The following is a 57671-nucleotide window of genomic DNA, read 5'->3' as shown; positions in this document are numbered from 1 at the left end:
CCTAATGTCTTAGGGCCGCTTCTCATTCTGGTGAGCATGGACGTCCCGGCCGTGATTGCGGTTGAGGCAGGCCTCAGCTTTCTCGGCATGGGCGTGCGCCCGCCAACGCCTGATTGGGGAGCGATCCTCAATGATGGCTATAGCTACATCAATCAGACGCCCTGGCTCGTCATCTCCGGCGGCATTCCCATTGTCCTGGCAACGCTTGGCTTCACGTTCTTGGGCGAGGCGCTCCGCGACATATTCGATCCAAAATTGCGGAAAGACTCATGAGACGCGAGGATCTGACAGTGCAAACGACTGCCCCGCCGCTTCTTGAGATCCGTGACCTAAATCTTGATTTCGGCACACCGCGTGGGCGCGTCCATGCCCTGCGCAATGTGTCGCTCGCTGTGCCAGCTGGACAGGTGGTTGGCATGGTCGGGGAAAGCGGATCCGGAAAATCGACGCTCGCCTATACAGTGATGGGTCTCCTTCCAGAAAACGCGGATGTCACAGCCGGCAGCATCCTGTTCGAAGGGAGAGACTTGCTCAAAATGCCCACTCAGGGGCGTCGGAACCTGTTCGGCGATCGTTTATCCATGATCTTTCAGGACCCAATGACCGCACTCAATCCCGTGCGGACTATTGAGAGCCAGATGATCGATATCCAGCACCACGAACAAGGAAGCCGCCGCGAAAAGCGCGCTCGTGCCGTCGACATGCTTCACCGCGTCGGTCTTCCCGATCCGAAAAATCGGCTAGGTGCCTATCCGCATCAGTTCTCCGGTGGCATGCGCCAGCGCGTTTGTATCGCCATGGCACTGCTTGTGAAACCCGCGCTTCTCGTCGCCGACGAGCCAACCACTGCGCTCGATGCAACACTGGAAGTCCAGATCATTCATTTGCTCAAGGATCTGCAAAAAGAAATTGGTTGCTCGATTCTCTTCGTCTCCCACCACCTCGGAGCGGTGGCTGAGTTGTGCGACCGGGTCGCCGTCATGTATGCGGGCGAAGTGGTGGAGGAGGGCGCCGTTCGAGACATCTTCCACAATCCTGCTCACCCCTACACGCGCGCGCTGCTTGAGTGCGACCCGGGGCGGATCAGACAGAGCACGCGCGCTTTGCCAACCATCCCCGGTGAGGTGCCCAGTCTCCTTGGCAGAAACGTAGGATGCATCTTTCGCACACGTTGCCAACATGCACACAACCGCTGTGTGCAAGAGAGCCCGGTCGAGTACCGCATTGGCATGGGCCAAGTCGCCCGATGCCATCTCCTCGACAAAGAGCGGCTGGTTTCGGCATGAGCGCGCTGCTTCGGGTTGAGAACCTGCGTGTCCGATTCCGCACCATGGGTCCGCTGAAGGCGTTCGCGACGGGGACGAAAGCCCCGTTTGTTGACGCGGTATGTGGTGTGTCCTTTGAAATCCGCGAGGGCGAGACATTCGCCCTTGTCGGGGAAAGCGGCTCGGGCAAATCCACCATCGCCCGCACGATAATTGGCCTCCAGCGGGCTGTGAGCGGCAACATCAGCTTCGACGGACACGACATCGAGGAGCTCAACGGGGCTGAACGCAAGCCCTACTTGCGACGCATGGCAATGATGTTCCAGGATCCGATCGGCTCACTCTCGCCGAGGCTGACTGTCCGATCGCTCCTGACGGAGCCCTTTCGGATCCACGGACTGAAGGATCGCGACGCCGGAGGCGAAGCGGAGCGCCTGCTTCGGATGGTCGGCTTGCCGGCGGATTTTGCTCGCCGCTATCCCCATCAGCTTTCCGGAGGTCAGGCCAGGCGCGTGGGTATCGCGCGTGCTCTTGCGCTGAATCCGGACTTGATCATTGCCGATGAGCCAACCGCAGGGCTCGACGTCTCAGTGCAGGGCGAGGTGCTCAATGTTCTCGCGCGGCTTCAGGACGAACTCGGCATGGCGATCCTGATTATCACGCACAATCTTAACGTTGTGCGCCACATGACCGATCGCATGGCGATCATGTATCTCGGCCGCTTTATTGAGGTCGGCTCTACCGAACGTGTCTTTGAGCACCCGCGTCATCCCTACACCGAGGCGCTGCTTGCGGCCAATCTGGAGCCTGACCCGGATGCCGTACACAACAGGATCGAGCTCAAGGGTGAGGTGCCGAGCTTGCTGAGGCGGCCGTCCGGCTGCGAGTTTCACACGCGCTGTCGCTATGCGCAGAACGTCTGTAGCAGGGTGATTCCTGAGCCAGTAGATAGCCGCGAGGACGCGAAGCACAGTTTTAAATGTCACTTTCCGCTGCAGCGCGAAATCGGGCTGGGGTGCCAGCAGCGACCGCCCTTGTCAGTTGAGCCAAACTAACGGTCTCGTTGGCCCCAAACACACAGCACGAAGGATAGCTGATGACAAATGGCGAACACGGCAAGAGTTCAAACGGTCGGCTCACTCCGGGATTCCGTTCAATTCTTGTTCCCCTCTCGCGCATCCCTCGCAGCTCCGCTACGGCCAAGTGAGGTCGGCCACGACGCTATGCGCTTGTATACCACCTAAGTAAGGCAGCCACTCGCCCGTGCTTTAACAATGTGACAAAACGCTTGAAGGAGCCACTACGTGACTATAGCATCAGTCCCCAACCTGGACCTTGCCGTAGCTGACGACAACAAGCCTCGCTGGAACCCCCCTGACTTCCGCCGCCACGGCTTCCACAATTGTCACAGGATCGTACGCTGGAGCCTCTCCTCCCGAGCCCCCTCATTCCTGCCCTTGGTGAAGGACGTCGACTGGAGAATTGGCGAGCGGCTTGAGGTCGCACGGTTCCTCGCCATGCCACACTTCTCCGCCTTCATCGTGGTGCGGGGCGATCGTAGCCTTTACGACGCCTTTGCCCCCAACTTCGGGCCGAAGACGCAGCATCCAATGATGTCTGCTACCAAGACGACGCTCAACCTGATGCTCGGCCGCTGCGTCTCCGAGGGCGTCTCCGACCTTGACCGACGGGTAAGAGACTATCTGCCAGAGATCGGCACGGGCTATTCGGATGCTACCGTCGCGACGTTGCCGACATGAACGTCGTCTTTCGCCAGGTCATCATCGGGCATTCGTCCGCCAGATGACGCCGTCTTGCCGAGGATCATCGGCGAAAAGGACCGGCAATTTCGGCGGACGTTCGACACAGCTCACCCGTGGACAACGTGACACTTATCTGACCCCAAGCCGCGCGCGTTTGGCGAAGCATTTTCAATCCCACGCCGCGCAATTTGTCCACTTTGATTTCGAAGACGGAGCTTTTCGCATGCCATCTGCCGATGAATTCGTCATGGATGATCGCTGGAGTGACCTCCGCAAATATCGGGATATGCCCGAGATCGATATGTCCCGCCTGTACGCTTACAGGCTTGAGCGGCTTCGCAGTGCCCTGCGGAGAGCCGAGGCAGCAATGTGCGTCGTTGTCGGTCCCAGAAGCCTGCGTTATGCCGTCGACTACCGCACCTACAGTCTCTTCCAGCATCAAGTGCCGACCACGTATCTCTTCATCCCGATAGAAGGTCCGCTTGTGATCCACGGCGTCTACGGCAATCCGCCTGTGGTGGGCGAGGCGAGAGTGGCGCGACCCTTGTCCTTTTATGATGGCGGATACGAGCTGACGACGGCCGCCGATGCGTTCGCCGACGACGTCAAACGCTATCTGTCTGAAATCGGCTCCTCCAACAGACGGATTGCTGTTGAAGGTGTGAATCCAAGCATTACCCAGGCTTTGATGCAGAGAGGCCTGGAAGTCATCGACGGCGTGACCATCACCGAGCAGGCACGTATGATCAAGTCGGCCGACGAGGTCAATTGCATCCGATGGGCGGTCGCCGTCGCTGAACTAGGAATTACCAAAATGAAGGAGGCGCTCCGCCTGGGCGTCACCGAATTGCAGCTTTGGGCCCTTCTCAACTACACTAATCTTGCGAACAATGGTGACTGGCACGATGGTCGAATGCTCGCGTCTGGACCGCGGATCAATCCTTGGCTGCAGGAAGCATCCTACCGGAAGGTCGAATCCGGCGACCTCGTGGGATTTGATACGGACATGGTTGGTCCCTTCGGCTACTTCGCCGATGTTTCTCGCACCTTCCATTGCGGCCCGGCAAAGCCAACCCGTCGCCAAAAGGAGCTTTATGGATTGGCGGTCAAGGAGGTTGAGCATAATCTGAAACTGGTGCGGCCCGGGGTTTCACTCCGCGAGTTCCGGCACAATGCATTGTTGTTGCCCAAAGAATATCATCAGAACGCATATTCCTGTTTGCTGCACGGCGTGGGAATGGCGGATGAGTATCCGCGTATAAATCCAGCCTTCGGCTCTCCCATGCATTATGACGGCACCTTGGAGGTTGGAATGGTTGTTTGCGTCGAAAGCTATGTAGGCTCCGTCGGAGAGCGTGACGGGGTGAAGCTTGAACAACAGGTCCTGATCACTGACGACGGTTACGAACTCCTGTCAATGTATCCGCTCGAAGAGTCGTTGCTTGAGTGAAGGTGGCGAGGTGCAGTTCATACGAGGCGAGTTTTGCACCTGTGCCCATTGGCAATAAACAGGCTGTGGAAGTCTTTGTGAATGAAATGAGCCAGTTCGTCCTAATTGAACGTTTCAATGGTGAGCGCGACGAACGCCCCACGGCCCGGTGATCTGTTCGAGCTGCTACCCCCGATCGCGGATGACGTTGGATAACTCGTCCGCTTAGTAGCGGAACAATGCCACACAGGGACCGGGAATGCACGAGGCAGCGGTCCGAACGACGGAAGCAGCACCAATGAACAATATCCCCGACAAAGCACGTAGCCATTGTCGGTGGCGGCTTTTCCGGCTGCTCTGTTGCCTATCACTTGCCAAACTCGGTTGGACGGACGTGTTCCTCCTGGAACGTAGGCGACTGACCTCCGGAAGCACCTGGCACGCGGCTGGCCCGATGCTTCATCCCGGCCGGCAGACCATGACACCCCGTGACCTGTCCATCACAATCATGCACCGCCGTCACCTTAACCACTTTCGCGCCGAGCTGTCGTGCTCCCTTTGCGAGCGCCATCGCGATGCCGGCCGGATCGCACTGACCGTCCAGCAGCAGACACACCGCGCCGACCACCCGAAATGTTCAAATGATACATCTCCTTCACCTGCGGCGGCGAAACCTCGTCTATCTCGACGTCAATGGCTTGCGCGACATCATCGGCAGCGGGAGGTCAGAGATCATACCTCCAACATCACGCCTAGTCTTCACATCTCAGCTACTCCGGTCCGTTATGATTGATGGAGGTCGCGAATCTTCTCATTCCGTGGGTCGTAGAAGGCCGAAAGGCTGGCTTCGGCTGGATAGCGTTTTCCAGCTACCTCGACCTCAAAGCTGGTTTCTTCGAGAAACTCTTTGTCGACACCGCCCTCGCGGGTCAGGTACGCCAGCCCCAGTGAAGCGCCAACACGATGGCCGAACGCGCCCGAGGTCACATGGCCCACGACCGATCCGCCAACCCACACTGGCTCCTGGTGATAGAGCAATGGCCCCTCGGGATCGCTTATCTTCAGATGAACAAGACGTCTGGAAACGGGCCCTTTGTCCTTCTGACGAAGAAGGGCGTCACGGCCTATGAAATCCGATTTATCCGGGTTGATCGCAAAACCAAGTCCCGCTTGATAGGGCGTATCATCCGGCCCGATATCGTGACCCCAATGGCGGTAGCCTTTTTCGACCCGCATCGATCCAATCGCGAAATAGCCGCCATGCCTCAAGCCGTAGCGTACGCCGATTTCCGCCAAGCGGTCGAAGACATGGCAAGCAAACTCCGCGGGAACGTAGAGTTCCCATCCCAGTTCGCCCACGTAGGTGACCCTGCTTGCCCTCACCTTGGCGTAACCGATCTCTACCTCCCGGCTCGTTCCGAACGGGAATGAGGAGTTGGAAAAATCCTCACCCGCAATTTCTGACATAACCGCACGGGATTTCGGTCCCATAAGTCCGAACATCGGAAGTCCAGAGGTCACGTCTGTTATGAAGACGTGTGCTTCATCGGGGGCATTCCGACGCAACCATGTCATATCCTTTGTCTGTGAGGTCGCTGCTGTCACATATAGGAAGGCGGTTTCGGAAAGACGCGTCACTGTGACGTCGGCTTCGATTCCTCCCCGTTCGTTTAGGCACTGGGTGTAAACGAGCCGGCCGACAGGCACATCGATTTCGTTCGCACAGATCCTGTTGAGAAACGAGCAGGCATCCCTGCCCTCAACACTGAACTTGACGAAACAGGACTGGTCGAAAAGCGTGACATGCTCGGCAGTGTTGCGGCATTCCTCTCCTACAATATCGAACCAGTTCTGCTTTCCGTACGAGTATCGGATCAACCGTTTCGCGTCGTTTGAGGTGAAGTAGCCCGGACGCTCCCATCCCGCAATCTCGGTCCAGACCGCCCCTGCGCGCCCGAGGCGGTCATGGATGGGGCTTTTTCGGATATAGCGCGCGGTTTCGAACTGGCGATATGGCCAGTGCATGTCAAACAGGAGCCCCAGGGCTTCCTTGGTCCTGTCATGGAGATAGGACCTGTTGGACTGGAACGGCATCATCCGGAGGACATCTACATCCACGAGATCGACCTCTGGATGCCCCTCCTTGATCCAGTATGCCAACGCCTTTCCGACACCACCCGAGGACAGGATGCCTATCGAATTGAAGCCGCTAGCGGTGTAAAGGCCCCCGACCTCAGCCGTTTCGCCAAGGAGATAGCGGTTGTCAGGTGTGAAACTCTCCGGACCGTTGAAGAACAGCTGGATCCCTGTGTTTGCCAGGACCGGAACCCTGTTGACTGCCTTTTCGAGAATGCGTTCGAAATGGTCGAAGTCTTCAGGCAGGGAATCGAAGCAGAAGTCGGGCGGGATTCCGTTCCGGCCCCAAGGCTTCGCATTTTTCTCGAAACACCCTACTAGCAGCTTACCCGCGTCTTCCTTATAGTAGGTCTCCTCGTCTGCTACGAAGAGTACGGGCAGGCCCGAGGGAAGGTCAGGAACAGTTTGCGTAACCGCATAGAAATGTTCGGCAGCATGAAGAGGTAGGCAAACGCCAGCCTTGGCCGCAAAATCGCGCGACCACATCCCGCCGCAGATCACTACCTTCTTCGCCAGAATTTCTTCTGCAGCCGTACGGACTCCCTTGACCTTGCCGAATTCAATTAAGATTTGCTCTACTGGAGTCTCCTCTACGATTCTGGCTCCTGCCATCCTGGCACCCTTGGCATAGGCTTGGGTCACGTCGGCCGGATTGACCTGGCCGTCATTGGGGGCCCAGATACCGCCGACGACCCCATCGAGGTTCAGGAGCGGCCATCTTTCTGCAATTTGTTCTAGAGCGACCGCGTCCATTTGCAATCCGAAGTTGCGGCCCATTGATGCTCCGCGAAGAAGCTCCTCGAGCCTTGCCTCGTGCATCGCTAGTCGCAAGGCACCGTTCTGTTTGTAGCCAGTTTCCTGGCCTGTCTCCTCGCCCAGGGAACGGAAAAGCTCGCCGGTGTATTTGGCCAGTTCGGTCATGTTGCGGGTCGAGCGGAGTTGAGTCACCAGTCCGGCCGCGTGCCAGGTGGTACCGCAAGTTAGTTGCTTGCGTTCAAGCAGAATCACGTCGGTTATGCCGAGCTTGGCGAGGTGGTATGCGACCGAGCAACCCGCGATCCCGCCTCCAATGATGATTACTTCGGCACTTGCAGGGAGCATACCTTGACTCTCTTTTTGTGGGCCAGGGCACGAGAAGAACGAAAAAAAGTGAACATAGCAATATCAAAGTGACACTTTGGTGATTTTAAAGCTGTGAAGGACCTTGTGGGCAGCAATGAGAGGCTATAGTCATACGCTATGAAGCCTCAGACGACCTTGCTCCGTCGCCTCCTCCGGCCTTCCAATCTGGAAGGACTCGTCTCCTCCAACGCCGAGACCATCAACGTAAGCGATATAGTCAATATTGATGCCCGAGTGGGCATTGAGATCAGGGATCTTAGGAAAGCACGCGACACAACCCTTGATGGACTGAGTGAAGCCTCAGGGCTTTCAAAAGGCTACCTCAGCCAGATCGAGCGGGGAATCTCCAGCCCGTCGGTAAAGGCATTGCACAATATCAGCCGGGCGCTCGGCGTTACGATCAGCTGGTTCTTCAGGCCGGGATCGAATGACAATCACCTCAGCGATTTGGTCGTGCGGGCATCTGCCCGGAGAAAACTGACATTCGTGGGGGGAATTACGGACGAGCTCCTGTCCCCGAATCTCTCTCGAGAACTGGAACTCCTCTGGTGCACGTTCCCGCCGGGGTCAGAAAGTGGCAGCGAGCCCTACAACCATCAGGGCGAAGAGGCTGGGATTGTGGTAATCGGAGAAATGCATCTCTGGATATCGGACAAGCATGTCATCCTAAAGGAAGGTGACAGCTTCGCTTTCGAAAGCGTCCTTCCGCATCGGTATGCGAATATGAGCGATGGGGAATGTATCGTAATCTGGGCGATCACACCTCCTTCATATTGAGGCACTGTGGAAACTTCCGTTGATCGCGGGACCAAAAAACCGATGAGCAGCCCTCTGCCGGCTTTTCACTAACCGCATCGGAACGCGCTGCCGGAGCTGTCCGACGTTGCACTGCCGTTTTCCGAGAGGCGTCATAAGCGCCTTCGCCGAGATACTGTCCAAGAAAGTCGAAAGCTCCAGCGAGCTTCGTCGCTCGCTCGCCCCTGGTTCGCGAATTTCGCAAAACGGGACAGTCGTTCCGCTAAAGCGTCCGCGAACTGCGCGAACTTCTGAAATACGCACATTCGTTCAAGAAGCGGGCAAAAATGTAGGCATACGACGAAGGCCGCATGATTGGACACGCGCGTGGGCGCGGCGGGCTCTATGATGGCGATGCGTGGAGGTCAGGCGGCCTGCTGATCGGCGGCCTTGTCGCTTCGCGCAGGCGCTTCCATTCCCAAGGCAGTAGTTCGTGCAGACGCGAAGCGGGAAGATCAGCAATGCGGGCCAGGATATCGGCGAGCCAGGCTTTTGGGTCGACGTCGTTGAGGCGTGCCGTGGTGATGAGGGTAAGCATAACGGCGGCGCGGTCGGCGCCTCGCTGGGAACCGGCGCAGGTCCAGTTGCGCCTTCAGAGCAATGCCACGCAGCGCTCTTTCGGCCGCGTTGTTGCTGAGGCAGATTCTGCCGTCGGCGATGAAGCGGGCGAAGTCGGCCCAGCGCCTGAGCATGTAATTTATTGGCTTCAGGACCTCGGAAGAGTGAACTGACCCCCGAAAGTTGGACACAACCTTCGGGGGTTTTGCATGTCCAAATACAGCGAGAGTTTCAAGCGCTCGGTTGTCGATAGCTATTTAGGCGGGGATGAGAGCTGCGCGAGTGCGGCGTCGATGCATGGCGTTGATGCGGCCACTGTTCGCAAGTGGGTTGCGTTGTACCAGGCGCATGGCGATGCCGGGCTATCTGGTAAGTACGGTCGTTACGACGCGGCGTTCAGGCTGTCGGTGCTTGAGCGAATGTGGGAGGAAGGTCTGTCGTATCGGCAGACGGCTGCATTGTTCAATATCCGCAATGCCAGTTGCCTGACGGGCTGGGAGAAGCGCTATCATGCGGAGGGGATAGAGGCGCTCGGCCCACATCCCAGAGGACGACCCATGTCAAAGCCGCCGTCCCCCGCAGTGCCTGTTGCAGCCAGTGACGAGGCCAAAAGCCGCGAAGAACTGCTGGCTGAGCTGAAGCATCTGCGGATGGAGAACGACTACCTAAAAAACTGGAGGCCTTAACGCAGGGACACGCGCTCAAAAAGCGCAAGCCGTCCAGGCGTTAAGGCTGTTGCATTCGCTTGAGGGGCTGCTCGAGCTGGCGAAGCTTGCGCGCAGCACGTTCTATTACAGACAGAAAGCAGCGAAGCGCTCGGACCGCCATGCGGCGCTGAAGGCGGCGATCAAGGCCATCTTCGACAGCCACAAGGGTCGCTACGGCTATCGCCGGGTGACTGCGCAACTGCACCGGTTGGGCCGGCGCGTCAACCACAAGACCGTCCAGAGCCTGATGGCCGGGATGGGATTGAAGTCGCTGGTCAGGCCGAAGAAGTATCGCTCCTACAGGGGCGAGGCTGGGCGGACCGCTCCCGATCTGTTGCAGCGCAAGTTCGGCGCCGACCGCGCCAACCGCAAATGGGTGACCGACGTGACGGAGTTCAGCCTGGCCGGCGACAAGCTCTATCTGTCCCCGGTCATGGATCTCTACAATGGCGAGATCGTCGCGTTCGAGACGGCGCGGCGGCCACGCTTCAAAATGGTGGACAATATGCTGACCAAAGCCCTCGCCCGACTCAATGAGGACGAGCGGCCGATCCTGCATTCCGATCAGGGATGGCAGTATCGGATGTCGGCATTCCAACGCAGGCTGGAAGCCAGAGGCCTCCAACAGAGCATGTCACGCAAAGGCAATTGCCTCGACAACGCCCCAATGGAGAGCTTCTTTGCCATCCTCAAATCCGAGCTCTTCCATCCCGGAACCTTCGACACCGTTCAAAGCCTGGACGACGCCATCACGGACTACATCGACTATTACAACCACCGCCGCATCAAACTGAAACTGAAAGGGCTGGCCCCTGTGCAATACAGAAACCAGCCATTAAACCTACCAACTCAATGAACCGTCCAACTTTATGGGGTCAGTTCAAGAGCCCGGGGCTTTTTTGGCGATGTCGGCCAATTCGAAGAATCCTCGCCGCGCATGGGCGTAGCACAAGGCCGGCGTGATTGGCTGCTCCTTCCGCTGCGGGTCGAACAGCGGCTCAAAGTCACTGTAACAGTCGCACTGACGGATGCCGGCGAACCCGGCCAAATGCTTCTGAGGACGCTCGCCGCGCCGGTCGCTCGAGGCGTAATAGATCGCCGCCGGCGGCGCTGGCCCGGCGAAGGGACGGTCGTCGCGGGTATAGGTCCATATGCGCCCGTCGCGCACTTGCCCTTCGCCAGGATGCGAATGGTGGTGTCGTCGCCATGAAGGGGCTCGGCCGCGAGCACATGGCGCTCGATCAGCTGGAAGAGCGACATGACGGCGAAGGGTGGCCGACCTGATCGGCCAGCGTCGACAGCGGCAGCTCGATCCCCTCGGCCTTGAAGCGCGCGCTCTGGCGGTTGAGTGGAGCATGCATGCCGAACTTGTCGAACAGGATTGTCGCCTTAGCTGGGGACCGATGAAGCCGCGCGGCGTGACATGGAACGGCGCCGGCGGCTGGTGATCTTCTCGCAGTCGGCAGGTAAACTTTTCGCGCACCGTTTCGATCAGCTTGAAGCGGCGCGGGATCTCCTCCAGCGTCTCGGTCACGTCCTCGCCCAGCTTGGACAGCCGGGATCCGCCGCAGCAGGCGCAGGCGGCTCGATGACGGCGCGCTCGCGTTCGATAGTCTCTGGCCAGGGCACTGGCCGCCTGCGCGCGAAGGGCGGGCACGCTCTGGGTCTTCGCCGCCGCAGCGGCCGCGGCAAGCTCATCCTCGCTCGCCGCGGTCACGAGGTCTTCGAGTTGAAGTTCCATCTGCTCGATCAGGCGCGCCGTGCATTACCGCGAAAGCAAAAAATATGACCGCTGAGCAAATCCCTCTTCAAGATCTCCTGCATGCGTAGAGCAAGGCTGGGAAAGCCGCAGCGCATGTCAGTGTGACCCGTCGCCAGCCACACTCGCACCCCCCCGTCGGATGGGCCGTCGGATGGGGATCATCGGAGTGTTTCCAGGCCGCGCATGACCCGAAGCAGCGCTTCCACGTCCACATCGGGCTCGACGATAACCCTGCGGCCATTCACGCTCACCACTTCCATGCGCCCGCCAGCCGGTTCTGGATCTTTCTCTGGCTGCTCCGGTACGATCATCGCCGGCACGAAACCGCAGACGCCACCTTCACCAAGCCGACCCTCGCGATGCGTTCAGGCCGACCGGACGACACGAGCCTGAACAAGCGCCCTAGATGGGCTGCCGAACGCCGGCACGTCAGCCGCGCCAGAAAATGAAAAATTTTCGAGGTCATGTGTCGGAGATGGAAGGGGCGGCCGTGCCCGCGCCGCGCAGCTTCTGACGACGAGGACAAGGCCCGCCTTCATCGCGGTTTATCGCAGAGCATGCCCCCAGGTAATAGGAGCTGCGGCCGTGTGGGCGCCTTCATCTGGGCGTTCGCAACCGCATCGCCCTTTGCGAGCACAGTCAGATTGTGGAAGCCATGGTCCCGTGGCCCTGCCGGCGCGCGCGAACTGCTGCGCGACCGCGTCACCATCCGCGGCGGCCGCCTCAAGAGCTGAGATCGACGCTCGCGATTTCCTTTTTGCCAGCACCCGCAAAGGGCTGAGCTCAGAAACAAAAAACAGGCCTGCCGCAGGCCCTGTTACATCTATCCAAGATCGAGAAGTGCGCCAGTCAGGTCTACGATAGCTTAACCTGCCTTTGGTGACGGGCTGTCCTCCGTCTCCACAAATTTCTGCGTACCCATCCGAGGAGGGCCGCCTTGCGGGCGAACGGAGGGTGTAGCTAACTGTCGGTATGGATATCGCTACTGACTGTCGCAAAAATCACTCGTCCCGAGATTGTTGACACTGGCCGCCGGCGCCGCTGGTCGGAGGGGAAGAAGCTGCGGATCGTCGAGGAGAGCTATTCGGCTCCGCGGCAGGCATCCGCGACAGCGCGGCGTCACGGGATTTCCACCCCACTGCTGTTTGCCTGGCGCGAATAGCCCTTGTTCTTGAGCGCCCAGGGTCCGCAGCCCCCCTCAGCCCCGCGTCAGAATTTTCACCAGCCATTCCGTGAGGTTCAATCGAGCATTGAATTGCTGATAGGCCCCTCAACTTGTCGTTCTCCTGAAGGTACCTAGCCGCTTAGTCATGTCTGCTGTGGAATTATGATTTTGGCAGCACCGCGGCCAAGCCTGTATTGGACGGAAAGGTGGCACCTTAAGCCAGAGGCTCGAATCATGTGATCGACCAATTAATCAAGCCCACCGCACGGTTCAGTATTTGGTCGGTCTGAGCACGGTTGGGTGAAGCGGCCATAACATACCCGATGCAGTCGCGGAAATCTCCTTTTCTAACGATGCGTGTTTCCGGCTCAACATTCAACCTAACTTCGATGACGCCTGGCACGGCAGACGCCTGACTGTGACCGCCAATGCAGTTGAGGATCCCATCGCGGTCAGGAACCAGGAACCGCGTGCCTGCAGTCTGTTTCCTGTGCAAGCCCAAATTGTCGCCAATGGCGAGCTTGAGGTGCTCGGTGATGAGATCCGTACCAGAAGCTAACTTCACCATTTGAGGACCGGGCCTGCCAGAAAGACGGGGATTCACTTCGATGACGACTGGGCCGCGCTTCGTCCACCGAAGTTCGATGCTCTTTGGTCCCCAGCCAAGGCCGAGAGCCTGCAAACAGCTCAGTGAAATATCCGTGATACGCTCATGCTCATCATCGCTCAGCAGGGCCGGATAGATCCACTCTCGATAGACGAAATGCGGAGAGGGGCCGAATTCGCCGGTGCCAATTCCAATCACCTCATTGCCCATTAGGTCAGCCCAGTAATAAGGGCCTTGTGCAAATTCCTCGACGAGTATCCTTGGCAAGCACCGCCAGATGTGCTTCCCCCCCAAAAGATGGGCCGTATGTTCGGCCAGTTCATCGACGTTGCGGCACAATCGGACACCCATGCTGCCGATGCCTACGGCTGGCTTGAGAATCACCGGAAGGCCAATGTCGGCAGCAGAGCTCTCTACCTCCTTCGCATTCCCTGCCAACCGATAAACAGGTATTGGAACGCCGGCCTCGGCGAGGAGCTGGCGCTGCGTAAATTTGTCGCAGCACCGTTCAGTCGCTACCGGGTTTGGACCCGGTAGGCCGAAATGTTGGCAGAGCTTGCCAGCTATCGCGTAGAAGGTCTCTGTTGCGCTAGTGATGCCGGCAATATTATAGGCCTCACCCAGCCGCGAACATTCGGAAATGAGCGCATCCACGTTGTTTGTATCGGCTTGGATTATCTCGTCCACTTCCGCGGCAAGATAGTTGTACCGGTTTGGGTCCGCCGACAGGATAATTGGATCAAGGCCAAGACGCTGTGCCGCCTGGACGTATGGAAGAGTATTAGTTCCGCCTTCAACTATGACTAACGCTCGGCGTGCCATCATTATACCTCAAAGAATCTCGTCCGATTTGCTGGAGGCTGAGCCATCAGATCAGCGGCTCAGCCGAGTTTGATACAAACCCTGGCAGTAAGGTACCACTGCTAGAAATTTGCGGTCGCAAAGATTTTGTGAACTTATTTGAAGGAGCTATTGCAACCGTTTTGATGGCTGGCGGGATGGCAGGCCGCCCCGGCGAGCTCCATCACTGCGCTGCATGATGGAAGGTTCGGCCTTTTCCCTCAGGAAGGTCGTCGATCTTCCTGCTCCGTGCTCACCAGTGGCCCAACATGCTGCTGCAAAAAGCGGCTGATGCGATGGGCTGGGTCCCTTCCTCCAGCGGACGGACCAAAAGCACTGGAAGGGGTTATAGAGTGCCTTCGGGCCATCCGCCGCTGGTGCATCGACTCGACCGCCGCTCTTGATGGTATGGGTGATGCCGCTGATGACGCGGTCGTCCATCCGCGACGAGTCGTGGCAGGTGCGGCTTCAGGTTCTCATACTGCGCGTCAGTCAGCCAGAATAGTCGCGATTCATCAATGGCCTCCATCTGAAGACCGCGAATCACGACGAACCGCATAAATGGCGCAGGCTCCCAGCGCAGGGAAAATAAATCAGGGTACTAGACTAATAATTGTGAAAAATATCTGAAGGCCAAGTTAAAACAGATGATGGAGCGTAATGGTAGCTAAACACAAACTTATTGAGGTTTTGCATTTTTTACACGCGTTCGGTGTATTGTTCGGTCCTATGGCGCATTGGTAATTATAGTTGATCCGTCTCGTGGCCTCGAAAGAAAGTCCAATGTCTGTTGTAAAGGCTGAAACAAGCACCGCTCATTTCCGCGACGTCGAACGCATTGGATTCATTGGTACTGGCAGTATGGGGAGACCGATGATCGTCAAGCTCCTGCAAGCCGGCTACCAGGTGGACGTCTGCGACATTGATCCTGCGGCTGCGAAACACGTGCTGGAAAAGGGAGCCCGGTGGCACGACATACCGCGCGACGCAGCCCGCGATTGCGGCATTGTCATCACCTGCCTGCCGCTCCCAAAAGACGTCTTCGACAACATGACGGGCGAGCAAGGCGCTTTGGCCGGAATGCCACCGGGGAGCGTGTGGATCGATACTTCAACCACCGACTACCACAACACGATCGAGATCGCCCGCCGGGCCGCACCAATTGGCGTGAATTCGCTAGAAGCGCCCGTGAGCAACTTGTCCCACATGGGGGTCGATTTCGCCAATGTCAGCTTCTTCGTCGGGGGGCCACCGGAGGTCTATGCGCGTTGCGAGATGGTGTTTCAGATCATGGGAGCGGTCTCCTTCCATATTGGCGACATAGGTCAGGGCCAATCAGTCAAACTCTTGACGAACCTGCTTTTTTACGCTGCAGCCGTGGCGAGCGGCAACGCGCTCTGCCAAAGCGTACGTGAGGGCGTTCCAGCCCAGCAGGCGTGGCGCAAGTTTGCCGGCTCGTCCGCTAACTCCGTTGCAATCGAGCAGTTCGTCCCATTTCTCCTGGATGGCAGCTATGATCGATCTTGCACCCTGGAGATCACGGTTAAGGATATGAGCTTGACCGTCCAACTGGCCGACGAACTCGGCGTGGGACTGCCGGTCGGGCGCGCGGTCGAAAAGTGCTACAGCGAAGCGGGACGGAAGTTTGACCGATACGATGGCCATCTGCGTGTCGTTGAGTTGGCGCAGGCAGCCTTAGGCGTTCGTTTGCAAGTGCCGGGCTATCGCGCGCCATCCAAGTATGGGGCCGACCGGGTGCATCCACCAGATCAGGAATTCTTGACCGATTCCTTTGGCCGGATCAAACCGAAACGCATGCATGTGTTTCCGCTCGACGACGTCCCGCTCAGCAATGGCCAGATTCGGCTGCTCGACTCTCTGGAGCGAGAACTCACTCACGTCAATCGCTTGATTCTTGATGAAGCGTTCAATCTTGGCCGCGGCATGGGGCTGAGCGATGCCCTGATCTCCAACGTGATCACCTGGAGCGTGGGCGCCTCTGCTTGGTCGGACAGACATGCTCGGCAATACGTGAACGAGCAGGTTTTAGATTCAGTCACAGAACTGGCGCCGCCGCGGGCCACTGTACCGCATCTCATCAATCGCTATTTGAAGGATCTCTCATGACTAGCCTGGATCAGCAGACGGCGCTGGAGCAAGCCGCACGAAAGCGCATCAAAGATTCCCACGCCCTCGATGGCGACGTCGCGCGCTTGGCCCACTTCTATCGCGGATGGGCGAGTTCCTATGAATTGGACGTTGACCGCGAGGGATACTGCGGGCCGATGATCGTGGCGGAGATGGCGGCCACCGTGCAGACGGCGTATTTAACCAAGGAGCGATCAGCCATCGCAGTCCTGGACGCTGGGTGCGGAACAGGGCTCGTCGGCTCGCAACTGAAGCGTCTTGGCTTCAAGTTGCTCGACGGGTTCGACCTCTCCGAGGAGATGGCCGAAGAGGCCCGGAAAACGGGCGTCTATCGCCAGATCCAAGGTAATGTTGACCTTAACGGGCTGCTCTCTGATTACTCCAGCACGACCTACGATATTACAATCTGCTGCGGCGTATTCACGCTCGGACATGTCCGCCCGGACGCACTGCGGGAACTGGCCCGTGTTACGCGCCCCAACGGATTCATCATCGCAAGCACCCGCAAGAGCTATGCGGATGCCACATCTTTTGAGAGTGAGGTGCAATCACTGCAGGATGAGGGGGTGCTTGTGACGGTCCAGCATCTAAAGAACGGCAAGTACCTCTCGGAGGAGGGTGCGCATTACTGGGTTTTCAAAGTACCCGATAGGGCAGAAACGGAGCAGCAGCTATGACCACATTACCCCAAATCTCACTAGCCAAACTGGCAGCGGATGCAACGCCACAACAAGAACGTGAGCGGCTACGACTGGCCTGCGAGGAGTACGGGTTCTTCTACCTTGAGCACGGAATCCCGAAGGAACACATCGCAGAAGCGATCCAGGCTTCCCGGCGGTTCTTCGCGTTGCCTCAGTCGACAAAGGAACGTTTCGGTCACTCCGCCCAAGACGTGTACCCTGCTACCGCTCGTGGATACAGTCCGTTGCTCGGGGAGATGCTCCATCCCGTGGCTGGCCCCGATCAGAAGGAAATGTTCGATCTGGGAATCGAGAACGAACGCGACCGGCGTCCGTTTGGGGGCTGTACACTCCTTCCGGATGACTCGTTAGCTCCTGGCTTCGCGCGAAGCCTGCTTGCTTTGCAGGCTGTCGTGGTCACCGAAGTTGTGCCGAAGCTCGGGATGGCGCTGGCCGACCTGCTCGACATGGAAGAGGGCTGGTTCAGACGCCATTTCAACCCGCCGACGGTCCTGCAACGCGTGATCCGGTATCCTTCTACTGGCGGGACGGCCGGGAAGCATACCGACAATGGCTTCTTCACGCTGCTGCTGCAGGAGGAACTCCCCACGCCCTCCTTGCAGGTGTGGTTCGGGGGCCGCTGGGTGGCGGCGCCGAGCTTGCCCGACACTCTCGTTGTCAATCTGGGCGACATGCTTCAAGCCTTGAGCGACGACCGATTCAAGAGCACGCCCCATCAGGTCGTGCACACTGGTCCGGCTGAACGAATTTCTCTTCCCTTCTTCATCTATCCCGACATAGACGCTCGTCTGACTTCCCGGAACGGGATGAAAACGTTCAGCGCCGCGGAAGTAATGTTGCGCAACTTCGACTCGATCTGGGAAACTGGGAATGGCGCCGGACGCGCGCGAGAGTTGCAGTAAGCCGTTTTTTCTCCGAGAAGAATAGTACATGCAAGGTCAAAGCGATTTCGACAACAAGGCGGGAAGGGAGACTGCGCAGATACTTAATCGGCGAGGAGCCGTCACCCCGATCGGCATCAAGGTGCTCCGGACGCACTCTTGATGAGGACGAGGGTCATGCTGGGGTGGAGGCGCACCGACAGCATCGATGTGCCAGAAAGTTGGGTGTTTAACCGCCGATTTGGGGCAAAAACCAACTTGGGTTGATGTGCTTGGCTGCCTATGCGGACCCGCTATATCGCGACGAACACCGTGGCTGGGACAACCCTCCCGAGCGAAAGAAAAAGTTCTTGGGCCTCACCGGCAAAAAATAGAATGCTTGGCTTTTGTCGAAAGACAATCAGCCCGCTGAACTTAGGCGAGGTCCCCTTACATGCGAATAAAACGGCTCCTGGTTTGGCAAGTGCCATTGACCAGCCATGCTCCTTATCACATGGCGGGTGGAAAGACCTGCGATACCGTCACCTCAATATTGCTCCGCGTCGATACCGACGAAAGTATCTCCGGCTGGGGTGAGGTTTGTCCGATTCCACACTATCTGCCGGCCTATGCAGAAGGCGTACGCCCCGCGCTCGAGTATATTGCACCTATCGTAATCGGAGCCGATCCAATCGGACCAGAAGCATTAATGGGCCAGGTTGACAGTTGGCTGCAAGGGCATGTCTACGCGAAATCCGCCCTTGACCTGGCTCTTTGGGACATCACAGGCAAACGAGCGAAGCTGCCTCTCTATGCGCTTCTCGGTGGACGCCAGATGGCTCGCATACCGCTCTACCACTCGATCACCTGTATCGCGCCCGATGAAATGGCCGTCATCGCTGGAGAGGCACAGGCAGAGGGTATGGCGCAGTTTCAGGTCAAGTTAGGTGCCGATAACAACTGGGAGGCTGACGTCGCCCGGCTACGTTTGGTACGAGAGGCTGTTGGCATGGGGCCGCTCGTTTATGGCGACTGGAATTGCGGGGCTTCTCGCCTGGACGCGACGCGCGTTGGAAACGCTATCGCAGCCTATGACATCATGCTGGAGCAACCCTGTGCAACACTTGAGGAGTGTGCCGCCGTTCGTGCGGCAACCGGGCTGCCGATGAAGATTGACGAAAACGCGCACGATACGGCTTCGCTGCTTCGGGCTTACGATCTTGGCTGTATGGATGCGGTCGCCCTAAAGCTTTCCAAATCGGGGGGGCTTAGTGCTACTCGGCGACTTCGCGATCTGTGTCTGCACCTCGGTCCCCGGATGTGCATCGAGGACACCTGGGGGTCCGATGTTATCACGGGCGCAGTCCTCCACTTGGCAGCGTCGACCCCGTCAAGCCGGATCATGAATACATGCGATCTGTCGGGTTATGTTGTTCCGCGGCTCGATCCTTACGCACCAGCTCGCAGTAGCGGCCACATCGCGCCGCCTGAGGGCCTAGGCATTGGTGTGAATCCAGATCTTGAAGGAGTTGGCCAACCGGCCGCCATTATAGATTAGTTGCCGCACACACCCGGGTTGTCACTTGCATTTACGAGCTGGACGACAGGAACGACAGAAATGATCAGCAATCCGATGGTCGCCGATGCGTTCTCGACCGCCTTGTTCACAAGGCTATCCCATCGAATTTTCGGGAGAAAGCATGTGGATACACAAGATCCCGCCGGTCTTAGACGCAACTGCCGCTTGACCGAAAACGAGTTCGTCGGCAAGTATCAAAAGACCAAGTGGCGGCTTCTCCTCGCAATCTAGTATCGTTATTTGTCTCGAAATAACTGGAGTGCACCCTAGACTGAAACATTGGATCGAGGACAGTTTCCTCGTAAGCAGTTGAAATTGGGGCATGGGCGTGCGGCAAAGAGTTATTGATGGTGACCAAAAGCTGGAGCTACTCCGGCGCATGGAACACGCCGCATGTCAATGCGGCCAAGTCGCCTGATCCTGCGATCCTCACATGCCATTGCTTCGGAGAACGCGCGGTGAATATTCACTGCTTCTGACCTACTGTTTGTCAAAAAAACACGAGTTAGGCCCTCTGGAGCATCAGGCGTCAAAGGGATGCAAGTTCCTCGAGCGGTCCCGAGGTAAACATCCCGCCGTGGAAGAAAGCCATTCGCTGGTGCTGCCGTTGAATGTTGCTGCACTAGAAGTGAAGACACGTTTTCCAATCTCACCTTCCCTAACCGTCCAGGACGTGGAGGATATAAGGGGGCGCGAGGCGCCCTTCATTTCGTGTCGGCCGGCCAGGCGAGCGCTCACTTCCTTGTCGCTGACCTGCCACTGAGTTGTCATCCAGCCGTGCTTAGAGCCTCATCGGTTTCTGTTACGCCGTAGGGCGCAGGTTGAGCAACCGGCGAAGACGCGTAGTCTTCGATCTGCGCAGCATCGAAGCCGGTTGCGGTGAAGACGTTGGTGAAGGCCGCCGGAGTCTGGTAGCCGAGCGAGGAATGCGGCCTCGCAGTATTGAAGTCCTCCCTCCATTCTGCGATGGCACTTCGGGCGTGGTCGAGGCCGAAGAACAGGCTCTCGTTCAAAAGCTCGTCACGCATTCGGCCGTTAAAGGATTCGACGTATCCGTTTTGCATGGGCCTGCCCGGCGCGATGTAGTGCCATTCGACGCGATGATCCTTCGAGCAGGCAAGGATTGCGTTGGATGTGAACTCCGTGCCGTGGTCGGAGACAATCATGTCCGGCTTGCCGCGCTCAACGACCAGGTCCGTCAATTCGCGAGCAACGCGTCGGCCGGAGATCGAAGTGTCCGGAATCGCGCCCAGGCATTCGCGCGTCACGTCGTCGACGATGTTGAGCACACGGAAGCGTCGGCCGCAGGCGAACTGATCGTACAACGAAATCCAGCGACCAGCGTGCGTTCGGCTTCGCCTCAACGAGGATCGGCGCTGGGTGCCCACGGCTCGTCGCCGTGCTTGACGCTTGCGCACGGTCAAGCCCTCTTCGCGGTCGAGCCGGCAGATGCGGTTGGTCCCTGACGGCTCGCCCTCGCGCCTGAGCATGATGAACAGGCGTCGATAACCAAAACGACGGCGTTCATTGGGGAGGTCGCGCAGACCACCCCGCAGTTCCGTCCCCGGCGGACGTCCGTACCGATAGCGGACCATCTTGCGATCGGAACAGGCCCGACGCTCCGACAGGCCGATAACGGCCTGCAGATGCGCGACGGCTTCGCGCCTGACGGCGGGTCCTACCATTTTTTGATAGAAGCTCGCGAAGCGCCGAGGCTTCCAGCATCTGGTCGGCCAGCAGCTTCTTCAGCTTCGCGTTCTCGTCTTCCAGGGCCTTAGGCGCTTGGCGTCCGATATGTCCATGGCCATACTTCGCCTTCCAGTTATACAGCGTCGCCTCGGAGATCCCGTGCTTCCGGGCCAGATCACCCGCCTTCGCTCCGCCTCATGTTCGCGCAGAACTGCGATGATCTGCTCTTCCGTAAATCGCTTCCGCTTCATCCGTCCGTCCTTCATTGAAGGGCCGGACTCTAATCTCAGATGGAGGAAAAACTCAGTGGCAGGTCATTGGGACTGCAACAAGAGGCATTCGCTTTTGGCTACTAGAAGCGGTAGGTGACACCTGCACCAATCAACCATGGATCGAGCGAAGCCTTCCCCGTTAGCTTCGCGCCGTCGACCGTGACGTCGAAGTCTGTGTTAAGGAAAAGCTTCTTCACGTCGAAGTTGACGCCCCAGTGCCGATCCACCAGGTAGTCGAAGCCGACCTGAAGCGCGGTGCCGAACGTGTTCTTAACCTTGAGAGCGTTGGCGCTGCCGACATCCTGATTATAGAATATCGTGTAGTTCACGCCGGCGCCGACGTAGGGCCTAAATCCGCCGAAATTGGTAAAGTGATACTGTAATGTGAGCGTAGGTGGCAGCAGCCAAACCTTGCCAATATTTTCTAGCTCGCCGATCGTACCTTGGCCCATGATGTTTGCGTAAGTGGTGCCGAGTATGAGCTCGGCGGCGATGTTGTCCGTGAAGAAATAGGAGATATCGAGTTCCGGCGTCACCGTGTTTGAGTAAGAAAGATCGGAACCGGGCACTGCATTGACGTAGCCCGCATCATGAGTCACCACCCCCAACGCACGCAGGCGGATCTGCCAAGGGCTTGGCGCTTCCGTGACGGAGGCTACCGCCTGCGGGACGCTGCCCGCTTGGGCTAGGTCCGCCGCGAGGGCCTGCTGCCCCATCACAATGAGGACAACGGCCGCTGTTACTCCCCGCGCGGCGCGCATTTGGTTTCTCGCCATGATATTGTCTCCTTGCTCTCAGAAATGATGCACTGAACTACGTAAAGTCTTGCTCGAATTGCTTGAGTTGGGGGAGCGCTCACGCGCAGTGTGCGTGGGACTGCGCACACATTTATTTGTGCCGTGCTCGCAATCATCGACCTGTACTCACTTAGAAGTAAGCGGGATGCCGAAGGCCTGCAGCTTTGCGGCCGTCTTACGCGCTTGGCCGGGGTGGGCACGGTCGTCCCGCTTCGTGGTGGCGAGCAGGATCGGCGTAGGCGGCAATGGTGGTCCGGGCCACACACTGCGTACGGATTTCCGGCCGTCTTGCCAGTCACGGGAACTCTGTCAGGGCGGTCGAAGATTGCTGTCAGCGCGTCGTGGTCCCGCTCGAATTGCGTTCCACCGAAGTGCTCCAGGGTCGCGGCCGACTGGCCGGCGGCCCAATCAAGTGCCCCTTCGCCTTCTACATCTTCGAGCCAAAGATAGGGATCATGGTCGGGAGCATTCAGCGTTGGGTGGAAACCGAACGCGGTCATGTCCGGTTAACCCGAAGAGTGATGTCGCCTGGAAAACAGGCGCAAAGTGTTCCGTCGGCCCGGGAAACCTCCGCTTTCGCAGCTGCGACCGCGTGTTCGGCGCGCATGATCACGTGATGATTTCTCCTTTGCCCGTGCCGCAGCGCGTTTTGCGGACAGCACCGCAGGAGTCGTGCCAGCTGAGAAAATCGTTTCATAACAATGCGATCACCCTGATGGCGCTATGTCTTATGTCCGACATCGTCGAAGATCCGACAAGGAATGCAGCCATGACCGCCCCTGTGCATCGCCGTCGGCGTCAACGCGGACGGCCGGCGCGAGGTACTGGGCAGGGAGATTGGCACCTCGGAGGCCGAGCCGATCTGGACAGAGTTCCTGCGCAAACTGACACGTCGCGGCCTGCGCGGCGTCAAGCTCGTCGTCTCCGATGCTCACGAAGGCCTCAAGGCGGCCGTCACCAAGGTGCTGTGCGCGACATGGCAGAGGTGCCGCGTCCACTTCATGAGGAACGTGCTGGCCCATGCCGGCAAGAGCGGCCGCAGGGTCGTCTCAGCCTTCATCGCCACCGCTTTCGCCCAGGAAACGCCCGAGGCCGCGTCCGTACAATGGCGCGCCGTCGCCGACCAGATCCGGCCGAAGGTGCCAAAGCTGGCGACAATCATGGACGACGCCGAGCCCGACGTGCTGGCCTACATGACCTTCCCCAAGGAACATCGCGCCAAGCTCCACTCGACGAATCCGATCGAACGTCTCAACGGCGAGATCAAGCGGCGCACCGAGGTCGTCGGAATCTTCCCGAACGACGATGCGATCGTGCGCTCGTCGGCGCAATCCTGCTCGAACAGAACGATGAATGGGCAGTGCAGCGGGCCAGATATATGACTCTGGAAACGATCAGCCAGATGAGCGATGATCCCCTGATCAGCCTGCCAGCCGTGGCGCGCTGATCAGCCCGGCCCATGCCGGAGAGCACGGCGACTAATGCCGCCAGCTACACCACGCCGCGGGACACGATCTCCAATTGGTGTAGTTCCCATATCGCGCATCATTGATGCGCTTAGGTCTAGGCATGCGCCCATCCGCAACCGCCTGATAAAGAGCATCGATCCTTCACCACCATTGAGAATTGCTTCCCCATGAGAGCGGCCTCTCGGCGGACATGAGTTTGCGTCACTCTTCATGATCACGGCCTCCGAGGATGTCGGGATCGAGCAAGTGCAACGGCATTTGATAGGGCGAAGGATCTGGCAGCTTTTGCAACTGCCGACCTCGATGGGAGAAGGCATATCTCAATCCGGCAGAGACACCAGTTGTGACTGTCCGTTCATGAAGGCTTCGTGCCGGTCTCCATAGAGAAGTACTCTGATGCAGAAGGTGCCCGATTTGCTATTCGGAAAAGGCGACATCGACGTGCAAATCGGGCGCCGCTGGGAGGCCCCCCCTCAATGTCGGATTTCCGACAGGAGCGCAAACCCGACAACCCATTGGTTAACAACATTTTCCTTCTCTGGCACGGCACATGCATGGGACTCTGACGAACGCATCAGCGAGACGTCTCCATGATCATGCGCACTGAAAATGCCGTCGCCGCAGTTAAAACCGCGCTCTCGCCTGCCATCAAGCCGCCCCAAGGCCGGCGCGTCATGGTTGAGGCGGACGATTGCGCCGACTTCAGACACCTCGATGGGCTGCGTCTCGCGTGACGGCAACGTCGCATCCAGACGGGCGGATAAGAAATACATCGTTGCCCCACGTCGCCGGCCTGACGCCTCGATTGTCACCGCGCTGGAATGCTCCGGTCTACATTCGACGCGAACGCGCTGGACAAATTCTCGCAAACCCGGTCGGGACCGGGGCTCCGAACGTCCGCGAGGGCCAATGGTTATGAGCGATATTCGCCGAGAACAAGCCACAGCGAAGACTCTATAGGAGGAAAGCAAGTGGAGTTATCTTGCGTTGGGATCGGTGCTGGCCCGTCCAATTTGAGCCTTGCGTGTCAGATACACGAGCACGTTGGGAAAGGGGCAGTGTTCCTGGATCGGCAGGCCGACTTCCGCTGGCATCCAGGCAGTGCATTCGATTCCTCGGAGCTCCAGGTCAGCCACTTCAAGGACCTGGTCACTCTAGTAAATCCGCGATCAGCCTACACTTTCGTAAACTTCCTGCACGAGAACGGGCGTCTGTATCACTTCCTGAACGCACAGTTCGAAGCCGTGCTCAGAGTGGAGTTCGAACAATACCTGAGCTGGGTCTTCCACAGGAACCCACTTGTGCGTGGCGGCGAGACAGTGCGCGAAATCCGCTTTGACGGCGAGTTTCGGGTGCGGACGGATAAGGGGGTTCTCGGCGCCAGAGACGTCGTGGTCGGCATTGGCAAGCAGGCGCAAATTCCGCCTCAGTTCCAGGGCTGGACTGGACGCAACCTGTTCCACTCATCTGTTTTGCTGCACATCCACCCTGAGGTGCGGAGAAAGCATGTCTGCGTGGTCGGCGGAGGACAATCGGGAGCCGAGGTGATGTTGCATCTTAGCGGCCTGCCGAAAGAACGGCGGCCTGCCTCGATCACTTGGGTCTCGCAGCGCGAAAACTATCTGCCTCTGGACAACAGCCCGTTCACAAACGAGTTGTTCATGCCCTGCTTTTCGGATCGTTTCGCGGCGATGAGCGAGTCGCAGCGTAAGCTGCTCCTGCGGCGTTTCGTGCTTGCCTCGGACGGCATTTCAGAAAGCACGTTGCGCGCGATCTATCAGGCGCTCTACCGCCACTCATTTTTCGAGCCAAACCGATCCGACATCACACTGCGGCCGGGCTGCACCGTCTCGCACTGCATCAACGCCGGCGCGGGTCACAGGCTGACCCTGCAGCACGGCATGGTCGAGGTCGAAGAAGTCACGGCTGACATCGTCATCCTGGCCACCGGTTACGAGAACGCGATGCCAGACTTCTTGGAACCCATCGCGCACCGGCTGGAGCATATCGACAATGAATTAGCTATTCGCGACGATTTTTCGGTGAGCTGGGACGGACCGCGTGACAGACGCATCTTCGTACAAAACGCGAGCCTCGGGCAGCGCGGCCTGGCCGATCCGAACCTAAGCCTGCTAGCCTGGCGCGCGCGCCGCATCCTCGATAGCCTTCTTGGGCGCGCGCCGTGCGCGGACCCTGAGCATCCTGGCTTCATCAGCCATACCTCGATCGAGAGCTGGCCCGCCCCCGTAGCCGAAGAAATGGGCAGCGGGATATGACTCGTAAACTTCTGATCATCGGCGGTGGCATCCTTGGATCGATGTCCGCCTGCGCTCCTGCGAAGGCCGGAGGCTTCTCCGAAATCATCGTGACCGAACAAGTTCTTGGACCAGGCGGCGCATCGCATTATTCTGGGGGCGTGCATTTACCCTACGGTTGTCAAGACCGTACCAGGTCGCACACTCGAAAGAGCGCCGTGGTCTTGGCGGCCATGGCTGGGTCGGCGGTCAGCGGATGGTGCCGGGCTTTAGCGAGGCGTGTCGCGGCCAGATCGGGTGAACCGATTGATCCGGCCCAGTTTACCGAAGCCCTGGACCCGGCTGAGAATGACATAGGCAGTCTCGCGCCGAGCTTCTGCGGACAAAATCCGTCGGAGCGGAACCCACTTAGCATCGCCGTCCCACATGCGTGGGACCGTCTCCGTGGACCGCAACTTGCCAGCGCCCGACTGCCCTAATTGGGGTCCGACCAACCAGTATTTCCAACAGGAGGCTTTTCGCATGTTGACTGATACACAAAGAGACAAGTGGCAGAAAGACGGATACGTCAGGCTCGAAAGCTTCTTTGCGCCAGCGGCTCAGGTAGATATCTCTAATTTTGTCGAAGATGTGTCACGCTGGGATGTCAGCGATGACAAATGGCTCATGTGGTTCGAGAAGACGACGGGCAATCGAAAGATCATATCCAAGATCGAGAATTTTCTCGACTTCCATGATCCATTGCGTCGTTTGCTATTAGAAGATCAGCGCATAAAGTCAGCGGTCGAAGATTTGCTTGGCGAAGATTCGCGCAGGCTCAAGGAGTTGCTTATTTTCCACTACCCCGACAGCGGCGGCTATCTCCCGCATCAGGACATTTATCACATTCCACACAAACTCCCCGACCGGATGGTCCATGCGGTGGTTGCCATAGGCATCGACGATTCCGACCCGGAAAACGGCGGGCTTTTCTTCAGCCCCGGCAACCACAAAAAGGGGGTCTTTCCCATGGATGCCGGTGGGGTGATATATCCTCAAGTCGCCGAAACGTTCTCCTGGGAACCCGTAGTATGGAAGGCTGGCGACATCTTCATCTTCGACGATTACGCACCGCACTACTCACGACCGAACAAAAGCAATCGTTCTCGGCGGACACTCTACTTGGTGTTCCAGCGTGCCTCAACCGGTGGGCCGACCCGCGCTGAATATAACGTGCTTAAGCGCGCCCTTAACCCGCCCGAGGGCAAAGTGGCCGATCTCGACAATCTCAAGCCCCCAAATGGGATCTTCTATCGCGATTGAGCTCACGCAACCAGGCGGACGCGGTCTGATTTGCAGGCTCGCGGAGCATCGGACGCTTTGGCAAGTGGATTGTGGAGGTGGTCGCAGGCGGTCTTCTGTGTGCCTACAGCCCGACTAACGACCCCCTTGGTAGCCCGCCTGCCGGCCCAGAGCTGCACTATCCTGGTCGGGCCGCCAACGGGTCGGACTGCCGTTTCTCTCCATGAAGTTCACTTGAGGCTGTTCGTTGGCAGCCGAAGGTCCGTCCCACTCTTCAACACCTTAGGTTCGTTGTCATGCGCAAATACACGTTTTCTCGAACGGAGCTGTCGCGAGCGTTCGGTATCGACACGGCCACGCTTGGAACGGGCAGCGCTCGCACGGGGTTTTCGTTCGGAAAGGTTGGACCCGGGGTCACATCCGAGCCCCATCGGCACGACGAAATCGAGGCCTTCGTGGTCCTGTCTGGTGCGGGCAAGGTCACCACCGACCTTGGGGAAATCTCGGTCGAGGCCGGCGACGTCGTTCTGTTCCATCCTTTTGAAGCGCATGTGCTGCGCAATGACGGGAACAAAGACCTGGATTTCATCGATGTCTACTGGCGAGACGGCGAGGCCGCCCTTGATGCTGCTGCAAAGACCACGGCTCCACGCGGGCCGACCTTCGTCTTCTCCGCGCCGCCAACCCCAAATGGCGATCTGCATCTCGGGCATCTTTCTGGCCCCTATTTCGGCGCTGACGTCTATACTCGTTTCCTGCGCATGAAAGGAGTCGAGGCGTATCACCTGACCGGAAGCGACGATTACCAGAGCTACGTCGCGACCCGCGCCGCTACCGATCAATGGACGCCTGCAAACGTGGCGCGCTACTACTCCGACGAGATTCGCGCCACGCTTGCACTTTTCGATTGTGACGTCCACAGCTTCCAAGCCACAATGGGCGATGACGGTTACGGCGAGTTTCAAGCCGCGTGTTTCCGGACTCTTCTGAGCAGCACGGCGGTAAATTTACGCCGAAGCCCTGCGCTTTTCGATGCTGTGACAGGCCACTATCTTTACGAGCCGGATGTTGGCGGCCTCTGCCCCAATTGCGGCGGCTCCGCCGCTGGCAACATCTGCGAGGAATGCGGTGCCCCAAACCTTTGCCACGACTTAGGTGAAGCGCGGTCACGGCAGTCTGCCGTGGCGCCGCTGGTCGGCTCCCTCCGTCGTCCGGAACTTGCCATGGACCAATGCTACGACAATATCGACCGGCATCTAAGGGCGTCGGGCGTCCCGCTACGGATCTTGGATCTCTTCGCGCGCGTACGCCAACGCGGCGACTTTTCAGTGCCCATTACCCACCCCTCGGACTGGGGCTTGCCGGCCGAGGGGCTCCCGGGGCAAGTGATCTGGGTGTGGCCGGAGATGGCATTCGGTTTTCTATACAACATCCAGGCGCTCGGCCGCTCGATGGGTCGCGACTGGAAGGCGGAGATGCCCGGCAACGACTGGCAGATTGTCCATTTCTTCGGCTTCGACAATTCGTTCTACCACGCACTACTCTACCCCGCTCTTTACGCGGAGGTCTTCTCCCACTGGACGCCACGGATCCGCTATCACGTCAACGAGTTCTACCTGCTCGACGGCAAGAAGTTCTCAACCAGCTGCCGCCATGCGGTCTGGGGCAAGGACGTTCTGAGCCCAAAGACAGTCGACGTCGTGCGCCTTCATTTGGGCCTGACACGCCCAGAAGGTGAGCGGACGGATTTCACGCTGGACGGGCTGCGCCGCACCGAGAAGGAGGTCTTCCAAGGGATTTGGCTGAACTGGCTTGATGCGTTGGACCAGGAAATCAAGCAGGATTTTGCCGGCCGTGTACCCGATGCAGGCGACTGGAGCTCAGTCGACCGCGCCTTCTTTGCTCGGATAGAGATCTATCGCGCGTCGATGGAGCGGGCATTTTCGGACGAAGGCTTCTCGGTCCGGCGCGCGGCCGCTCAGGTCTGCGATTTCGTGCGCGATTGCGTGATCTACCGTCGGGCGCGAGACTATGCGGCTGCGCGATGTTTCTATCCCGCCCGCAATCGAACTTCGCTAGCCCTTCAGACGACGGCCGCTGCGATCATGGCACCGACAGTCGCTCCGTTAATGCCCCGGTTCGCCAGAACGCTGGCGCGAGGCATCGATGGCGTCTCGACCGAAACATGGCCCCGGTCCGCCCAGCGCCTTGCGCCCGGGACGCGCTTTGATCTTGGACCCGTGTTGGTGTTCTACGCCAAATCCGGCAATCCTCATCTTGATGGCGAGGAAGCACTATGAGCTCAAAGATGCACCAGTGAGCTGTCCCAATCTCGACCAGATCTGCGCGGCAATCAAAGCCGATGATGCCAAATATCTTGACTCGCTGTCACTGGCGACCGAAGCAGCTATCAAACCGTAGAGACCAGATTAGCGGACCTGAACCAAGGCGTCGTCGACAACCCTGGCCCGCCCTTGGAGGACCGCCCAGCCGATCGCTTCCCAGCCCTTGCTGTTCGTTCCGCAAACGCCGTGTGGGCTCGACTGTGCTGACCAACCTCTTCGGCATTGGGATTTCCGTCCTCCAGCCGGTCAAGGCTGTCATGCGGTTCGACCCGCTTGGTCAACCTGGCGAACCCTGGATCGTGCGCCGATCACTACTGTGAATGCGAATGCCTGCGTGATGCTATCTTCGATTCTGTTCGAGCCTGTACCGGCGCGGCTTTAAGCCGAAGAACAACTGAGCTACTGACAATCGGAATGTAGCAAAATTCTGCCCTACAAACCGGCTACTGCCCGCAATTAGCATTCACGGTGGCTATGGTGCACAAGCTGCCAAACAGACCCGCGCAACCAGAGCCCGTCGCCTCAGGCGAGGGCCGCCGCAAGCGCTCGAGAGACATCCAGTATTCAGGGCCGGCTAGACTAAGCTGTGTCTAACGACAGTAACGTGACATGGCCACAATCTTCAAGCTAAGGACCTCGTACCGCCGCTCTCCTGCGTCGGCAATGACTGCGGAGCCGATCTTCACGATCTGCCTGCGAGCCGCCTGTTTGGGCCGTCCTCGGTGGAAGATTTTTTCTCCAGCTCTTCTTGCAACCAATGGCGTTTAGTTGGTGAGCAGCCAGAGACAAAAATTGGGATCTCCCATTCAAATTGCGTCTCTCTCTCGCGCTTTCGATTGGATCAATGTTCCGCGACGATCATCTTTGTCTGGTGCCTCCTGCGCTGGTGCGGAGAGTTGAGGGGCCGCACACTGTTCCTGATCGCCGGCTGTCGGAAACGGTGTGATCGACCAATTAATTAAATTGACGGCCTGCTGAAGTACCGCCTTGGTACGAGCCCGGATGGGTGAGGCGGCGATAACATGTCCGATCCAGTCCCGGTGATCGCCTTTCCTGACGATCCGCGTCTTGGGCCCAATATAGAATTCGAGCTCGGCGACGCCCGGGACAGCAGTCGCCTGACTGTCCCCGTCGATCCAATCGAGCGTGCCATCGCGATCCGGAACTAGGATTCGCGCAGCCGCAATCTGCGAATGCCTTCTGCGCAAATCCCATTCGTCGCCGATGACAAGCTTGATGTGCTCGGTGATTAGATCGATACCATAAGCAAGTTGGATTATTTGAGGATTGGGCGTACCGGGCATACGCGGGTTGACTTCAATGACGACTGGCCCACACTTCGTCCACCGGAGTTCAATGTTGGTTGGTCCCCAGCCAAGGCCGAGAGCTCGCAAACAGTTTTGCGAAACATCTATGATGCGCTCATGCTCATCGTTTGTCAGCGGGGCCGGTAGAGTAAATTCACGAAAGACGAAATACGGCGGGGGGCCGAACTCTCCTGCTGAAATCCCAATGACCTCATTTCCCATTATGTCGGCGCAATAGTAGGAGCCTTGTGCGAATTCTTCGACCAGTATCCTCGGTGACGACCGCCATATGTGCTTCCCACCCAACAAATAGGTCGCATGTTCGGCCACCTCATCGATGTCGCGGCACAATCGGACACCACTGCTGCCGACTCCTGCGGCCGGCTTGAGAACCACCGGAAAGCCGATCTCCCCGGCAGCGCGTGTTATGTCCCCCGCATTGGTTGCCAAGCGATAGGACGGCACTGGAACGCCGGCCTCCCTGAGGAACTCACGTTGAACGAATTTGTTGCAACATCGTTCAATAGACGTAGGGTCTGGCCCCGGTAGATCGAAATAGCGGCAGAGCTTGCCAACTGTCGCATAGACCGACTCATTGGCGCACGTAATACCAGCAATGCCACAGGTCGCACGAAGCCGGGAACATTCGTCGGTCAAGGCATCCAGGTCGGCTGTATCGACACGGATTGCCCCGCCCTCTTCCCTCGCAATGTAGTCATGCTGAGCTGGATCAGCCGATAGGGTAATCGGATGAAGGCCAAGACGCTGGGCTGCCTGGATGTATAACAGACCAGTCCTCGAACCTTCAACCAGGATAAGTACTCTTTTGGTCATTGGTTTTTGATCGCGAGTTTCATGCCGTGTCTCAGTCCGAAGCGTAAATTGGAGTCAGCATTGTTGATGCGCCTAATCTCAGACCCATCGTGATTATCATGGGTCGACGATTTGCGGTCGTGAAGTTGTATGAATGATTTGTAAATGGCTGTTAATGCAGTCCGCTGGATGCTCGGCGAAAGCGGTGGAGGCTAAGAGTGTTGGCCGCTGTCGCCGGCATGGGCAAGTACGTTCCTCACCAAGTGGATGCGATAGCGCTGCCATGTGGCCGACAAAACCTTGGTGCGCCGCGTTGTTGCCTTCATGGGCATTGGAGATGCCGAGTCGCAAGGCCGCAACGGGTCAGCTTGCGCAGGAACTCCGTCCAATTGGCTCGCCCTCAGACGAGACGTGCCAATCTCTATCCCCAGTACCTCGCGTCGTCCGTCCGCGTGACGCCGACGGCATGACGACGGCGACCGAGACGATCGGCCCACCGCGGCGGACCTTCGGGCAAGTGGCGTCAACCCACAGGTATGGCCAATCGCCCTCGATCGACCGCTCGAGCAAAGGCCCCACGTTGCCCTCGATCTCCTCGCAGCCGCAATACCAGGACATTGGAGATGCCGCTCATCCCTTGGCCGTCAATCGCCGGATGGGCTTGAATATAGCTTCCTGGATGACGGCGGTCACCGCGGCGGCGGGGCGAGGAAACCCGGGGAATACTTCCTTCCTGAGCTTCGGATGCGCAGCTCGACGGCGCCGGAGCGCGCCTCCTTGTCGCGTCGCGACGTTGGGTTGGGCCGGGCGCAGCGGGTTCTTCTCGCTATGGCGGGGCCGATGGCTGCGCCCACCTCCATTTCCATTGCCGTTCAGCGGCAAAGCCGATCATCTCGGCGCAGCAACTCCTGATCCCTTTTGGGGTTGACAGCAATGCAAATGCCGGTCGGCGGCAGCGTCCGCATTCAATGAAGGGCATCAGGAGTCGTGCCAATTTGCGCTGATCAACTGAAGACAACATTTCTCTCGCATTCGGCTTCCCCTCCTCGCTGGTCCTGCGAGCCCGCAAGTCAACGGCAATCGAGTTTGTGCGCGGCGTGGGGACGCGCGCCGACAAAGACGCGGCTCCTGCTACTGGTGGCAGCCGTTTGTCAGGGTGTGCACCGCGCACAACGAAGGGACTCGAGGAGCGACCGAGCGATCAGATCGCTCGGTCGACAACGCGCAATGACCTTAAGGATGGACGTCCTGGCGGTGTCGAAGGTTCCGCAACATTCCCCTTTGTGCGTTTATCCATTGTCTGAAAGCGGACAGAACCGCGTTCGCGCAGACAAATTGAATGAGACCTCGGGAGCGAACGGTGTTGAACCTAAACTGTTTTTGGATTGGCACAGCTCATGCAGCTGTACTGTGAAGTTCATACAGCAACCGACTAGTGACGAAACATTGCGCGAGGCGATGAGCGTTGGTGGGAACTGCCCGCTTACTAGCATGCTCCAGCCTTTCGATGAAGCAGGGTAAAGCGACTATCGGCTTGCCGCTGTCGACCTTTGGCAGCGATCACTGTCGGGGCGGCAAGTTTGACCGGTGTCCCGGGTACATCGATCGGCCGCCACTCAGGAGAGCATGGGACTCGCAAATGAGGGCCCTGCTTGGCCACCGGGCTGCTCACCACGGCCCGCTGCACGGGGCTGGTGCGTAAGAACTCGAGACCTTTTGGAGAGAACCCAAATGAAGATGCTGACGATCCCGACTCTAACGCCGACCCTCTCGGGTCCGCGCCGGCCGTTGCGTTTTGGGCGCGAGTCGTTAGCCAACCTCATCGCAAAGACTTTGGACAAGTTTGCGTCGAACATTGCTGTGCGCACGAACGACAATGGCGACGTGAGTTATCGCGAGTTGGGGATCTCTGCGTCCGGCCTTTCAGAGCGCCTGAAGGCTGCTGGCGTCGGCCATGGTGATGCAGTCATTGTCAAACTTCCCCGATCTGTAGAACTGGTCGCGACCATTTTGGCTACTCAATTGCTTGGAGCAACCTTCGTTCCTGTTGATCCAGCGGAAACCGGCCAGCGATTGGACTATATCCGCCGCAACACGAAACCCAGGGCCATAGTCGATCACGATTCGAATGGTTCGATGCGCATCAAGCGCCTTTCGCGGAGTGGTGGCATCAGGTCAGGCTTCTCGGAGATCGTGTATATCATGCATACCTCCGGAACCACTGGAATCCCCAAAGGGGTACCGGTTTCCCAGGCAGCCCTTCTGAATTTGCTCGACTGGTATGTCGACATGATCGATTTCTCGGAGCGAGCTAGCATTTCGCAGCTTACGCGGCCAGCGTTCGATGTTTCCATTCCCGAATTCTTCGTACCATTCGTGACAGGCGGTGCGATAGTCTTGCCATCCACTCAACTTCAAACACAGATTATTCGGACGATTGAGTTTCTGGCCCATAGCCGCACCAACGTCGTTCAGATGGTGCCGACGCTGCTGCGACGGTTTCTTGGAACCGTTGAACGCCTGCCTCATATAGCTGAGCAATTCACCAATTTAAAATATCTGGTTTGCAATGGTGAGTCCTTGCCAGACTCTGTAAGACGGCGATTCTATTCGTGCTTTCCCAATGCCATTCTAATAAATAGCTATGGTCCTACCGAGTGCTGTGTTGCCGTTAGTTACCACTATTGCCATCGAGGAGATGAAGCCAGCCCGATGTTCATCGGAATGCCAGCGTGCAACGTCGATTTCTTTGTTGTCGATGAGAACGGGTCCAATGTTGGCCTTGAGGCCGAGGGCGAGCTCTGGGTGGGAGGCGTGCAGACCTCTCATCGCTATGTCGCTGATGAAGCACAATCGAAACTGCGCTTCGCGCGATGCATAACAGACAATGGTGAGCAAGTTTTGTACAGCACTGGTGACTACGTCATGGCATCGGCAGAACACGGTCTGCGGTTTCTCGGAAGAAAGGATGAGCAAATAAAATTTCGCGGAACCCGACTGGAAAAAGGGGAAATTACTAGCGCGATCGACAAGACGGGTGCTTGCAGAGACTCAGCGGTGGTCGTGGTAAATGGAGACGACGACGCGAACCAGGAGTTGGTTTGCTTAGTAACGCCCGCGACCGCCGACGTGGATGAAGTTCAGCGGCGGCTGTCTTGTGCGCTGCCGAAGGATCGTGTTCCTCGACTTGTCGTGCCTATCGTCGAGCTTCCCTTTACCGTCAATGGAAAACTCGATCAGCGCGCGCTCGAGAGAGCAGCCAAGGAAGCGCTTGGGGCGAACACTAGGCCTGCTGCAGCTCACCCCCAGGCCGGACAGGGGACGGGGTCACCTTTGGATTATCTACTGGAGGCGGTGCGCGCTGTCACCGAACGACCGGCTTTGCCCAACTGCGCAGCCCGAGAACATGATATTGATTCCCTGCACTTCCTCGACATACAGCTCATACTGGCACAAAGCGGTCTCATGTTCAGCGAGGACGTCTATCAAGCGCAAGGCCTGTCGCTCGAGGAGTGGGCTAGGCGAATTCGACCGATCGACCGCACCGGATTTCAAGCGGGCGATACTGCCGCGTGCGGGCAAGCTTCCGGATTTGGAAACGAGCTCGCGCAAATTGTTGAATACGTCGAATCGCGAGCGCCCAGCACCATTGTCCTGCACTCATCTCTGGTGGCGCTGAGGAACGTAAGTGCGGATGAGGTAACGTCCACTCTTCTGAAAGCATTAGTGCGCGTCTCCGCTTCCTCCACAGTTATTCTCCCAGCGTTCACCTTGAGCTACTGCGCCACCGGGCATTTTCACTGGACGGAGACGAAGTCCGAGACAGGCGTATTGGCCGATCTAGTGTTGAGACAGCTTCCCTCGAGGCGCACCAAACATCCCGCCTATTCGATGGTCGTTATCGGCCCGGGAACGGAACGATTGTGCCAGACAGATTGGTGGCAGGGCAGCCCGTTTGGCGACGACTCGATATTTGGCGAGATCAGCCGCTCAGATGGTTTGATTATCGGCTTGGGCACATCAAGCTTTACACATGTGCATAGGTGCGAGCTGTTAGCGGACGTACCTTACAGCAAGACAATTGACATATGGGGGGTCGCTGACTTCGGAGAAGGTCCGGTGGATCTCTCGACATCGGTTTATGCTCGCGACGTTAAGGGTCGACCCGAGTATTCTTTTTTGGCACACGATACTGAGCGCGACGTTCGCGAAATGAGAGATGTGCTGCGGCAGTTCCCAATAGGCGGGACCCACGCGATGTTGGTGGACGCAAGAGAGATGGAGGCCAAGCTGGTTCCCGTCATGCGGGCCGAGCCATATGGCTTTTTGGACGAGAGAGCCAGAGCCGAGGCGCAACACGCATATCCGAGCGAAGAAGAGCAGGCCGACCCAGGCTTTCAAGTTTCGACGGCACTTGATGATCTCAGCCCGAGTCCGGGAGTTGAGATATGACCCCCGGAAAGCAAGGTTTCTTCAGCCCACCTAGCTCAAGTCAGGAAACGTTTGATGCGACTCGATCGGATTGCGATTTGCCGACGGTAGTTCATGCGTTTGCGGACGACCGCTTCGCCGGCAATCCGGCGGCAGTCGTGCTCTATGAGAAATATCCCGCAACGGCCGAGTGCCTCCGGCTGGCGCAACGGTTTCGCCAGCCTGTCACCGTCCTTCTTCGCCCGTTGGAAGTTGCAGGTCATTTCGAAATTCGCTGGTTCACGCAGAACGCCGAACTGGATCTCTGCGGGCATGGAACGCTGGCGGCGACATACTGGCTTTATTTTTTCGCCCACTACGGCCGGCACCTTCGAGTGTCCTATCAGTCGCAAAGCGGCCTTCTCCACGGTTGGCTGGAGGGGGACGTTGTGCAAGTCGCGCTTCCGGCAATCGACACGGCTGCGGCAAATTCCACGGAATACGAAACGATCGAACGGTGCATGGGCCTGCCGATCAAGGAAGTTCGGAAGGCGTATGATGATTTCGTTGTCGTCGTCGGCGACGAACGTCTCGTTCTTGACTATGAGCCGAATTTTCGGACCATAGCAGAGATCGATTGCCGCGGTCTCGTTCTCACGGCTCTTGTTGATCCAAAAGGAGCACTCGCCGAGTTTGATATCGTGTCAAGGTTCTTTTCGCCGAGGATCGCTATCAATGAGGATCAGGTCTGCGTGTCCGCGCACTGCAAGCTCTATCCCTATTGGGCAAGGGTCCTGGGGAGGACGGAGCTGCGTGCGCTGCAGGCATCTGAGAGTGGAGGAGTGTTGCAACTCTCATCATCCGATGGTCGTGTGATCGTCGCAGGAAAAGCCAAGCTAGGGAACGAAGGCCCGCTGGATGATCACCACGGATTGCCGTTTGCGTGGAAACGTTGGCCACGAAGTTTGCAATGGCGCTAATAGCAGGTGCCGTGAGGCTTATCCGAAATAGTCGCCGTGTGCTCCGGCTAGACTAGTTTCCGCCCATAAACGCCAACATATTGATATTCTTGCGTGAATCGGCATTTTGCGCAGGCAAGGCCCGGCCGTTTCAGGTACACTTTGGTCTCATGCCACTGATTCCAAAGCACAATCTGCAACCGCCGGAGCCGACAATGCGCCAAGAACGCACCGTCCAAGCCAGCATATTCGATCTTTTTGCCGCGCACGAGATCGGCCACGAACTGAAGGCGATGTCGCAGTGGCTGGACGAGCACCCCGACCTGCTTGGCTTGGTGGCGCGAGACCTGGTTCGGAGCAGCGTCAGGGCCACCGGACGGCAAGGCCTACCTGCTGAAGCGGTGTTGCGCTGTGCGCTTCTCAAGCAATACCGGCAACTGAGCTATCAGGAACTGGCATTCCACCTCGAGGACTCGGCCTCATTTCGCGCCTTTGCCCGCCTGCCATGGTCGTGGAGCCCGCAGAAGTCGGTGCTGCAAAAGACGATCAGCGCGATCCGGTCCGACACCTGGGAAGAGATCAATCGGGCGCTGCTGTCGAAGGCCCGGCAGGTAAAACTGGAAGACGGTGCGGTCGTGCGGCTGGACAGCACTGTGACCTCGGCACTCATGCACGAACCGAGCGACAGCAGCCTGCTGTGGGACGCTGTGCGGGTCATGGTGCGCCTGTTGAAGCAGGCTGATGCCTTGGCCGGTGGCGCCGGCTTGGAATGGCGAAATCATTGCCGCGCGGCCAAGAAGCGCGCCCGCAAGATCCAGTTCACACGCGGCCGACCCAACCGCGTCCAACTCTACCGTGAACTGATTGCGATCGCCTGCGCGACCTTGGCCTATCTGAAGCAGGCCACGGAACGATTGGCCGTGGCGAGCACTCCGCTCATCGCACTGTGGCAGGCCCAGGTTAGTCACCATCGGCCGCTGATCGAGCAAATCATCGCCCAGAGTGAGCGACGAGTGCTGGCCGGGGACTTGGTGCCGGCCAGCGACAAGCTGGTCAGCCTGTTCGAGCCCCATGCCGATATCATCGTCAAAGGCAGCCGCGACACCGAATACGGTCACAAACTCAACCTGACCACCGGCAGGAGCGGCATGATCCTCGATCTGGTGATCGAGGCGGGCAATCCGCGCGACAGCGATCGATTGCTGCCGATGCTGGAACGCCACATCGGCATCTGGGGCCGGGCGCCGCGGCAGGCGGCGGCCGACGGCGGCTTTGCCAGTCGCGACAATCTGGCTACAGCCAAGACCTTGGGCATTCGCGACATGGCATTCCACAAGAAAGCCGGCCTCAGGATCGAGGACATGGTTAGAAGCAATTGGGTCTACCGCAAGCTGCGCAACTTCCGTGCCGGCATCGAGGCCGACATCTCGTGCCTCAAGCGTGCTTACGGCTTGGCGCGCTGCACCTGGCGCGGCCTTGATCACTTCAAGAGCTACGTCTGGTCCTCGGTCGTGGCCTACAATCTCGTCCTCTTCACACGTCTCAAACCGACCTGACGGCGAGCCATTGCGCGGGTCAGCAGCCCGCCGGCAGGCGCCGGCTACATAGCCACGACTAACTTCCGTTCGGCGAGTTCTATCTGGCGTGATCCATTGGACTTCGCGTCGGCACGGTACCGCAAACGACGTTCGTCCTGCGGCAAACCTCTGTAAATCCTGACCAAAATGGGCGTTTATGGATGGAATCTAACATTTGGTGCCCACGGTTTGACGGCGGCAATGATCTTGTCGGGGTCGGCGGTCCAACTGAAGGGCTTTGGTTGCTGGTTGTGCTCTTCGAGGAAGCGGTTGATTGCGGCCTGGAGGTCGACGAAGGAGTGGAAGACGCCGCGCCTGAGGCGACGCTTCGACAGCTTGGCAAAGAAGCCCTCGACCGCTTTGAGCCACGAGCACGATGTCGGCGTAAACTGGAAAGTGAAGCGCTGACGGCGATCGAGCCAGGCCCGCACCTTGGGATACTTGTGAGCGGCGTAGTTGTTGAGGATACGTGGACGGCATTGCTGGCCGGAACATGCGCCTCGATGGCGTTGAGGAAGCGGATGAACTCCTGATGGCGATGCCACTGCACGTTCCTGCCGATAATGGTGCCGTCGAGCACGTTGAGAGCGGCAAACAGGGTGGTCGTGCCATTGCGCTTGTAGTCGTGGGTCAGCCGAGGCTTCCTTTTTTCATCGGCAGGCCCGGCTGGGTGCGGTCAAGCGCCTGGATCTGCTCTTCTCGTCGACCGACAGCACGATGGCGTGAGCAGGCGGATCGACATAGAGGCCGACGACGTCGCGCAGCTTGTCGACAATGGAGAGCTTGAACTGCCGCCAGCGATGCGGCCGCAGCCCGTGCGCCTTCCAGATGCGACGAACCGCGCTTGCGCTGATGCCAGCCGCTTGCGCCATCATGTCTGCGATCCAGTGCGTCGTCTCGCCCGGCGGGTCCTGCAACGTCAGCGCCACCACGCGCTCGGCGACTTCAGGCCCCGGTGGTGGAATGCAGGCGCTGGCGATCAATCAACGAAACGGTGAGCGATATTCTTATGCGCATGCGCCAGACTCGCATGCAAACCCGCGAAAGGAATCCCAAGCCGGACTCTTATGTCAGCGAGAACCACTAGTTTCCGCCCATCACTTTGAGATTGTTCGGGGACCCCTAGGTTTTTGCGCAGGCAAGGTCCGGCGGCTTCAGGTACACTTTGGCCTCATGGCGCCGAGTCCAAAGCACAATCCGGCACCGCCGGAGCCGACAAGGCGCCGAGAACGCACCGTCCAAGCCAGCATATTCGATCTTTTTCGCCACGCACGAGATCGGCCATGAGTTGAAGGCGGTCTAGTGGCTAGATGAGCACTATGATCTGCTTGGCTTGGCGTGAGACTTGGTTCGGTGCGGCGTCAAGACCCCGGGGGCAAAGCGGTGCTGCGCTGTGCGTTTCTCGAGCAACACCGCATTCCAACCTCGAAGACTAGCCTCATTTCGCGCCTTTGCCCGCCTGCCGCGGTCCCTGGAGCCCGCAGAAGTCGGTGCTGCAAAAGACGATCAGCGCAATTCGGCCAGAGACCTGGGAAGAGATCAACCAAGCGCTGCCGTCGAACCCCAACTAAAACTGAAAAACGGTGCGGTCGTGCGGCTGGACAGCATTGTGGCCCCGGCGCAGTCCGGACGTTGCTTGGCCAGGACGATCTGTCGAGCATGGCACGTTACATGTGGAACAATGCCATCGGTACAGCGAACTCGCTTGACCATCTCCGTCTTGTTCGTGGCTGGTCAGCCTGAGGTCTTTCGCCACTATCGGCCCAACGCTAAGGCAAGCGGCTGACGGCTTCTCGAGCGGTCGAGCGCCGGGCGATGGCGCGGTCAGATCCGGGCTGCCGGCTTGTCGTTAGACCGGAACAAGCGGTCGGTGATTGTTAGTTGCACGTCGCTTTCATGTTGTCGACTGCGGTCGAACCGATGAATCCCACTAAGGACGCGTCGCAATGCTGTTCGTTGCACCGGCAGAGACGACGAGCATGTTAGCCGAACCTTCGCCAACTTGGTGCTGCGCAGGTGCCGCCAGAATTCAACCTACCGTCACTGCACGTGCCCGGTCAATTGCCGCCCGAGAGTCCCGCACAGGGACCCCCAGCCCGACGGCTACCGTGCCCAAATGCGGTGGGTTTCCCGGAGTTCCTTCCGCTCTCTCGGTGAGGAGCCGAGATTCTCTTGTGTCGACAGTACGACAATTTTGTTGCATAGATGACAAAATTTTCCTACAAGAAAATTAGGTCTGCCAGTGGACCGGACGCAATGAGGACTGGACTAGGGAGGACTTGATGGATGGCACGGAGAAACAGCTGCACGAGGCTGCAATCATCATTGATGCCGTATGCCCGCTTCTGGATGACCATGCACGAATTGCGGACTACCAGGCTGGCGGTCTGACTGCGATTGCGCCAACCGTGGGGTATTGGCACGGCGCCGGCGCGACGATGCGGACGATCGGATCGTGGCATAAGCTGCTGAGGGAGCGGGATGATCTCATGTTGGTCCGTGCCGCTGCCGATATTCGGAAGGCCAAGGCACTTGGGAAGACGGGCATCATCATGCACTTCCAAGGGCCGGCACCGATCGAGGACAGTCTCGACCTGATCGACGCTTTCAAAGCGCTTGGCGTTGGCATCATGCAACTCGCGTATAACGTGAAGAACTGCATCGGCGATGGCTGCGAAGAACGCACCGATGCAGGCCTGAGTCGCTTTGGATTGCAAGTAGTCGACCGGATGAACCAAGTGCGCATGATCGTCGATTGCTCGCATACCGGTATTCAGACGACGATGGACGCCATCGAGCATTCTTCTGCGCCCGTCATCATCTCGCACGCAAACGCCAAATCAGTTTATCCGTCGCCCCGCAACATTTCGGACGAGATGATCAAGGCGATCGCTGAGAGCGGCGGCACTATTGGAGTGGTGGGCTTCCCCGGTTTCGTCTCGGGCGACAAGCGTCCGACGATCGACCAGTTTATCGATCATATCGTTTACATGTGCGACCTTGTTGGTACGCAGTGCATCACTCTAGGGATCGATTACTACAGCGGGCAGTCTCCGTACATGGACGATGCCGCTTCAATAAAGGATTATCGTGGGTTCCTTGCCGAAAATATCTGGAGCGCTGACGCCTATCCCGAGCCCCCGCATTTCTATCCCGCAGGCATCGAAACGCCAAAGACCATGTTGGCCCTGACCGAAGCTCTGCTGAGGCGCGGCTTTACGGCTGACGACATTCGCAAGATCTATGGCGATAACCTGCTGCGGATCTACGAAACCATCTGGGGGGATGAAGCAAAAGAAACATGAACGAAACGGTGCATCGGGACTCATTCTTATCGAGAACAGGGGAACTGCAATGAAAAACAAAGTCAGGAAATACAAAGCTGTCGTCGGGCTTCTTGCCCTCATGATAGTCGGCCACCCGGCTTTCGCGGGCAAGGCGGACGACACGCTCAATGTTGCCTTTACCAACGAGATCGAGACGCTTGACTACTATACCGGGACCAGCCGAGAATCTCTCTCTGTCGGTCGCATCCTCTACGACGGCCTCGTGTCCAAGGATTTTAAGTCCGGAAAGTTCGTGCCCGAACTGGCCGAGTCGTACAAGTTCAACTCCGACACCCAGATCGACTTCAAAATCCGCAAGAGCGTCAAATTTCACGACGGGTCTCCGTTCACCGCCGACGATGTGGTTTTCACCCTAAACCTAGTCTCCCGCCCTGACTTCGGCGCTAAATACGCCATCGCTGTGAATTGGATCGATAAGGCTGAAAAGCTCGACAATGATACTGTCCGACTCACCATGAAGGCTCCTTATCCGTTGGCGCTGGAGATGCTCGCCGGCAACGTCCCTATTTACTCCAAGGCCTACTACGAAAAAGTCGGTGCGGCTGGCATGGCTGTCAAGCCCATCGGAACTGGTCCCTATAAACTTGTTGAACTGACGCCTGGTGTCGGAGTCAAGCTTGAGCGATTCCTAGACTACTACAAGGGCGGCCAGAAGGAACAACCGGAGATCGGCAAGATTAACTTCCGGGTCCTGCCGGAAAGCAACACCCAGTATGCCGAATTGCTGAATGGCAACATCGACTGGATCTGGCGTGTTCCCAAAGATGATATCCAGCGGCTTGCCGGTCAACCAGGCGTACACGTCGAAAGCTCGCCTGTTATGCGTTTCGACGAAATCAGCCTCGATCCCCACGTCCCCAACTCACCGCTCGCTGATGTACGCGTTCGCAAGGCCGTCAACTACGCCATCAACCGGAAAGAAATACGCAACGCATTCAAGGGAGAGACTTCTCCGATCATCAACTCGGCCTGCAATCCGGTACAGTTCGGCTGCGAGACCAACGTTACCACCTATGAGTACAATCCGGAAAAAGCAAAGCAGCTGCTCAAGGAAGCCGGATTGGAAAAGGGCATCAACCTGAGCATGGTCATCTCGCCCGAAGGCGTCTCGGTGGCAGAAGCCGTGAAGGCCAACCTCGCCGCGGTCGGGATCAACCTGAACCTCAACAATCTCCAATATGCCGCGGGCGTAGAACAGTGGCGCGCCCATAAGCAGGACATGTATTATAGTGAATGGGGTTCTTATGGCGTGGGGGATGTCGCGCTGAGCGTTGGTGACTTCTTTGCAGGCACAGGCGACGACGTGGTGAACGACCCTGAGATCGTCGCGCCTGTCGTGGAAGCCTCCAAGATCATGGATAGGGATCGCCGCAAAGCGCTTTATTCAAAGGCTCTGAAGCTGATCGCCGATCGGGCCTATTGGGTTCCACTGTGGGTGTGGAGCATGAACACTGCGATGTCGAAAGACCTCGAGCTGCACATCAATCCAGACGAGTTCATTCCGTTCTACGACGCGAAATGGAAGTGATCTCCTGCCGTCCAGTCGCCACGTGCGGCTGGACGGCATAACCTTGCAGGAGCGCACAATGTTTCATTTTGCAATGCGGCGGATACTGATGGCTTGCCTCCTCACGCTCTTTGTATCCTTAATTGCTTATTCCTTGATCTTTGCGGCTGGTGATCCTGCGGCTGCCTTAGCCGGGCAAGCTTCGACTGCGGCTGACGCCGATCGACTGCGGCATCTCTACGGTTTCGACCGGCCTATTATCGTCCAGTATGTGCATTGGCTCGGTGGAGTTCTTCGCGGAGATTTTGGAACAAGTCTCTATTTCGGGCAGCCGGTAGCCACGCTTCTCATCGATCGCTTTTCGATGACAGCCCGGCTGGGATTCTTCGCCTTGGTTCTGGCCCTGCTCATTGCTGTACCGCTGGGTGTTGTTGCAGGTCGCTGGCCCAACAGCTTTGTGGATCGGCTCGCTTTGCTCTTCGCGGTCGTTGGCCAGGCCATGCCCAGCTTCTGGTTTGCCCTTCTGCTGATCATCTTGTTCTCCGTGAAGCTGGCTATCTTGCCCGCCTCGGGCACGGCCTCATGGCAAAGCTTTATAATGCCTACCGTCGTGCTGGGCTATTTCGCCACCCCGGCAATCATGCGCTTGACGCGTTCGGGTATGATATCTGCCTTGGAGGCCGACTACATTCGAACCGCGCGCGCCATGGGCCTCTCTGAGACGCGGGTTCTTTTCGACTACGCCCTGCGTAATGCAGCGCTGCCCGTTATCAGTCTGGCGTCGGCGCAGTTCGGTTTCATGCTGGCAGGCTCTGTCGTCGTTGAAAATGTGTTCGCCATTCACGGAGCGGGCTCTCTAGCCTGGGAAAGCATATCGCGAGCCGATCTACCAACTGTCCAGGCGCTGGTGCTCTGCTTCTCGCTGTTCTATGTGGTGCTGACCCTGCTGGCCGATATGCTCAATGCTATGCTTGACCCAAGGATGCGCAGCAAATGACCGAAGCCCCAGCATATCCAGCAAGATCGGAACGGATTGCAAAAAAGAGCAACTTGCTGCGCTGTCTAAAGCACGGCGGCTTGATACTCGGGGCCTTAATCTTGTTCATCGTGGTCGTCATGGCTGTGTTTGCACCTTTGCTGGCCCCCTATGACCCGTATCTGCAATCGCTTGCAACCCGTTTTGCCCCTCCAATCTGGTTGCCGGGGGGAAGTTGGATGCACCCGCTTGGCACCGACCAGCTGGGTCGTGATTACTTGTCACGCATCATCTATGGCGCCCAAATCTCCCTGGTAATCGGCGTTGGGACCGCCGTCATCTCAGGCATAATCGGAACTACTATCGGGATTTGCGCGGGCTATTTCGGCGGTAAGGTGGACAGCGTGGCGATGTTCGTCATCACCGCTCGTCTGGCAATGCCAGTCATTCTGGTGGCGCTGGCCGTGGTGGCGCTGGTGGGATCCTCGCTTACGGTGGTCATGCTGACGCTCGGGCTCTTGCTTTGGGACCGGTTTGCGCTCGTTACGAGGGCAACGACGATTCAACTGAGGTCAACGGAATTTGTAACCGCGGCGCAGTTGCAAGGCGCCTCGGTCCTGCAGATCGTCAGGCACGAGATCCTTCCAAACCTCCTCAACAATCTGGTCGTAGTGGCTACGCTTGAAATGGCTCAGGCTATGATCCTCGAAGCTGCCCTCTCATTCCTGGGTCTCGGCGTGCCGGCGCCCCTCCCGTCATGGGGCCTGATGATTGCCGAAGGCAAAGCCTCGATCCTGTTTGAGCCTTGGCTTATCACTATACCTGGGGTGTTTCTGTTCACGCTCGTCCTTGGCACGAACCTTCTTGGCGATGGTTTGCGCGATGTGCTGTCGCCCGACGGACGCAATTGAAGGAAGGCCAATGCTTCTCAACGTCGAAAACCTCAACATTGACATCGCCACGGCGAACGGAACTCTTGCCGCCGTTCAGGATGTAAGTTTCAGCGTATCGAAAGGCGAAACTCTGTGCATCGTGGGTGAATCCGGGTGTGGGAAGTCGATCACCGCGCTGTCGCTTCTGGGGCTTTTGCCCAAGGTGGCAAAGCGGACGGCGCGGGAGATGACCTTCGACGGGATCGACATGCAATCGATCTCAAAGCGTCAACTGCGAGGTTTGCGGGGCAACCGTCTGTCGATGATCTTCCAAGAGCCAATGACCGCGCTGAACCCGCTGCATACGATCGGACGACAGTTATCGGATGTTTATCGGGCGCATCGTTGGGCCACTCGTACGGAGGCCAAGGAGCGAGCCGTCCAACTTCTCGAGCAGGTTGGGATTTCCAACGCGACGCAATGCTTGAACAACTATCCGCACGAGCTCTCGGGCGGGATGCGCCAGCGTGTCGTAATCGCCATGGCGCTGATGTGCGAGCCCGAGCTGATCGTGGCGGATGAACCGACCACGGCGCTGGACGTCACCATCCAGGCTGAATTGCTGCGACTGCTAATGGGCCTGCAGAAGTCTTTCGGGGTGGGGCTGATCATGATTACCCACGACCTTGGGCTTGTGTCACGCATGGCCGATAGGGTGCTCGTCATGTATGCGGGTCAGGTGGTGGAAACAGCGCCCGCCGAGAAACTGTTCACCAATCCGTCCCATCCCTATACCCGTGCGTTGCTCGGTTCAGTACCTGATCCTTCGCACCCGCGAATGAAGCCGTTGCCCTCGATAGGCGGCACAGTGCCTTCGCTTCTAATGCGTATGAAGGGCTGTCATTTCCACGACAGGTGTCCTCTCGCCTCTGATGCTTGCAGAAGGCCGATTGACCTGGAAGAGATCGGAGAAGGCCATCAGGCGCGCTGCATAAAGGCAGGCCAGGCCAAAATCCGGCTAAAGGTTGTAGCATGAGCGATAGATCCGTTCTTGAAATGCGCAAGGTCTCGTACGAATACATCGGGCGGAGGGGTATCTTCGGCCAAAGCGCCTCTGTGCGTGCGGTAGACGACGTCTCGATCGTCGTCAAGAGAGGCGATGTTCTTGGGATCGTTGGTGAGTCTGGGTCTGGGAAAAGCACGCTCGCAAAGATCATGCTCGGTCTCCTCCCGGCTACGCAAGGGGACGTCCTGCTGGATCGGCGGCCGATCGCCGGCATGACACGTCGGCAGATCGCCGGCCGGATGGGGTTCATTTTCCAAGATCCGTATTCGTCGCTGAACCCGCGCCAGACCGTGGGCACGATCGTGGCTTATCCGCTCTATTTGCGCGGCGAGGGCACGTCGGCGGAGCGGCAAGAACGAGCGCGAAAGATTCTTGACGTGGTGGGTTTGCCGTCACGTTTCCTGGAAGCGTATCCCAGCCAGATGTCGGGCGGCCAACGGCAGCGCGTCGCCATCGCGCGAGCTCTGATCTCACGCCCGAAACTGCTGATATGCGACGAGCCGACCTCGGCGCTTGACGTGTCGGTTCAGTCCCAAGTGCTCAATCTGCTTTTGGAGCTACGCGAGGAATTCGATCTGACATACGTGATGATCAGCCACAACATGGGCGTCATCCAGCATATGACCACGCACGTGGCGGTAATGTATCTTGGCCGGGTCGTCGAAATGAATGCTTCCGAGCCGATCTTCGAAAAGCCGCGCCACCCCTACACACAGCTTCTGCTGAACTCGACGCTGACGGTCGCGCCGGGTGCCGGTATTCCCGATCTGAGCGCTGACGCCGCTGCCCGCCAGGCGATGCGTGATTATCCATCCTACATTGCTCCTTGATGGTAAAAAGACCTCTGACGCCCCAGCCCGATTCGGTAATTGAAATAGAGATGACGCAGTTGGATTCCATACAGCAGCACAAATATCCACCGGTAGGAGTTACCGTTCAGACGCTGCGCAAGCAATTCAGGCTCACCCTGAATGACTTGGCGCAGAGATCGGGGCTTTCGATTTCGGCCGTATCAAAAATCGAAAACGGCCAAGTCTCGCCGACATACGACACCATCCTTCGCCTTTCGGTTGGGTTGGGTGTCGATGTGACCGAGCTCTTCGGCAGTACCACCAGCAAACCCGGTGCGGCAGGCCGCCTAGTCGTCACCAGAGGCGGCGAGGGCATTCTCCAACAGACACCTCACTACGAATACGAGTTGCTTGGCGCCGATCTCGCAGCCAAGCAATTCACGCCTCTGCTGACGCGTGTGCGTGCGCACTCAATCAAACAATTCACCAAAATCGAGGGACATCTGGGGGAGGAGTTCTTCTATGTGCTGTCAGGTGAGGTGATCTTGCACACCGAGCACTATGCACCGGTGCGCCTCTTGCCAGGCGACAGCAGCTACTATGACTCCACTATGGGTCACGCGCTCGTTTCGGCAAGCGAGGAGGATGCACTGATCTTGTGGATCGCCACGCGCGTCCACGGAGTATTGGTCCAGCCCTCTTCAGCCGTTTGAAGCGATCTCGCGCTAGCGCACGATGAACTTTTGCCGAAAAGGCATTCCGGTGATCTGTTCGCATGTGCGCTTTGACGGACGTGCCAAGGGTTTGAGAGGAAAAAATCAATTTGGCCAAGTCTTGAAGAGATTCTATGAGTGACGGAATTGGAAATAAAAACATCGCCGTGATTGGCGCCGGGGTAGCCGGAATCACAACCGCATACGCTCTTTCGAAGCGCGGCATCAACGTAGCTGTCATTGACGCACTCTCCGGCCCGGCCGAAATGTGCAGCCGCGCGAACGCCGGGATCATCGCTGTCGGACACGCGAAAGCCTGGGCAGGGCCGCAAGCAATTGGCGCCATTGTGAAAGCCATCGCGGGACGTGACCCGGCGGTCCAAATAACACGCCTGGGAGATCCTGCGCTTTGGCGTTGGGGCCTTGAATTCTTGCTCAACTGCCGCTCTTCGACTCATCTAAGGAACACCGACAAGCTCCAGCGTCTGAGCCGCTATAGCCGCGCTCTCGTCGCCGCGGCCGAAACCGACATGGACCTCCCCAAAGAGATCCGACATCAGGGCGGCCTGTATCTGTTCCGGAACAAGACGCAGTTCGACACTTATGTCGCCTCAATCAGGCGTCATGGCGACGGCGCAATCGAGGTGCTTAACCGGAAGGGGCTGATTATGCGCGAACCTGCGCTCGCCGCTATGCCCGATTTGGTTGGAGGGCTGTTCAGTGCAGCAGACTCTGTTGGCGATTGCCGGCTCTTTAGCCAACGAGCAGCCGCCTACTTGAGCCAGACACATAAGGTAAGTCTGCATTTCGATACCCGCGTCACAGGCTTTCGCCGCGTGGGCAATGCTATCGCGGCAATTGTAACAGACCGCGGAGAAATACCCTGCTCGGCAGTGATCTTGGCCACGGGTGTCGAAACGCCCGACATCACTCGCTCGCTCAGCTTTCGCCCCAATATATATCCAGTAAAGGGCTATTCGGGCACTTGGACGATTACGGATCCCGAGGGGGTGCCCACGTTGCCCTATGTCGACGAAACGGAATTGCTGGCTGTCGCAACCTTTGGCGGAAAGCTACGCGTCACCGCGATCGCTGAATTTGCGGCTCGCGATCGCTCTCTTCCCGAGGATCGCATTGAACCGATTGCCGCTTACGTGCGACGGTCTTTCGGGCACGCGGTGGATTTGGCAACGCCGGAATTCTGGTCCGGTCTGCGGCCAACCACCCCCGGTGGTCCCCCCTACCTGGGCCGCATCCGGCGGTTCGACAATCTTTGGATCAACGCGGGGCACGGGCAACTCGGCTGGACGATGGCGTTCGGCTGCGGCGAGTTGCTGGCGCAAAGGATCATAGGCGAACAAATATCGTTAGAGGACGTCAGTTCGAGGGCTCGATGGCTTTCATAGCTTTGCGTTGCTGCCTGCAACTTCGACGTGCCGCGATTCTGGACGGAAGCTACGAAGCTCGCCGACGGAGCGATACCACAAGGAGCAAACGGATATGACTGATGCCGCTATCAGGATCATTGATGCCCATACCACTGCGGCAAGTCTCCCCTTCGATGCACTTGTCGACCCGCTACAGGCCGGTTTTCACAATGGCTGTGTGGTGCCTGCCCGGCATCATCATCATCTCGAGAAAACTGGTGAGCCGGATGCAACCCTTCTTCTCATGCCGGCCTGGGCCAAACCCGAGGATCAGGATCAGTTCCTGGGGGTCAAGCTAGTCACTGTGGTTCCAGGAAACGCAGCCCGAAGCTTACCCGGACTGACGTCCACCTACATCCTCTACGATGCGGTGACAGGCCGACAACTGTCCTGATGGATGGCAATGTCATCACGTCAAGGCGAACGGCGGCCACGGCCGCATTGGGCGCTCGTTTTCTCGCTCGGCTGGACGCACGCTCAATACTAGTTATAGGCGCTGGTCGGGTCGGCAGCCTCATTCCTGACGCTTACCTCGCCGTTAGACCGGTCGAGAAAGTGTCGGTTTGGGATATTCAACATGAGAGCGCTGACAAGCTCACTCGCTCATTGAATGAGCGCGGGATTACCGCTCAGGTCGTGACTGATTTGGAACAGGCCGGAGGCGCGGCGGACATTGTCACAGCTGCCACCCTTGCCCCCGAGCCGGTCATCAAAGGACAGTGGATTCGTAAGGGAACACACATCGCTCTCATTGGCGCCTTTACCCCAGAAAGTGAGGGAGGCAGACGATGCAGCGTTGATGATGGCCAGGGTGTTTGTCGATCCGCACGAAACCGTTGCACGAGGCGGGTGAACTCGTTCAGCCCATAGGAGGCGGCGTGCTTGCCAAGGAACATGTCCTCGGCACGCTCGAGGACCTTGCAAACGGGAAAGTGAAGGGGCGCACCGCCGTTGATGAGATCACCTATTTCAAAGCGGTTGGATCCGGGTTGGCCGACCTTGTCGCGGCTCGCATGGTCTGCAAGAGCGTTCGCGCGGCTACCGCGCGTTTTTAGCACAAACCGCATGCGAGCAGCGCGCGAGACGGTGGGCGGCAACGCAGCACCTGCAATTAACTGTCAGGAACGGTTCTCAAACCAGCAACAGCCGGCCCAATTCCCGAAGGGAGCATTGTGTGAACGAAAGCGTTGAACCAGCATCGACCAAGCCGGCAGAGGCTCGCTTGCGCGTAGCCATTGCTGGCCTCTTGCACGAGACGAACACGTTCGCCCCGTTTGGCGCCTTCTACGACGACTTCGCTCGGGCCCACGGCTGGCCAGCAATAACGTTTGGCGCTGACATTCTCGATGTCTTTCCTCCCCTTGAGATCCCGATTGGGGGCTTCATTGCTGCCGCGAAAGACACGTGCGATCTCGTGCCCATAGTGTGGGCTGCGGCCGAGCCGACTAGCTTCGTGTGGGACGACGCTTTCGAACGGATCGCCACGGAGATCTGCAGCGGCATCGCGGCCGCTGGGAAGCTCGACGCGATTTTTCTCGACCTTCATGGCGCTATGGCAGTCCAATCATATGAGGATGGTGAAGGAGAATTGCTTCGAAGCGTCCGAGCATTCGTCGGACCTGAGCTGCCCCGTCGTCATCAGCCTTGATCTTCACGCCAACGTCACTGAGACGATGGTGAATTGTGTGATGGCATCGCTCTGTTTCGCACCTACCCGCACATCGACATGGCCGCGACCGGTCAACGCGCCTTTACGCTACTAGGGCACCGCATCCGACATGGCAGGGCTCTGGCAAAAGCGTTCAGAAAGCCGCCGTTTCTGATTCCGCTGGCCGCGCAGTGCACAGACGTCGAGCCTTGCAAGAGCCTGTACCAGAAACTGCCGGACTATCTGGACGCCGCTGTATTCAATCTTGACATCGCGCTAGGTTTTCCTTTGGCCGATATTCGGGACTGCGGCCCGGCGATAGTAGCTTACGGGACAGATGCAGCGGCCGTCGCAGCCGCAGCCGACAAGGCCTGCGCGGCGATGCTCGAGGCTGAAAGCATGTTCGAGATGCCGTTGCTCAGCGTCGGACAGGCAGTGGAACATGCCCTACGCCACGGAGGCAGGGGCGGAACGATCGTCCTCGCCGATGTTCAGGATAGTCGATCGGCTTAGGGCGGGATCGACAAGTTCGTTCCGGCCTGATCGCCCGGCGCCGATCCTTCGGGCGCTCCAGGCCCTGCGGGGCGTAGATCTGATTGTTGCCGTGACATTCGCCACCGAGGCTGGCGACGTGCAGCGGTTCGAGAGCCCGCGCCAACTCATGGGTATCTCGCCTCGCCCCTCGCTTGAGCGGTAGTGTAGGACAGTGCTTGCTGTCGGCTACGCCCGCAATGGAGTGCGCCAGCTGATCGGGGCTTAACAATTTTTCGCTTTTTGCTGCGCCCAACTCTCGGCTATGACTCGGACAGGCCTAATGGCCTGCCCACGTTGCATTGTAGAAGAAGGAACAACTATATGACGACTGGAACGGTAAAGTGGTTCAACAGCACCAAGGGGTTTGGATTTATCCAGCCTGACAATGGCGGTCCGGATGTTTTCGTCCACATTTCCGCTGTCGAACGCGCGGGCCTCTCGACCCTCGCTGACGGCCAGAAGATCAACTATGAGATCGAGCAGGATCGCCGCACTGGCAAGTCCTCCGCTGGCAGCCTCAGCAAAGCTGGTTGAAATTTTCTCCTGCGAAGTCGCGAGAGTGGGCGTGCAGGCCCGGAAGTGCTCACTGCCGCTGGATAGGGACGAGCAAAAAGTGAGGGCAGCAGATTGCTGCATGGGTCGCGAATTCCTCATGAAACAAGTTGTTGGAAAGGAAGGCGGGGTTGGCCCCGCCTTTTTTATGCGACGCCCAGATTAAGCCGACGGCTGCAACGCTGCAGAAGGAATTTCAACTGCCGCAATCAAGCCGCGACCTTCTTGCGAGTTCGCTTCGTCGGCACCGGCGCTTCCGGCTCTTTCGGCGCTTTCGGTTTGCGGCCGAGCCCCATCGTTTTCGCCAGTGACGAACGCTTCGCGGCGTAGTTCGGCGCCACCATGGGATAATCCACCGGCAGGCCCCATTTGGCCCGATATTCACCCGGCGTCAGCCCATAGTGGGTCGACAGATGGCGCTTTAAAGATTTGAATTTCTTTCCGTCTTCAAGGGAGATGATGTAGTCCGGTGTCACCGACTTCCTGATCGGGACTGCAGGCGTAAGGGCAACCGGCTCTTGTGCAGAGATACCTCCGGCCGTCGCTCTCAGAGCCGCATGCACTTGGCCGATGAGGCCAGGGAGATCCCCCACCGGGATCGGATTGTTGGACACGTAGGCCGACACGACATCGGCGGCAAGCTCAATGAGTGTGTCGACGTTTTTTCCGGCTTCTTCTGTCATGAAACTCTCCAGGCGGTGAAACATAGTCAGCGAAGCGTCGCTTCATAGGGCCGGTTGCCGCTGAAAGCAACAATGTCTCTGACTGAGTTATTGCCAATGCTCGTCCAGAAGCGACATCGATGCGCCACATTTCGCGTTGTGACCGCTGAGCCACTCGTTGTTGGCGACCCTGCCGAGGTGCGTGGCGCGTGCCGCTCTAACTTTGCGCCGATGTTGCTAGTAGCCTCGAGCCTAAGCGCGCTATTTTTGTCGCGCTGTTGCTTCTTTGGACTGTGAAATCGAGCGAAAGTGATCGCTTGATGGTGGTCGTCAAGGACGATGGAACAAAAGTTCATTGGCAATGGCCAAAGCGATGTAAGTTCATCGCCGGTGAGCCGCTCTTGCAAGGGGGCTGGGAACCGCCGCTGATAAACCAAGGACATCAATGTATTTCGAGGCGTTTCTTAGCCGGTCCTGGAGAGGCGGCAATGGCTCCGGATGACACCTGTTCCACGACATCAAACAGCGCGGCGACCGGGCAGCTTCTCGAATCTGGAGCGGCTTCTCGCAAGTTGGCGCCGCGCCGAGAGGCCGGGTAAGGACAGTGAGCCGCCTGCATCAATCATACGCATCAACCAGCCAGCGACGCGTCCTCATACGGAATGCCGCGACCGGCCGTGTGAACTCGCCGGTAGTCGCCGAGGCCCTCTGCATGAAGCGTCCGGATGTGCTGACGATCAACCAGGCCAGAAAGGTCGACGTCCTGAAGCAGGGATGACATGAGTTTGCCACTATGCGCAGGCTTGCCATGCCCTTCCGCGGCATTTTGCGGGGCCTGTGAGTTGGGCAAGCTCGGCACTTCGATCGACTTGGCGTCACCCGGCTCATCGCCATCACGCGTTTCGGTCTGGTCCTACGCCGTGACGTTGACTCCGTTCGCGATGCCATTGAACTGCCGTGGAGAACGGCCGAGGCGGAAGGGCTGATCAACCGCCTGAAGACGATCAAACGTACCATTAGGCAGCGCCGGCTGCGAGCTCCTTAGGCACGCATGCTGCCACTCAGCCGGCCTGATCACCACACGAAGCGAGGAAGAACCTGGTCAAGTGCAAAGCGACAATTGCCTCGACAGCAGGTCCCGGAAGGTTTATGCTGCCCGATGTTACCGCAATCCTGGAATGGCGATTGAGTACCTTCACGAGTGAAGGGAGTGGAACTGCTTTGTCGGCCAAATTGTTGACGGAACGCCCGGCGCCCATTGTTGCTACATGTCTAGATTCTTGGGGCGTTTTGGATGATGCAATCCACCACCTCACTCCAAAGGGCAGTGGAATCTGGAACAATGTCGCTTTTGTACGCACGACTTCCTTCGTGCCCGATTGGCATGTTGTCTTTAACTCTGCTTCTCTTTTTGGGCTCCCTGTTGATATCGAGGCGAGCCCCAACAGGACAATTTTTGCAATCGGCGAACCGCCGACGAAAGCTCATCGTGCATTTCATGAAGGGCAGGGGAAAAATACTATCGTCCTGACGTCTGACGCAGAGCTGGTTGCTCGGCAGAATGCAGCGCGCCGATTCGTTTTGTCTCCACCGATCACTCGGTCTTGGTCTGTAAACAAGACATATGACCAACTTCTGGTCAGCGAAGTCGTGGATAAGCCACTTCGGCTCTCATGGATTACCAGTAACATCGCCCTGCTTAAAGGACATCGGTATCGGCTGGCGTTTCTGGAACGGCTAAGAAAGGAGCTCGATTTTGACCTGTTCGGCCGAGGTTTTCGGCTGATTGGAGATAAATGGAACGCACTCGCACCTTATCGTTACAGTATAGCGTTCGAGAATACTCGTGCTGATTACTATTTTACAGAGAAGATTATGGACTGCTTCGTCGCTGAAACAATGCCGATCTATTACGGCAGCCCGGCAATCACGAGGTTCTTCCCTTCGGACTCTATGGTTCTGATTGACCCAGAGGACAAGAACGTAATCCAAAAAATTCAAGAAATCATCAACTCAGACCTCTGGAAGGAACGTCGCAGCGCAATAAGAGAGGCGAAGCGGCTAGTCCTCGAGAAATACAATACGTTTGCTTATCTCGCGGGCTTCATCGAAAGCGTTCAGGATAAACCCTTACCGCCAGAAATTATACACATCGAATCGCCTGAAGTTGATTTTGCAACAGACGAATGAATTACTCCAACGCTCGCTTCGCGTGCCCGGCGGTTGGTGGTCTGGCGAGATCGGTGCGGAACGCTCGGCGGAGAATGCCTGCTGCGCAGACGGGCCGGCACGGGCGCACAAGGTCATGCGCCCCCGGCTGCCGCTGATCAGACGAACTGGGGAAGGCCAGGAACGGAATTGAGGACCTCGTCCACGAGTTCGTCGCCGGCATGTTCCTTGGCGCAGGCGATCGTCTCGTTGGCGAGGGCGGCGATCTTTGCCATGCTGAGACCCTCACCGATCAATTGCTGCCCGAGCCCCATAAGGCCGCCACCCTCTGGGTCGTCGCCATGATACTTCGCTACTAATTCCGAAGCTCCCGGAATGGCCTCGATCATGCGCGCGCCGGGACCGTCGGCCGCGTGGCTCCGCAGGAAACCCAGCATTAACCCAACGGCCTTCTCTGCGAGAGCCGGGCCGATGCCGGCACCAGTGGCGATGCGCGGTAAGATTTCTTCCATGCAGGGTCTCTCTCTCTTTGATTAGGTTTACAAGGGGCCGGTCCGGCGCCCCGCGCCCTTGGCCGAACCACAATGGAACTCCACAAAATAGGCCAGCGGAAGTGCTATTGCGCCTAAAACCGCCTCTGTCAACGCAAGCTGCGTCGGACGTGCGTGTTTCGCAAACCGAAGATCATTGCAATTCACTTCAGTACGCATCGGCAACCGCACAGTTTTGCGGTGGCTCGCTTATGGGCCAATGCCCCCCGCCCGTCAAATGATGACGACAACGTGGTCAGCGCCTAGGATCTGTGGATCAAGGTGAGGCAGTTACAGCGGGTGGACCTGCTCAAGCGCGGCGCCGTCGACACAAAGGGCTAGATTGGCGATACTGCGCGTGTTGGCCATGTCTTTCCTCGCGTGATGGGATGTTCGTAGAAGCGGAGCTATATGCCGGTGTGACGGTCCCCAAAGGCGGAACGCCTGTTCCGATACGACATCCATACTGTCACATAGAGCGTTGCTGCTTAGGTATTGAAACCGCCATCGCTGGTGACATCACAATGTGCAGTCGGCGGGTGTCGATAAGGCCGATTCACGCAATCAGCAGGTCAGGAGGAACGAATGAACCCGGACGGTTCAGAAGCTCACTTTTCGCAAGGCGTGCAGCGCACCTCGTGCAAGAGATTGCCAGTCTTGCGCATGCTGTGACTTTCTGAACCTTGGCTGGAAGATCGCAGTGACCGAATCTACGAAGCCGCCCTCAGGGCGTGCTTTGATGCATACAACTGGTTGCCGAGCAGGGATACTCCTTCTCCCTGAAGCCAATCGAGAAGAGCGATCACTTCCAAGAGGGTCCCAGCTCAGCTGCGAAAACAGGTGTCAGACCCCGTCCTCTCCCTCAAGCTGATCTAGCTCAGGGCGTTCATGAGCCGCAGATCGCATAATGGCTGCGTGGACGACGCAGGAAGACCAATTATGAAAATCCTATTCAGTACGATGGCTGTCACCTTGCTGGCACCCACCGCCTTTGCTGCGGATTCGATCCCCACCGACCTCAGAGATACGGCATTGGCCACCTTCACGGCTTTGCCATCCACCACGCCGACAGTCACCAACAACCCGATCACCCCGGAAAAGATCGATCTCGGCAAGGCACTGTTCTTCGATCCACGCGTCTCGGCGTCAGGCGTCTTGTCGTGCAACTCATGCCACAACCTGGCCACCGGCGGCGACGACAATCACGAAACCTCGATCGGCCATGGTTGGCAGAAGGGACAGCGCAACGCGCCGACTGTACTGAACGCTGTCTTCAACATCGCCCAGTTCTGGGATGGTCGTGCCGAAGACCTGAAGGCTCAGGCGAAGGGACCGGTCCAAGCCGGGATCGAAATGGCCAATACACCGGGCCAAGTCATCGCCACGCTCAAGTCCATGCCGCAATATGTCGAGTGGTTCGATGCAGCTTTTCCCGCTGAAGCCGATCGGGTCACCTTCGACAACTTCGCCAAGGCGATCGAAGCCTTCGAGGCGACGCTGGTCACACCGGCTCCGTTCGACAGCTTCCTGAATGGTGATGAGGTTGCCATGACTTCCGAACAGAAACAGGGCCTGGCGCTTTTCATGGACAAAGGCTGCTCGTCCTGCCATGCCGGCATCAACGTTGGTGGGCAAGCCTATTACCCATTCGGCCTTGTGGAACAGCCCAGCGCCGAGGTCCTGCCGGGCAAAGACAAGGGCCGATTTACGGTCACCAATGCAGCTGACGATTCCTATGTTTTCCGCGTGGCCCCGCTGCGCAACGTTGCACTCACGGCGCCATACTTTCATTCGGGCAAGGTTTGGGATCTGAAACAGGCCGTTGCCATCATGGGGACCACCCAGCTTGGTGTGGTACTGGCGGACGAAGAAGTCGACCTGCTTGTTGCCTTTCTCAACTCGCTGACCGGAGAGGCACCCGACGTCGCCTATCCCATCCTACCCTCAGAAACGGCGACAACGCCCCGGCCTGTAACGCAGATCTCAGGAAAATAAGGGCCAGCTGGCTGCGTACGTCGCAATCGAAAATGAGTGCGACTTTTACTTGGGCGACACGGAATTGCGACGTCCATCTCCGAATTGGCGGGACGCTAGCGATACCCGAAACCTGCCACCGCGCCGTAGTCTGCGCGAATCAAGTGGGGGCGGACAGACGCAGCAGCATATATTGTGGCCGCCTGAGGTAGTGTGCTGAGAGTTCTGCAAATTCGCTGAGAGGGGGCGGTCATGGCAGGCTGGTGATTGTTCACGTCACCTGATTCCCGCG

At 58.1% G+C, this 57671-nt stretch carries 41 protein-coding genes and 12 pseudogenes (1 of these 53 running past the window's edge); 36 read left to right on the top strand and 17 right to left on the bottom strand.

Annotation, left to right across the window (positions count from 1 at the left end; genetic code table 11):
* From NKI32_RS26475 to NKI32_RS26450, 6 genes and pseudogenes are all read left to right on the top strand, one after another.
* Positions 1–273, top strand: partial view of an ABC transporter permease gene (locus tag NKI32_RS26475; protein WP_353004335.1) — the 3' end only. The gene continues 651 nt to the left of window position 1, outside the view; only the last 273 of its 924 coding nucleotides appear in the window; its start codon lies beyond the left edge, outside the window; its stop codon occupies positions 271–273.
* Positions 270–1286, top strand: coding sequence for an ABC transporter ATP-binding protein (locus NKI32_RS26470; RefSeq protein WP_353004334.1), 1017 nt, complete (start codon positions 270–272; stop codon positions 1284–1286). The genes NKI32_RS26475 and NKI32_RS26470 overlap by 4 nt, the downstream gene beginning before the upstream one ends.
* Positions 1283–2320 carry an ABC transporter ATP-binding protein gene (locus NKI32_RS26465; protein ID WP_353004332.1) on the top strand — a complete coding sequence of 346 codons (1038 nt, stop codon included), beginning with the start codon at positions 1283–1285 and terminating at the stop codon, positions 2318–2320. Before NKI32_RS26470 ends, NKI32_RS26465 begins: the two co-directional genes overlap by 4 nt.
* Before the next feature lie 249 nt (positions 2321–2569).
* A complete protein-coding gene (locus tag NKI32_RS26460; protein WP_353004330.1) occupies positions 2570–3025 on the top strand; it encodes a serine hydrolase in 456 nt (151 codons plus the stop codon).
* A 226-nt stretch (positions 3026–3251) separates the two neighbouring features.
* The gene (locus NKI32_RS26455; protein WP_353004328.1) at positions 3252–4478 is read left to right on the top strand and encodes a M24 family metallopeptidase; all 1227 of its coding nucleotides are present in this window, start codon (positions 3252–3254) and stop codon (positions 4476–4478) included.
* A gap of 277 nt (positions 4479–4755) precedes the next feature.
* Positions 4756–4908, top strand: a pseudogene (locus NKI32_RS26450) (FAD-dependent oxidoreductase); the annotation flags it as partial.
* Between the two features lie 33 nt (positions 4909–4941).
* On the opposite strand, the pseudogene NKI32_RS31630 reads toward NKI32_RS26450, so the two are convergent.
* Positions 4942–5164, bottom strand: a pseudogene (locus tag NKI32_RS31630) (FAD-dependent oxidoreductase); the annotation flags it as partial.
* A gap of 76 nt (positions 5165–5240) precedes the next feature.
* The gene (locus NKI32_RS26445) at positions 5241–7694 is read right to left on the bottom strand and encodes a GcvT family protein (protein ID WP_353004326.1); all 2454 of its coding nucleotides are present in this window, start codon (positions 7692–7694) and stop codon (positions 5241–5243) included.
* Positions 7695–7850: 156 nt separating this feature from the next.
* Here NKI32_RS26445 and NKI32_RS26440 point away from each other — a divergent pair, with 156 nt between their 5' ends.
* Positions 7851–8492: a helix-turn-helix domain-containing protein gene (locus NKI32_RS26440; RefSeq protein WP_353004324.1), complete on the top strand. Its 642-nt coding sequence runs from the start codon at positions 7851–7853 to the stop codon at positions 8490–8492.
* A 361-nt stretch (positions 8493–8853) separates the two neighbouring features.
* Here NKI32_RS26440 and NKI32_RS26435 read toward each other — a convergent pair.
* Positions 8854–9232: pseudogene (locus NKI32_RS26435) on the bottom strand (IS66 family transposase); the annotation flags it as partial.
* Between the two features lie 45 nt (positions 9233–9277).
* Here NKI32_RS26435 and NKI32_RS26430 point away from each other — a divergent pair.
* Positions 9278–10631 (top strand): IS3 family transposase gene (locus tag NKI32_RS26430; protein WP_353004323.1). Its coding sequence is split into 2 segments (ribosomal slippage): positions 9278–9738 and positions 9737–10631, totalling 1356 coding nucleotides; the frame shifts between segments, so codons are not numbered across the junction.
* Between the two features lie 24 nt (positions 10632–10655).
* Here the strand turns inward: NKI32_RS26430 and NKI32_RS31625 are convergent.
* From NKI32_RS31625 to NKI32_RS26420, 5 genes and pseudogenes are all read right to left on the bottom strand, one after another.
* A pseudogene (locus NKI32_RS31625) lies at positions 10656–10949 on the bottom strand (IS66 family transposase); the annotation flags it as partial.
* A 67-nt stretch (positions 10950–11016) separates the two neighbouring features.
* Positions 11017–11136, bottom strand: coding sequence for a hypothetical protein (locus NKI32_RS31620; protein WP_502898000.1), 120 nt, complete (start codon positions 11134–11136; stop codon positions 11017–11019).
* Positions 11137–11291: 155 nt separating this feature from the next.
* Positions 11292–11516 (bottom strand): annotated as a pseudogene (locus NKI32_RS31615) (IS66 family transposase); the annotation flags it as partial.
* A gap of 8 nt (positions 11517–11524) precedes the next feature.
* The gene (locus NKI32_RS31610) at positions 11525–11632 is read right to left on the bottom strand and encodes a transposase family protein (RefSeq protein WP_502897999.1); all 108 of its coding nucleotides are present in this window, start codon (positions 11630–11632) and stop codon (positions 11525–11527) included.
* Between the two features lie 63 nt (positions 11633–11695).
* Entirely contained in the window at positions 11696–11857 is a 162-nt protein-coding gene (locus NKI32_RS26420; protein WP_502897998.1) for an IS66 family insertion sequence element accessory protein TnpB, read from the bottom strand.
* A 644-nt stretch (positions 11858–12501) separates the two neighbouring features.
* Between NKI32_RS26420 and NKI32_RS26415 the strand changes: the two genes are divergently transcribed.
* Positions 12502–12699 (top strand): transposase, encoded by a 198-nt coding sequence (locus NKI32_RS26415; protein WP_353004427.1) that lies wholly within the window; start codon positions 12502–12504, stop codon positions 12697–12699.
* Positions 12700–12934: 235 nt separating this feature from the next.
* Here the strand turns inward: NKI32_RS26415 and NKI32_RS26410 are convergent, their stop codons facing one another.
* The gene (locus NKI32_RS26410; RefSeq protein WP_353004425.1) at positions 12935–14131 is read right to left on the bottom strand and encodes an ATP-grasp domain-containing protein; all 1197 of its coding nucleotides are present in this window, start codon (positions 14129–14131) and stop codon (positions 12935–12937) included.
* Positions 14132–14932: 801 nt separating this feature from the next.
* Here NKI32_RS26410 and NKI32_RS26400 point away from each other — a divergent pair.
* From NKI32_RS26400 to NKI32_RS26380, 5 genes are all read left to right on the top strand, one after another.
* Complete coding sequence (locus tag NKI32_RS26400) at positions 14933–16276, top strand: NAD(P)-dependent oxidoreductase (protein WP_353004321.1); 1344 nt, start codon at positions 14933–14935, stop codon at positions 16274–16276.
* Positions 16273–16974, top strand: coding sequence for a class I SAM-dependent DNA methyltransferase (locus NKI32_RS26395; protein WP_353004319.1), 702 nt, complete (start codon positions 16273–16275; stop codon positions 16972–16974). The genes NKI32_RS26400 and NKI32_RS26395 overlap by 4 nt, the downstream gene beginning before the upstream one ends.
* Positions 16971–17900 carry a 2-oxoglutarate and iron-dependent oxygenase domain-containing protein gene (locus NKI32_RS26390; protein WP_353004317.1) on the top strand — a complete coding sequence of 310 codons (930 nt, stop codon included), beginning with the start codon at positions 16971–16973 and terminating at the stop codon, positions 17898–17900. The genes NKI32_RS26395 and NKI32_RS26390 overlap by 4 nt, the downstream gene beginning before the upstream one ends.
* A gap of 412 nt (positions 17901–18312) precedes the next feature.
* Positions 18313–19416: a mandelate racemase/muconate lactonizing enzyme family protein gene (locus NKI32_RS26385; protein WP_353004315.1), complete on the top strand. Its 1104-nt coding sequence runs from the start codon at positions 18313–18315 to the stop codon at positions 19414–19416.
* Between the two features lie 60 nt (positions 19417–19476).
* Positions 19477–19668: a hypothetical protein gene (locus NKI32_RS26380; RefSeq protein ID WP_353004313.1), complete on the top strand. Its 192-nt coding sequence runs from the start codon at positions 19477–19479 to the stop codon at positions 19666–19668.
* A gap of 536 nt (positions 19669–20204) precedes the next feature.
* On the opposite strand, the gene NKI32_RS26375 is transcribed toward NKI32_RS26380, so the two are convergent.
* Together NKI32_RS26375 and NKI32_RS26370 are read right to left on the bottom strand one after the other, a co-directional pair.
* Positions 20205–21122, bottom strand: coding sequence for an IS3 family transposase (locus NKI32_RS26375; RefSeq protein ID WP_353004311.1), 918 nt, complete (start codon positions 21120–21122; stop codon positions 20205–20207).
* A gap of 356 nt (positions 21123–21478) precedes the next feature.
* Positions 21479–22174, bottom strand: a complete 696-nt coding sequence (locus tag NKI32_RS26370) for an OmpW/AlkL family protein (RefSeq protein ID WP_353004309.1) — start codon at positions 22172–22174, stop codon at positions 21479–21481.
* 806 nt (positions 22175–22980) lie between these two features.
* Here NKI32_RS26370 and NKI32_RS26360 point away from each other — a divergent pair.
* Positions 22981–23642: pseudogene (locus tag NKI32_RS26360) on the top strand (IS256 family transposase); the annotation flags it as partial.
* Positions 23643–24137: 495 nt separating this feature from the next.
* On the opposite strand, the gene NKI32_RS26355 reads toward NKI32_RS26360, so the two are convergent.
* Entirely contained in the window at positions 24138–24437 is a 300-nt protein-coding gene (locus tag NKI32_RS26355; RefSeq protein WP_353004307.1) for a hypothetical protein, read from the bottom strand.
* 198 nt (positions 24438–24635) lie between these two features.
* On the opposite strand from NKI32_RS26355, the gene NKI32_RS26350 reads away from it, so the two are divergent.
* From NKI32_RS26350 to NKI32_RS26340, 3 genes are all read left to right on the top strand, one after another.
* The gene (locus NKI32_RS26350; RefSeq protein ID WP_353004306.1) at positions 24636–25940 is read left to right on the top strand and encodes a lysine N(6)-hydroxylase/L-ornithine N(5)-oxygenase family protein; all 1305 of its coding nucleotides are present in this window, start codon (positions 24636–24638) and stop codon (positions 25938–25940) included.
* A 501-nt stretch (positions 25941–26441) separates the two neighbouring features.
* Entirely contained in the window at positions 26442–27221 is a 780-nt protein-coding gene (locus NKI32_RS26345) for a phytanoyl-CoA dioxygenase family protein (protein WP_353004304.1), read from the top strand.
* 275 nt (positions 27222–27496) lie between these two features.
* Positions 27497–29500: a class I tRNA ligase family protein gene (locus NKI32_RS26340; protein WP_353004303.1), complete on the top strand. Its 2004-nt coding sequence runs from the start codon at positions 27497–27499 to the stop codon at positions 29498–29500.
* A gap of 851 nt (positions 29501–30351) precedes the next feature.
* Here the strand turns inward: NKI32_RS26340 and NKI32_RS26335 are convergent.
* Both NKI32_RS26335 and NKI32_RS31605 read right to left on the bottom strand, forming a co-directional pair.
* Positions 30352–31686 (bottom strand): ATP-grasp domain-containing protein, encoded by a 1335-nt coding sequence (locus NKI32_RS26335; RefSeq protein ID WP_353004301.1) that lies wholly within the window; start codon positions 31684–31686, stop codon positions 30352–30354.
* 200 nt (positions 31687–31886) lie between these two features.
* Positions 31887–32560 (bottom strand): annotated as a pseudogene (locus tag NKI32_RS31605) (transposase); the annotation flags it as partial.
* 836 nt (positions 32561–33396) lie between these two features.
* On the opposite strand from NKI32_RS31605, the gene NKI32_RS26330 reads away from it, so the two are divergent.
* The 3 genes from NKI32_RS26330 (at position 33397) to NKI32_RS26320 (ending at position 38590) form a co-directional block, all read left to right on the top strand.
* The gene (locus NKI32_RS26330) at positions 33397–36117 is read left to right on the top strand and encodes an AMP-binding protein (RefSeq protein WP_353004299.1); all 2721 of its coding nucleotides are present in this window, start codon (positions 33397–33399) and stop codon (positions 36115–36117) included.
* Positions 36114–37055, top strand: a complete 942-nt coding sequence (locus NKI32_RS26325) for a PhzF family phenazine biosynthesis protein (protein ID WP_353004297.1) — start codon at positions 36114–36116, stop codon at positions 37053–37055. Before NKI32_RS26330 ends, NKI32_RS26325 begins: the two co-directional genes overlap by 4 nt.
* A 194-nt stretch (positions 37056–37249) precedes the next feature.
* Positions 37250–38590 (top strand): ISNCY-like element ISMesp5 family transposase, encoded by a 1341-nt coding sequence (locus NKI32_RS26320; RefSeq protein ID WP_353004423.1) that lies wholly within the window; start codon positions 37250–37252, stop codon positions 38588–38590.
* Between the two features lie 79 nt (positions 38591–38669).
* Here NKI32_RS26320 and NKI32_RS26315 read toward each other — a convergent pair.
* Positions 38670–39576 (bottom strand): annotated as a pseudogene (locus tag NKI32_RS26315) (IS630 family transposase); the annotation flags it as partial.
* Positions 39577–39784: 208 nt separating this feature from the next.
* Here NKI32_RS26315 and NKI32_RS26310 point away from each other — a divergent pair.
* The 13 genes and pseudogenes from NKI32_RS26310 to NKI32_RS26250 form a co-directional block, all read left to right on the top strand.
* Positions 39785–40232, top strand: a pseudogene (locus NKI32_RS26310) (hypothetical protein); the annotation flags it as partial.
* A gap of 661 nt (positions 40233–40893) precedes the next feature.
* A complete protein-coding gene (locus tag NKI32_RS26305) occupies positions 40894–41916 on the top strand; it encodes a dipeptidase (protein WP_353004296.1) in 1023 nt (340 codons plus the stop codon).
* Positions 41917–41965: 49 nt separating this feature from the next.
* Complete coding sequence (locus NKI32_RS26300) at positions 41966–43486, top strand: ABC transporter substrate-binding protein (protein ID WP_353004294.1); 1521 nt, start codon at positions 41966–41968, stop codon at positions 43484–43486.
* A gap of 58 nt (positions 43487–43544) precedes the next feature.
* Complete coding sequence (locus NKI32_RS26295; protein ID WP_353004292.1) at positions 43545–44462, top strand: ABC transporter permease; 918 nt, start codon at positions 43545–43547, stop codon at positions 44460–44462.
* On the top strand, positions 44459–45352 hold the full coding sequence (locus NKI32_RS26290; protein ID WP_353004290.1) for an ABC transporter permease: 894 nt from the start codon (positions 44459–44461) through the stop codon (positions 45350–45352). Before NKI32_RS26295 ends, NKI32_RS26290 begins: the two co-directional genes overlap by 4 nt.
* Positions 45353–45362: 10 nt before the next feature.
* On the top strand, positions 45363–46349 hold the full coding sequence (locus NKI32_RS26285) for an ABC transporter ATP-binding protein (protein WP_353004288.1): 987 nt from the start codon (positions 45363–45365) through the stop codon (positions 46347–46349).
* Positions 46346–47209 carry an ATP-binding cassette domain-containing protein gene (locus NKI32_RS26280; protein ID WP_353004286.1) on the top strand — a complete coding sequence of 288 codons (864 nt, stop codon included), beginning with the start codon at positions 46346–46348 and terminating at the stop codon, positions 47207–47209. The genes NKI32_RS26285 and NKI32_RS26280 overlap by 4 nt, the downstream gene beginning before the upstream one ends.
* Before the next feature lie 50 nt (positions 47210–47259).
* A complete protein-coding gene (locus NKI32_RS26275; protein ID WP_353004284.1) occupies positions 47260–47883 on the top strand; it encodes a helix-turn-helix domain-containing protein in 624 nt (207 codons plus the stop codon).
* Positions 47884–48017: 134 nt separating this feature from the next.
* On the top strand, positions 48018–49289 hold the full coding sequence (locus tag NKI32_RS26270; RefSeq protein ID WP_353004281.1) for an FAD-dependent oxidoreductase: 1272 nt from the start codon (positions 48018–48020) through the stop codon (positions 49287–49289).
* A gap of 94 nt (positions 49290–49383) precedes the next feature.
* Positions 49384–50365, top strand: a pseudogene (gene lhpI, locus NKI32_RS26265) (bifunctional Delta(1)-pyrroline-2-carboxylate/Delta(1)-piperideine-2-carboxylate reductase).
* Positions 50366–50484: 119 nt separating this feature from the next.
* Positions 50485–51471, top strand: a pseudogene (locus tag NKI32_RS26260) (M81 family metallopeptidase).
* A 40-nt stretch (positions 51472–51511) separates the two neighbouring features.
* A pseudogene (locus NKI32_RS26255) lies at positions 51512–51625 on the top strand (transposase); the annotation flags it as partial.
* Positions 51626–51813: 188 nt separating this feature from the next.
* On the top strand, positions 51814–52026 hold the full coding sequence (locus NKI32_RS26250) for a cold-shock protein (RefSeq protein ID WP_023671852.1): 213 nt from the start codon (positions 51814–51816) through the stop codon (positions 52024–52026).
* 227 nt (positions 52027–52253) lie between these two features.
* Here NKI32_RS26250 and NKI32_RS26245 read toward each other — a convergent pair whose 3' ends face one another.
* Entirely contained in the window at positions 52254–52727 is a 474-nt protein-coding gene (locus tag NKI32_RS26245) for a Ros/MucR family transcriptional regulator (protein ID WP_353004279.1), read from the bottom strand.
* Between the two features lie 1128 nt (positions 52728–53855).
* Between NKI32_RS26245 and NKI32_RS26240 the strand changes: the two genes are divergently transcribed.
* Positions 53856–54896, top strand: a complete 1041-nt coding sequence (locus NKI32_RS26240) for a glycosyltransferase family 10 domain-containing protein (RefSeq protein WP_353004278.1) — start codon at positions 53856–53858, stop codon at positions 54894–54896.
* A gap of 137 nt (positions 54897–55033) precedes the next feature.
* On the opposite strand, the gene NKI32_RS26235 is transcribed toward NKI32_RS26240, so the two are convergent.
* Positions 55034–55387: a hypothetical protein gene (locus NKI32_RS26235; RefSeq protein WP_353004276.1), complete on the bottom strand. Its 354-nt coding sequence runs from the start codon at positions 55385–55387 to the stop codon at positions 55034–55036.
* Between the two features lie 957 nt (positions 55388–56344).
* Between NKI32_RS26235 and NKI32_RS26230 the strand changes: the two genes are divergently transcribed.
* Positions 56345–57400 (top strand): cytochrome-c peroxidase, encoded by a 1056-nt coding sequence (locus tag NKI32_RS26230; protein ID WP_353004274.1) that lies wholly within the window; start codon positions 56345–56347, stop codon positions 57398–57400.
* Positions 57401–57671 lie beyond the last annotated feature (271 nt).

Origin of the sequence: Mesorhizobium sp. M0761 (assembly GCF_040320205.1) — a bacterium.
In the GTDB taxonomy this organism is placed as follows: Bacteria; Pseudomonadota; Alphaproteobacteria; order Rhizobiales; family Rhizobiaceae; genus Mesorhizobium.
The sequence above is the reverse complement of the archived record's forward strand: the minus strand, read 5'-3'. Positions and strand labels throughout refer to the sequence as shown.

What these genes read in the sequence shown, in the direction of transcription:
- NKI32_RS26280 (WP_353004286.1), top strand. Translation starts at nt 46,346, where the DNA reads ATGAGCGATAGATCCGTTCTTGAAATGCGCAAGGTCTCGTACGAATAC.
- NKI32_RS26445 (WP_353004326.1), bottom strand. Translation starts at nt 7,694, where the DNA reads ATGCTCCCTGCAAGTGCCGAAGTAATCATCATTGGAGGCGGGATCGCG.
- NKI32_RS26470 (WP_353004334.1), top strand. Translation starts at nt 270, where the DNA reads ATGAGACGCGAGGATCTGACAGTGCAAACGACTGCCCCGCCGCTTCTT.
- NKI32_RS26245 (WP_353004279.1), bottom strand. Translation starts at nt 52,727, where the DNA reads ATGACAGAAGAAGCCGGAAAAAACGTCGACACACTCATTGAGCTTGCC.
- NKI32_RS26385 (WP_353004315.1), top strand. Translation starts at nt 18,313, where the DNA reads ATGCGAATAAAACGGCTCCTGGTTTGGCAAGTGCCATTGACCAGCCAT.
- NKI32_RS26305 (WP_353004296.1), top strand. Translation starts at nt 40,894, where the DNA reads ATGGATGGCACGGAGAAACAGCTGCACGAGGCTGCAATCATCATTGAT.
- NKI32_RS26250 (WP_023671852.1), top strand. Translation starts at nt 51,814, where the DNA reads ATGACGACTGGAACGGTAAAGTGGTTCAACAGCACCAAGGGGTTTGGA.
- NKI32_RS26235 (WP_353004276.1), bottom strand. Translation starts at nt 55,387, where the DNA reads ATGGAAGAAATCTTACCGCGCATCGCCACTGGTGCCGGCATCGGCCCG.
- NKI32_RS26295 (WP_353004292.1), top strand. Translation starts at nt 43,545, where the DNA reads ATGTTTCATTTTGCAATGCGGCGGATACTGATGGCTTGCCTCCTCACG.
- NKI32_RS26455 (WP_353004328.1), top strand. Translation starts at nt 3,252, where the DNA reads ATGCCATCTGCCGATGAATTCGTCATGGATGATCGCTGGAGTGACCTC.
- NKI32_RS26290 (WP_353004290.1), top strand. Translation starts at nt 44,459, where the DNA reads ATGACCGAAGCCCCAGCATATCCAGCAAGATCGGAACGGATTGCAAAA.
- NKI32_RS26340 (WP_353004303.1), top strand. Translation starts at nt 27,497, where the DNA reads ATGCGCAAATACACGTTTTCTCGAACGGAGCTGTCGCGAGCGTTCGGT.
- NKI32_RS26400 (WP_353004321.1), top strand. Translation starts at nt 14,933, where the DNA reads ATGTCTGTTGTAAAGGCTGAAACAAGCACCGCTCATTTCCGCGACGTC.
- NKI32_RS26345 (WP_353004304.1), top strand. Translation starts at nt 26,442, where the DNA reads ATGTTGACTGATACACAAAGAGACAAGTGGCAGAAAGACGGATACGTC.
- NKI32_RS26465 (WP_353004332.1), top strand. Translation starts at nt 1,283, where the DNA reads ATGAGCGCGCTGCTTCGGGTTGAGAACCTGCGTGTCCGATTCCGCACC.
- NKI32_RS26355 (WP_353004307.1), bottom strand. Translation starts at nt 24,437, where the DNA reads ATGTATTTCTTATCCGCCCGTCTGGATGCGACGTTGCCGTCACGCGAG.
- NKI32_RS26300 (WP_353004294.1), top strand. Translation starts at nt 41,966, where the DNA reads ATGAAAAACAAAGTCAGGAAATACAAAGCTGTCGTCGGGCTTCTTGCC.
- NKI32_RS26375 (WP_353004311.1), bottom strand. Translation starts at nt 21,122, where the DNA reads ATGGTAGGACCCGCCGTCAGGCGCGAAGCCGTCGCGCATCTGCAGGCC.
- NKI32_RS26240 (WP_353004278.1), top strand. Translation starts at nt 53,856, where the DNA reads ATGCTGCCCGATGTTACCGCAATCCTGGAATGGCGATTGAGTACCTTC.
- NKI32_RS26410 (WP_353004425.1), bottom strand. Translation starts at nt 14,131, where the DNA reads ATGGCACGCCGAGCGTTAGTCATAGTTGAAGGCGGAACTAATACTCTT.
- NKI32_RS26380 (WP_353004313.1), top strand. Translation starts at nt 19,477, where the DNA reads ATGATCAGCAATCCGATGGTCGCCGATGCGTTCTCGACCGCCTTGTTC.
- NKI32_RS26320 (WP_353004423.1), top strand. Translation starts at nt 37,250, where the DNA reads ATGCGCCAAGAACGCACCGTCCAAGCCAGCATATTCGATCTTTTTGCC.
- NKI32_RS26285 (WP_353004288.1), top strand. Translation starts at nt 45,363, where the DNA reads ATGCTTCTCAACGTCGAAAACCTCAACATTGACATCGCCACGGCGAAC.
- NKI32_RS26230 (WP_353004274.1), top strand. Translation starts at nt 56,345, where the DNA reads ATGAAAATCCTATTCAGTACGATGGCTGTCACCTTGCTGGCACCCACC.
- NKI32_RS26330 (WP_353004299.1), top strand. Translation starts at nt 33,397, where the DNA reads ATGAAGATGCTGACGATCCCGACTCTAACGCCGACCCTCTCGGGTCCG.
- NKI32_RS26270 (WP_353004281.1), top strand. Translation starts at nt 48,018, where the DNA reads ATGAGTGACGGAATTGGAAATAAAAACATCGCCGTGATTGGCGCCGGG.
- NKI32_RS26325 (WP_353004297.1), top strand. Translation starts at nt 36,114, where the DNA reads ATGACCCCCGGAAAGCAAGGTTTCTTCAGCCCACCTAGCTCAAGTCAG.
- NKI32_RS26395 (WP_353004319.1), top strand. Translation starts at nt 16,273, where the DNA reads ATGACTAGCCTGGATCAGCAGACGGCGCTGGAGCAAGCCGCACGAAAG.
- NKI32_RS26370 (WP_353004309.1), bottom strand. Translation starts at nt 22,174, where the DNA reads ATGGCGAGAAACCAAATGCGCGCCGCGCGGGGAGTAACAGCGGCCGTT.
- NKI32_RS31620 (WP_502898000.1), bottom strand. Translation starts at nt 11,136, where the DNA reads ATGCATGCTCCACTCAACCGCCAGAGCGCGCGCTTCAAGGCCGAGGGG.
- NKI32_RS26390 (WP_353004317.1), top strand. Translation starts at nt 16,971, where the DNA reads ATGACCACATTACCCCAAATCTCACTAGCCAAACTGGCAGCGGATGCA.
- NKI32_RS31610 (WP_502897999.1), bottom strand. Translation starts at nt 11,632, where the DNA reads ATGCGCTGCGGCTTTCCCAGCCTTGCTCTACGCATGCAGGAGATCTTG.
- NKI32_RS26275 (WP_353004284.1), top strand. Translation starts at nt 47,260, where the DNA reads ATGACGCAGTTGGATTCCATACAGCAGCACAAATATCCACCGGTAGGA.
- NKI32_RS26335 (WP_353004301.1), bottom strand. Translation starts at nt 31,686, where the DNA reads ATGACCAAAAGAGTACTTATCCTGGTTGAAGGTTCGAGGACTGGTCTG.